The organism is Fodinicola acaciae (assembly GCF_010993745.1).
GTDB classification, from domain to species: domain Bacteria; phylum Actinomycetota; class Actinomycetes; order Mycobacteriales; family HKI-0501; genus Fodinicola; species Fodinicola acaciae.
Window position 1 is genome coordinate 1130649 of sequence record NZ_WOTN01000004.1, and the last position, 56492, is coordinate 1187140.

The following is a 56492-nucleotide window of genomic DNA, read 5'->3' on the forward strand; positions in this document are numbered from 1 at the left end:
CCACCGACAAGTGGCTTTCGCAGTACGTGCCGGCGCTCAGGCAGCACATCCAGGCCAAGGGCTGGGCGCCGATTTTCCAGACGCAGATCACCGACGAGCCGTCCAGCCAGTACGACGAGGACCACTGGAAGGCGATGGCCACCAAGATCCGCTCCTACTGGCCGGACATCAAGATCGGCGACGCGATCTTCAGCGAGCCGGTGGCCTCACATCTCGCGCCGCTCAACGACATCATGATCCCGGAGGAGCTCAACTACAACACGACTCCGGCGGTCTATGACGCGGAACGCAAGAAGGGCAAGGATCTCTGGCTCTACAACTGCATCATCCCGGTCGGCAACTACCTCAACCGGCTCATCGACCAGCCGGAATGGAACCAGCGGCTGACCATGTGGTATGCCTACAGCAAGAACATGAACGGCTATCTGCACTGGGCCATGAACAACTGGCAATACGACATCGACGCGCAGGCCAGCAAGGGCGACGGTTTCATCGTACGGCCGGACCTGGTCAACAACACCGTCGAGGTGTCGCCGCGTTACGAGTCGCTGCGCGATGGCATCGAGGACTGGGAAGTCCTCAACATTCTCGGCAAGAAAAACCTCGACCTGGCGCGCGATCTGGCCGCCGCGGTCGTGCAGCGCGCCGACAAGTACTCACCGGACACGTCCTACATGCAGCGGATCCGCGCGCTGATCCTGGACGCCGCGGCCGGAAAGCCGCTGAGTGACGTGGCGCTCTTCCAGAACGCCACGGCATCCAGCCAGGCGGCCGGTTTCGAGGCGGGCAAGGCGGTCGACGGCCGGTCGTCGACCGGCTGGCGGCCTGGCGGCACCGGCGAGCAGTGGCTGCAGGTGGATCTGCGCCGGCAGGCACAGGTCGACGGCGTACGGCTGCACTGGGGAAGCGCCTTCGCCAAGAGCTATCAGGTGCAGATTTCCTACGACGGCCGGCAATGGGCCACCGCGTACGCGACGACCAGCGGCAACGGCGGCGACGATTTCGTCGGCATCAATGGCAAAGCGCGATATGTCAGGGTCGTGGCCAACGCCGACACCGCATACGAGCTGACCGACCTGCAGGTGTCCGGGTTCCGGCTCGGCGAGCAGAATCTGGCCGGCGGGAAGTCCTACACGAAGACCTATCCGGACGGCACCGTCGCCACCCCGTCGGCGCGTTTTCCGGACTCCGGCAACGAAGCGACCGACGGCCTGCTCGGTGACGCGTGGGACGACGGTCGTGCCTTCGGCTACGAGCTGAAGCCGGACCAGAAGATCACCGTGAACGTGACGGTCGATCTTGGCTCGGTGCAACGGATCAGCGAGGTACGCACCCACGCGTACGAGGAATATCCCTACTACCGGCCGGATCTGACCACGTTGTCGACCAGCGTCGACGGCGTGCACTTCACCCCGATCGGCCAACTGTCCGCGGTCAACGGTGAGTCGCAGGTCTGGTATGACTTCAGTTTCGCTCAGACCAAGGCGAAGTTCGTCCGGCTGACCTTCGACAAGACCGGCACGCCGAAAGCGTCCGGCATCTTCATCGACGACATCGAGGCGTACAACTAGAAACGCGGCAGACTGGCCCCGGGGGGTCACGCCGGGGCCAGTCGCTTTTCCATTGTCAGCCGGTGAAACCGGCGGTAATGGACGTGAACTGCCAGTTGCTCTGGCTGATGCCGCTGCAGTTGGACACCACACCGCCGCCTGGACACGGCCGGTCTCGGTTGACGGCCCAGTAGGCGAGCCGGGCGAGGTGGTGGCTGTTGGCCCAGTCGCGGATCCGCGTCCAGGTCTGCGGGCTGGTGAGCTCCTGCTGGTCGGACAGGCCGTTCATGCCGGAAATGCCGATGTGGGCGTACGCGGTGGCGTCCGACCAACCGAAGGCCGACTTGAGCCGGTCGCGCAGGCCGTTGGCGGCGTTGACGGTGTTGCCGTACATGTCCGAGCCGCCGCCGAAGTCGAACGGCATGATCGTGAACACGTCGATGTTGGCCCCCAACGCCTTGGCCTGGTTGATCAACCGGACGCCCGGGCTGGTCGGGCCGGTGGTGGACGTGCCGAAGGTGACGATCGTCTTGATGCCGGGGTTGTTGGCCTTGACCGTCTTCAGCGCATTGAGAATCCGGTCCTGCACAACGTTGTTCTCGAACTCGTCGGTGTTCTCGATGTCCATGTCGACGTATTTCAGGCCGTACGCGTTGATCACCTTCTGGATCGCGCCGGCCAGTGCGCTGGCGCTCGAGCAGTTGGGGCCGAGCTTGTTGCCGCTCCAGCCACCAAATGACACCTCGACATTGCCGCCGGCGTTCTTGATCGCGTTGATCGTCGACTGGTCCGTGCCGCCGGTCAGTGGCCGGCTGCCATCCCACGCCGGATTGCAGCCACCGCTGGACAACATGAACGCCATCGTGAAGGCGCGGATGCCGGTCGAGGACATCACCGAGGTCGCGCTCGGCGGATTTCCCCAGCCGAGATAGAGATACGGCGCGGCCATCGCGCTGGCCGCCAGCCGCGGCGCGGCATGGCCGGATGTGGCCGCGGTCGCTGAGGCGCCCGGTAACAGGGCCAGCGCCGCTGCCGCGACGGCCGCTGAGGTGAGTGCACGGTGAATCCGGGATTTCATGGGATTCTCCAGACATAGGGGAGGAAAGTGCGTGCGCTGAACCGGTTGAGCCATCTCCCCGTCGCACTGGCCGGCCTGGACGGGGGATGGTTGCGCAAGAGCCTGGATGATCCACGGATACCTGTCAAGACTTCATCGTTTTTGTTGATATGGCCGGATTTACGAACCAGTAAATACGAGCTATTGACCGCGTACGGACAACGGGATTATGTTCCTGCTCGAAAGTAGCGGTAAACGAACAGTAACGAGCAGACGAGTCCTGACACCGCTCGCCGCGACCTTTCTCGCCGACCGCCCGGCACACCCGCCGAGGCGGGGTCGGGCCGCCTCCGACCACATAGATCTTTCGCCGGGAACCACCGATTTTCGACGCCGCTGCGGGACATCAGACGGTCCCGCTTCCTCGTGCTCGCGGCCAGCCGAGAGAAGGAGCAGCACATGAAGGTCAGACGCGGAATCATCGGAGCGTTGGCGGGGGCGGCCATGGCGCCGCTCATCGTCCTTGCCTTGCCGCCGACCGCCGCCAGCGCACACGGCTGGGTCAGCGCGCCACCGAGCCGGCAGGAACAGTGCAGAGCCGGCACTGTCCCGTGCGGAGACATCAAGTACGAGCCGCAAAGTGTCGAAGGCCCGAAGGGGATGCGCACCTGCAGCGGCGGCTCACGGTTCACCGAGCTGGACAACGACAACAAGGGCTGGCGAGTGACCAATGTCGGCCACACCATCACCTTCCACTGGAAGATGACCGCGCGCCACCGTACGGCCAACTACCAGTACTTCGTCGGCACCACGCTGGTGAAGGAAATTCCCGGCAACAACCAGCAACCACCGGCCGAGTTCGACCAGACGGTGACCTTCAACCAGAGTGGCCGGCAGAAGATCCTGGTCATCTGGAACATCGGCGACACCGCCAACGCCTTCTACAACTGCGTCGACGTCAACATCGGATAGTCGGCGCGCACATCACGATCACCGGACGCACCCCTCCGTCCGGTGATCGTGGTGCCTGTTGGGGCACGGTTGGGACGCCGCCGACGTGCGGATCCGGTGGTGACGGATAATTCGAGTACGGCCCTGCGGCCTTCGGCTGCTGGGCCGGTTCGTCGTTCAGCCGGTGCGTACGAGAGGCAGCAACAGCGTGGACCTGTCCTTCCAGGTCGATCTCCGCGGGGTCGTCGATCTGCTGAGCCACCATCTCTACTCCAGTCCTCGGGTCTATCTGCGCGAGCTGCTGCAAAACGCGGTCGACGCGACGACCGCGCGGCTGGCCACCGAGCCGGACGCCGACGTACGCATCCGGCTGGAGCCGCTCGGTCACGGCGGCGAGCAGACCTTGCGCATCCACGACACCGGAATCGGCCTCACCGAAGCGGAAGTGCACACGCTGCTGGCCACCATCGGCCGCAGTTCCAAACGCGACGACCTCGGGTTCGCCCGGCACGAGTTTCTCGGCCAGTTCGGCATCGGCCTGCTGTCGTGTTTTCTGGTCGCCGACGAGATCCAGGTCGTCACCCGCAGCGCGACCGGCGGTCCGACAATGCTCTGGCGCGGCTTCGCCGATGGCCGCTACAGCTTGGAAAAGGCCGCCGAGCAACGCGCCGAGCCCGGCACTTCGGTGGCATTGCTGCCACGGCCGGGGATGCGACGGTGGCTGGAGGAGGAGACCGTACGCGAGCTCGCCGCGCATTACGGCGGCCTGCTGCCTTTCGACGTACGCGTCGCGAATCCGGACGGCACGGCGGATCCGGTGACCGCCGCGCCACCGTGGACGGCGGTGACCGCGGACCGGCAGGAGACGCTGAGCGCTTACTGCGAGCGGCATTTCGGCTTCCGGCCGTTTGCCATCGTGGACCTTTCGGCGCCGGAGGCCGGCCTGACCGGCTGCGCTTTTGTGCTGCCGTTTCCGGCAAATCCGGCCGAGCGCGGCGCGCATCGGGTCTATCTGAAGCGGATGCTGCTGACCGACCGTACGCCGGATCTGTTGCCGGAATGGGCCTTTTTCGCGCGCGTGGTGGTCGATGCGACCGAGTTGCGTCCGACCGCGAGCCGCGAGGCGTTGTACGAGGACGAGCTGCTGGAGACCACGCGCAACGCGCTCGGCGAACAGCTCCGGCAGTGGCTGGTGCGGCTGTCGGTCACCGAACCCCAGCGCCTGCAACAGTTTTTCGAGATCCACAGCCTCGGCGTGAAAGCGCTTGCCCTGCACGACGACGAAACGCTCAAGCTGGTGGAGCGGTGGATGCCGTTCGAGACCACGCTCGGCGCGTTGCCACTGGCCGAGTTCCGGCGTACGCACCCGGTGATCCACTACACCACCACGGTCGACAACTTCCGGCAGATCGCGGCCGTCGCGACCGCGCAGGGGATCGGCGTGGTCAACGGCGGATACGTCTATGGCACGGACATCCTGGAAAGACTCGGACAGACCGACCCTGGCCTGCACGTAGAAGTGCTCGATCCCGGCGCGGTCGCCACGTATTTGGACACGCTGGACACCAAAGTCGAGCTGAGCCTGACGGGTTTCCTCACCATCGCGCGCGCGGCTCTCGACCGCCTCGGTTGCGATGTCGAGGTGCGTGAGTTCAGCCCGGCCAGCCTGCCAGCGCTCTATCTGTCCGACCCCAGCGCGCGGCATTTCCAGCGGTTACGCGAAACCCGCGAGACCGCAGACCCGCTGTGGGCCGACGTGCTCGGAGCCCTGGACGAGCAGGGACAGAGCGACCGGCCGCAGCTGATCCTCAACCACCGCAGTCCGTTGGTACGCCGCGTCGCCGGCCTCACCGACCCGAGCCTGGTCACGCTGGTCGTCGAGTCGTTGTACGGCCAGGCGTTGCTGTCCGGCCATCATCCGTTGCAGGCCAAGGACACCGCGGTGCTGAACCGGTCGTTCCTGGAAATGATCGACCGCGCCGTGCACGGCGCCGGAGGGCCGGACCAGTGACCGTGTCGGAGGCCGAGCTGCGCAACCGGCTGGAGGAAAGCGAAAACCTGCCATACGGCGACGGCCGGACCGCTGTGGTCGAGGAAATCCTGGCGCAGGCCGAGGCGATCGGTGGCGGGCCGTCGAAACTCGCCTTCGACGTGCGCATGGAGCTGATCAGCTGTTACGAGAACGGCGCTCAACCAGACCGCGCGTTCGTGCCGTTTGCCTGGTGCCTGGCCGCCTTCGACCGCGGCGAACTGGAGTTCACCGACTGGGACGCCGAGCTTCTTCGGTGGTATTACAAGTGGATGATCGGCGCGATGCGCCGTTTTCCCACCATCGGCCTCAACCAGGTCAATGCCGCGCTCGACGACATGGAGCGGCGTTATCGCGCCGGCGGACACAGCATGCACGCCGTCCACATGCTGCGTTGCCTGATCCACTCGCACCTCGGCGACCGGGACGCCGCCGAGGAGGAGTTTGCCAAGTGGATCGCCAGTCCTCGCGACGAAAACAGCGACTGCGCCGGCTGTGAGCCGACAAAGCAGCTCTCGCATCACGTGTGGATGGGGCGCGACGAGGAAGGTCTGGCGCTGGCCGAGCCGGTCGTCGCCGGCCAACTCGGCTGCCGCGAGCAGCCGCAGTCGATGCTGGCCGAGATGATGCTGCCGCTGGTACGCGTCGGCCGGCTCGACGAAGCACGAGAGGCGCACCTGAAGGCGTATCGCCGGCACCGCGGCAACCGCGACGCGATGGCCGACATCGCCGACCACATCGAGTTTTGCGCGCTGACCGGCAACGAGGCGCGCGGACTGGACATCCTGACCAGGCATCTGGACTGGGTCGACCGGCCACGCGAGCCTTACTCGGACATGGCTTTCGCCGCGTCCGGCGCACTTCTGCTGCGGCGCTTGGAAGAAATCGGCCACGGCGACCTCACAGTCTCGTGGCGGTCGGCGGACGTGCCGGTGCGGCAGCTGCGCACCGAGCTGACCGAGCGCGTACGCACCATCGCGGCGAAATTCGACGCTCGCAACGGAAACACGTATCAGAGCGAGCGGTTCGAAGGCATCATGGCGGCGCAGCCGCTGGTCGACGAGTTGCCGCTCGGCGGCTCGTCGCGGCCGGCGGGTCGGACCGTACGCGCCGTGGTGACGCCGCCGGCCGAGCTGCCGGGCGAGCTGACGCCGGAGGAAATCGCCGACCTCGCGGAGAAAGGCGATCGCACGTCCGACAGTGCGTGGTCGCGGTTGGAGAAGCTGGCCGAGGCCGGCGAGCTGCCGGAGTCGGTCCTGCCGCGCTGGCACGAAGAGCAGGCCGATCGGGCGATTCGTACGCGGGAGCCGGAAAAAGCCGCGGAGCTGGCGCGGCGGGCGATTGACGAGTACGTGGCGATCGGCGATGTCGCCCGTGCGGCCCGAGCGAAATCAGTGCTCGCGATGGCGGTCGAGGCCGACGAAGGACTCGCTTTGCTTGCCGAGGCACGGAAAGTCGAGTCGCCGTACGCGGTGGAGGTCGCGCTGCGCCAGGTGCAGGCGTTGGCGCGCGCCGAGCGATATCACGAAGCGATGGCGGCGGCGATGGATGCGGTCGAGCTGGCCGGCGACAACCCGCTGGCTGCCGCGGCCGCCTATCGGATGCAGGCCAGGCTGCACGGCCGTGCGGGCCGTCTGACCGCGGCAGCCGAAGCCGCCGAGAAGGCCAGGACCTTGGCCCGGCAAAACGACGATCCGATCGCCGCGGCCGGTTGTGCCGTGCTGCTGGCGCAGATCCTCTATGACGACGATCGTGCGCAGGAGGCTTTCGACGCCACCGCTGAGGTTTTGGCTGTCGAGAGCTGGCCGGCCGCGGAGCTGCCGACGCTCGGACGCGCGTACGAGCTGCGCTGGGTGATCCTGCGCGATGCCGGTCAGGCTGGTGAGCAGGCCGCGGTGGACGCGGCGCTGGGCGGACTGGACATCTGGCACGAGGTCGGCGACCGGCAGCGTGCCGCCTTTTCCGGAATGAACCTGGGATTCAGCTATTACCTGCGCGGCCAGTGGCTGGATGCCGCGGAGTTGTTGGAGCAGGCGCTGCACGAGTTGGCGGAGGGCTCCGACGACGCGCTGGCGGCGCGGTCGCTGCTTGGCACCTGCCAGGCGCGGCTGGGCGAACACGTTGACGCGGCGGAAAACCTGGCCCGGTCCGCGGCCGGTTTTCTGGAGGTCGGCGAGTTTCGCCGCGCTGGCAACGATCTCATCGAGTCTGGTACGGCTTTGACGCTGGCCGAACGCACCGACGACGCGCTCGACCGGTTTTCCAGCGCGGCCGAGCTGATGGCGCAGGCCGACTGGCCGTACGGCGTTGTCGTCGCGCTGCAACACCAAGCGCGCGTGCTGATGAACTCCGAGGAGGTCGAGGAGGCGTACGAGATCGCGGTCGAAGCGTACGAGCGGGCGCGCGCCCTGCCGGAGTCGGACGCGTACGACGCCGGCTGGGTCCGCGCCGACGCGGCCGACGACGTGGCCCGGATTTTGCAGGAACTGGACCGATTCGACGAGGCATTCGGGCCAGCGCGGGAGGCGGCCGCCGGATATCGGGCGGCCGGTGACGAGGCGAGTGCGGCGGCGACCCACCTGCTCATCGCGATGTTGCGGATCGGCACCGAGGACGCTGCCGGAGCCGAGGCGGATGCACGCCGGATTTTGTTGGAATGCCAGGAAACCGCGACGCCGGACGTGCTTTATCGAGCGCGTGCCGTGCTGGCGACCGCATTGCACAAGCAAGGCCGCGACGCGGAGTCGGAGGCGATCTGGGCCGAGCTCACCCCTGACTGAGCAGCCGCCAGGTGGTGAGCGCGAGCCGCGCGCGGGTCAGGCCGGCCGGCTCGGTGAGGTCGATGCCGAGCGTCCGGCCGAGCTGTTCGAGCCGCCGCGACACGCTGCTGTGATGCAGGTGCAGCAGGTCGGCGGCGCGGCGCAGCGACCCGGTCGCACAGTAGGTGTCGAGGGTTTCCAGCTCGTCCGGACGGTCGGCGAGCCGCGCGATCGCGGCCACGTCGGCGTTGTCGCGCGCGGCCTCCTCTGGCACGTACGCGAGCAGCGCCAGCGCACCGAGTCCGTCGTACGACACGACCGGCTGTCGCACGGTCGCGAAGCGCAACGCCGTGCGTGCCTGCTGCCACGCGACCTCTGGTACGTCGGCGGCGCCGACGCCGGCGCGTACGCCCGCGGGGAACAGTGCCGGCTCCAGCGCGGCCGCCAGGATGACGCCGACCTCGCCGAGCGGCGCCGCCTTCACCGGCCGTGACGGACAGACCGTGGCGGCGACCTGGTCGAGCGGCGTCGTCGTACACACCGCCGCGACACGCACCGGCAGATCGCTGGCAAACCCCAGCAGTCGCAACGCGCGCGCTCGTGCGGCTTCGTCGGTCTCGGCGCTGATGACCAACTCGACGAGCGCGGGGTCCGCCATGGTCGTACGCGCCGGACCGTATCGCTCGACGACCGCGGCCACCGCGATGGCGAGCCGGTCGAGCAGCACGTCGTCGAGCGGCCGCGGCTCGTCGGCACGCTCCAGCCACGCCTCCCCGATCTCCTCGTCATCGAGCGTGACCGGCACCTTGCTGGACGCGGCCGCCGCGGGCGCGGTCGCCTCCTTGCCCTCTGGCGAGAACCGGATCGCGCGGCCGGTGCTGTGCAGCTTGATCGCGGCGACGCACTCGGCCAGGCCGGCCGACGCGCGCGCGAGCGCAGGGAGGTCGACGCGGCGGCGCATCAGCGTGTCGTAGAACATCACCACGCGCAGCGCGCCTTCGACGTACGAGTCTTGCTGCGACAGCCGGACGACCAGTGCCTCCATGACACGAGGGTAGGCGACGATCGGTGCGCGACCCAATGGAGAAGACCGACGACTGTCGGATGACGCAACGCCGGCGTACGCGCAGGATGATGGCATGGATCCCGAGCTCGAAGCCTTTCTGCCGTTCCTGCCGCCGACCGACCTGGCCGATCCGGTGGCGGCGCGCGACGACCTGGCGAAGTTCGTCGCCGGTGTGCCGCCCCTGCAGACCGACGGCTTGGAGATCGAGGACCGGGTGGTCCCGGCCGATCCGGACGTGCCGGTGCGGATCTATCGGCCGCGAGACGCGCAGGGGGCCATCGTCTGGTTTCATGGCGGCGGCTGGATCATGGGGACGCTGGACACCGAGCATCCGTGGGCCATCCGGATCGCCGACGGGTCTGGCCAGTTGGTCATTTCCGTCGCGTACCGGTTGGCGCCGGAAAACCGTTATCCCGCCGCGATCAACGACGCGTACGCGGTGCTCGGCTGGGCTTTCGCGCACGCCGCCGAGCTTGGCATCGACCCGGCGCGGATCGCGGTCGGCGGGCACAGCGCCGGCGGTGGCATCGCGGCCGGTCTCGCGCTGCGTGCGCGCGACCAGCAGGGGCCGCCGATCCGGTTTCAGCTGCTCCACCAGCCGGCGCTGGACGACCGGCAGCAGAGCTGGTCGGCGCGCAACTTCACCGACACGCCGTGGTTCAACCGCGACAAGTACGCGACCGCGTGGCGGCACTATCTCGGCTCGACGGAGGCGACACCGTATGCGGCGCCGGCTCGCGCCGACGATCTTTCCGGCCTGCCGCCGGCGTACGTTTCCGCTGCCGAGTTTTGTCCCAACCGCGACGAAAACATCGCCTACGCGCTCAGGCTGCTCGACTCCGGCGTATCGGTCGACCTGCACCAGTGGGCCGGCACTTTCCACGGCTCGCAGGCAATCGTGTCGGCTGACGTGTCGCAGCGGCAGCTTGCCGAGCTCACCGGAGCTTTGCGGCGCGCATTAGCCGAATAAACTGTTTGAGAAAGGTGGGGGCCATGCTGGCTGCCAATTTTATCTCCGCGCTGACCGATATTCATCGCGCCGGCGTCCCCGGTGTCTACGCCGAGGTGCGTATTGACGGCCAAACCTGGTGCGGCGCGGCCGGTGTCGCCGACCTCGACACCGGCCGGCCGGTGACGCCTGACATGCAGCAACGCGTCGGCAGCATCACGAAAACCTTCACCTCCGCGGCTGTTCTGCGGCAGGACATCGATCTGGACACGCCGGTGAGCTTCTATCTGCCGCATTTGTTGTCCGACTCCGCGATCACCGTACGGATGCTGCTCAACCACACGAGCGGTCTCGCCGAGTATCTGCCGTACGCGTATCCGTCTCTGGCGGAGCTGAAGCCGGACAGCCTCGACGACAACAGGTTCGTACATTTCGACGCGGTGAAGCTGATCGAGATGGGCGTCAACGCGCCGCGCGTCGGCCGGCCGGGTGTCGCGCCAGGTGTCTATTCCAACACCAACTATCTGCTGCTCGGCCAGCTTTTGGAGCAGGTGAGTGGAATGACCGCCGAGCAATGCATCACGCGTGAGGTCATCGAGCCGGCCGGCCTGCGGCACACCGAGTTTCCGGCCGGCACTCAGGTCGACGGATCGCATTCGAGAATGTACGAGTCGCTTTTCGGCACGATCGATCCACCGCGCGACTACAGCATCTATGACATGTCGTGGGTCGGGCCGGCGGCCTCGCTCATCTCGACCGTCGCCGACGTCAACGACTTCTATGCCGCGCTGCTCGACGGAAAGATCGTCGACCGCTCGTCGCTGGAGCAGATGCGGCGGACCGTCAAGGTCGTCTCGCAGGAAGGCGAGCTCATCGATTATGGCCTGGGACTGCAGAAAGACGGCGCGTACTGGGGCCACGACGGCACGGTGTGGGGTGCGCTGACACTGGCGTGGATCCGAGACGACGGCAAGCGCCAGCTGTCCGCGGCTCTGAATCTGGTGCGGTGGAAGGAAAAGGATGCCATCGACACCGCGTTGGCGGTGTTTCGCCAGCAGGCGATGGGATGAACGCCGTCGCGTTGCTGCGACCGCATGCTGGAAGCTTCGTGGCGGTCGTGATCCTGCAGATCGTCGGCTCTGTCGCTGGTCTCGCGCCGTTGTTGGCGGTGGTCGAGCTGGGGCGCGTGCTGTTGTCGCCGGGGCCGGTCGACCACGGCCGGGCGTGGATCGTCGTCGCGGCTCGCTGCTGTCCGGTGGCGAACGCCAGCGCGTGTCGATTGCACGCGCGCTGCTGAAAGACGCGCCGATCGTGCTGCTGGACGAGGTGACCTCTGCGCTGGATCCGGTGAACGAAGCCGCCGTCCACGACGGCATCGAGCGACTGATGACCGGCCGTACGGTGGTCATGGTGGCGCACCGGCTGCGTACCGTCCAGCGCGCCGACCGCGTGGTTTTCCTTGCGGGCGGCCAGATCGTGGAGGAAGGCAGCCACGAGGAGCTGCTGCGTCGCGATGGCCGCTATGCTGACTACTGGCAGATTTCGATGGTCACTGGTTGAGGTCGACGACGTACGTGCGGCCGAGTGGTGAGGTCCAGACGTACCTGCCTGGCGTCGCCTGTGTGAGGTCCCAGCCATGGTGGGTTTTGCATTCATGGTGAAACTTGCACAAGGGTTTGAGATTGTCGGCCGAGGTTGGGCCGTCCGGAAACGGGACGGTGTGGTCCAACTCGCAGCTTCTGGCTGGCCGGTTGCAGTTGGGGAAGTTGCAGGTGGGGGTGTTGGCTCTGACGTAGTCGGCGAGCGCGGGGTTGGGCTTGTACTTCAGGCGCCCGTAGTCCAGGAGGGTGTCGGTGGGCCTGGCGGCGCTGCTCGGAAGCTTCCGGGTCAAGCGTGGCGATGGTGCGCTTGACGGTGTCGCGGAACCACCGGTAGGTCCGGTTCTCCGCCTGCGGGATGACGGTGTTCTCGACCTGGCCGGCGATGTCGGGGTCGATGATTTCGGTCTGCTCGATCATTGTCCGCGCCTTGGCGATATCAACAACACCGGCACACAATGCGGCCAGCGTGCGGGGGAGTGTGGTGGTCACGTGTTCGCCCCACTGCAACCGGCTGGCGGTGGCTCTGGTGGTCCATGTCAACGCTGAGGCGACGTCGGCGGCGGCGTACCGTCGTGCCAGCGGATCGTACTGGGTGATGAACCGCCCCATCGCGGCGAGCTGCATTCCCTGCATCGCCGCGATCAACCGATTGGTCACTTCCATCACGGCGAGACATTCGTACCGATCCGCGGCACCAAGATCAAGCTCCTGCAGCACCCGAACCGTCTCCGCATCCGGCGCCGCGTCCACAAGATTCAACGCGAACAGCGGATCCCCGATAACCCCCATGCTACCGTCCATGCCACCATTATATCCCACAGTCCGCACATTATGAGCTGCCGCCTCCAAAACGCAACCCCGTACGAAAGCTCGGCGGCCCGTACCGGAAATGTGGTTCCCTTCAGGGCGCCGAGGGGGAGAACAAACAAAGCCACCCCGCACCCAACTCGCACCTCGACGGCCCTTCCCACCCTCCCTGAGGCAAAAGGTCTTAATCCCTAAACGCAACCACCTCACATGCCGCACAATTGACCCCCCAACCACCCACCCAACGCACGACGCGGCGCCCTAACCACCTCTCCACCGCAACAATTGAACCCCGCCAACCATCCCCTTAACGCACAATGCGACGCCCTCAACCATCCACCCAACGCACAATGCGACGCCCAAACCCTTTGCCACCGCAACACCCAGCTCCATCCACCTCCCACCGCGACACGCGGCCCCCATCCCCTCCACCGCAACACGCCCCACTGTGAAGCATCCCGGATTTACCGCACACCTCAGCTTGCACCACCCCAGGATGCTTCACACTACCCAGGACCTACTTCCCATAAACCTCAACCTCATCCGCAAATATATACTCCGCAAAATACCCGTACTTCTTCGTGGCGGTAAACCGCACATACCGCGCCCCAACCCCACCAACCCCCGCCACAAACCACCTCTCCGCCGGCGCCGTCACCGTCGCCCGATCAACAAACGAACTCCCATCCACACTGGTAGACACCTTCACACTGTCCGGCGCATATCCATGCTCCCCATCGTTATATCTCCAAAACCGCACCAGCTGCACATCCTTCACAGCCCCAAGATCAACGGTGATATCCACAGTGAGCGTGTCCCCGGGCTGCATGACCCACGCATACGACTTGTGATCGGAATAGTGTCCAGCGATAAACCCATCGGTCGAGTCACCGGGCGTGGAGTCCGGATAGTTGGGGTCCCCGCCACCAGACTTCGTGTATGTCTTCCCAAGCGCCAGGTTCGTGGTCGCACTGTTGGGATCGCCGAACAACCCGATCTCGTCCACGAACAGGTAGTCCGCGAAATAGCCATCCTTCTTCGTCAGGTCCAACCGCACATACAACGCGAACGTGTCGTCGAACGGAAGGTCGAACCAACCACCGCTGCCCCAGGCCGTCTGACCCTTGTACTGGAACGAAGCCCCGTCGACACTCGTGTAAACCTTCACGTTGTCAGGCGCATAGTTGTGTACGTCGTCGTTGTACTTCGCGACCGTCGCACGGTTGAGCGTCCGCGGTCCCTTCAGTTCCAACGTGATCGACACCGTACGGCTCTTGCCAGGCGTCATGTAGTACGCGTAACCATTGCCGTCGAAGAAGTTGCCGGCGATCACGCCGTCGGTCGACTCGTGGTTGCCGGTGTCGGGGAAGGTCGGGTCGTCGGGCTCCGCCGACTTTCTGTACGTGGCGCCCGCGGCGAAGTTGACGTCCTGACCCGGCGGCGGCGCGTACGCCTCGATCTCGTCGATGAACAGCGCGTCCGCCAGCGAGCCGCACGTCTTGGTGAACGTCACGCGTACGAACCGCGCCGACACGGCCGGGAAGCGATAGTCATACCACAAGCCGTCGTGCGCGTTCGTCTTCTTCGCAAAGCCTTTCTGGACAAAGGTTTTGCCGTCGTCACTGGTCGACACCGCCACGATGTCCGGCGAATAGCGCGCGTCCCAGTCCTCATAACGATGCACGCTGATCCGGCCGACGGTCTTGTTCGCCGCCAGGTCCACGGTCACGTCCACGGTCTTGCTTTGCCCGCTGGACAGGTCATAGCCCCACGACTTCCGATCCGGATAGTCACCGGCGATCACGCCGTCGGTCGACAGCGCGTTGCCGGTGTCCGGATGCTGGAGGTTGGGATCGGACTTCTCGTACGGCCGGCCGCCGGCCAGATTTTCCTGCGCCAGATACGATCCACCGACCTGCACACTCGAGACGGCTCCGTCGCCAACGATCCGCGCATAGCGCGCTTTCCCGTTGACGCCGACGAAGGTGTCACCGCTTTCGGCACTGCTCGTGGTGTAGGCCGGCGACCACTTCTCGCCGTCGTAGGAAAGCTCCACGCTGAACGACTTCGCGGAGCTGACGTTGATCCGCAGTCCATCGACTTGTGCCTGCTTCTTCAGGTCGACCTGCACCGGCAGCTGGCCGGCGCCCGCGGTGCCGAGCACAGTCGGGAAAATCGAGTCTCCAGCCGCCGCGGCGACCAGCGCGTTGTGGATGCGCGTGATGAATCCGGTGTCGCGGCTGTAGCGAGTCGCGTTGCTGACCACGCTCGCGGCCAGGCCTTTCGCGAGCGCCGGCTTGGTCTTCTCCAGCAGCTTCAGCAGCTCGTAGTCCTCGGCGCCGTCACGATACGACTCAAACCGGATCGTGGACTTGAACGTGTTGTTTTCCTTGTCCGGCAAGACGATGTAACCATCGCCTTTCACGTCCTGCTGGTCCAGTGTGTATTGCCAGTTGTTCAAGGCCCAGTGCAGATAGCCGGTGATCCCGTGCTGGTACGCATACCACATCGTCTCCCGCTGGTCATAGGCCGGCTGATCGATGAACCTGTTCAGATACGTCCCGGTCGGGATGTTGGCGGTGTAGATCCAGACATCCTTGCCGTTCTTGATCTGCTGGTCGTAGAACGCGGGATTCTCGTTGGTCAGGATGATGCTCGGGATGTGGAAGCTCTGCACCGCGGCGATGCCGGCCTGCGAGCTTTGTACGTTGTTGGCATCGGAAATGCGCACCTGCGGCCACACCGCGCGGATTGCCTTGGCGGTGGCCACATAGCGGTCGACCTGGTCGGGCGGCAGCTCGTCGTTGACGTGCATCCAGTAGATCTTTTCCCAGCCCTTGGCCTGGATGTGGTCACGCAGCGCCGGCAGGAACTGGCTGGTCCAGCGCTTCTCCTCGGCACCGCCGGTCGGCACGTACGCACGTCCGGTCTTGCCGTTCTGTGGCGGCGCGATGATCTCGGTCTGCATGATGCCGTCCTTGGCGCCGAAAGACCACCAGAAGCCTTCCAGCTGCTTGACGGCGCCCCGCTCCATGAAAAACTGGACCAACTGGTCGAAACGCTGCCAGTTGAAGTGGTACGTGCCGTTCGCGTCCAGATACGAGCCGCCGTCGATCAACGCCGTGACCAGCGGCACCGGCAGGTCGTTGTTGCGATAGGCCTTCATCATGGCGGCGAGATTTCCCATCAGCTGCCACCATTTCGGAGAATAGCGATCCAGGCCGTAGTAGAGCTTGATGGTGTCGCCGGCGCCTTCGTCCCAGGACAACGGGCCGAAGGTCGTCATCCACATCGCACGCGTGAAGCCACTGTCGCGGTTGTCGGGGATGGTGACGTTTCTGATGTCGATCGAGATCGGTACGGCCGACTGGCCGGTGTCGGTGACGATCGTCGCGGTGCCGGTGTAGACGCCGGGCGCGGCGTCTTTTGGCGCGTATGCGCGGATCCAGATCGGTTGCGTGGTGTTGGCCGGCACGCGTACGGACCGGTCGTTGGACAGGCCGTCCGGATAGTCGCCGGGTCCGGTGCGGATCGGATTGGCGATCGGATAGCGGCCGGCGAAGGCCGAATTGTGGTTGAGGTGGGAGAACTCGACGAACCGATAGCTCAGGTTGGCGGCCGCCAGTGCGTGGGTTCCGCTGGTGAGCGGACCGAAGCTGACGCCGCGTATGGTGAAGTCGCGGTCCTTGCGGATCGCCACCTGAGCGGCCTCGTATTCGTTGCGTGCCAAGGTGATGCTGACCGACCGGCTGACGTCCGGCGCGGCGAGGTCGTCCTTGAACAGGTTGACCGACGAGTTTTCCGTCCAGACGCTGGTGATCGGACCGTCGGCGGGCGGTTTTGCCGCCTTTTCGGCCGATGCCGGCACGCTGCCGGCGACCGACAGAGCCACCGCGCAGGCGGCGACGAGGCTCAACGCGGGGACCAGAACGCGCCTGGACCGGAACATGGTCACCATCCCTGGAGGCGGCGGAAGCGTTCTCGTTATAGGCAATCGGTCACCGGCTGCCAACGCACAGATCGCCTACTGTCTGCTTACGGACACAAATCCGGTTAGACCAATCACCTGCATGGCGAGTCCGCAATGCGGCCGATTGGTCTACGCTGAGAGACATGCCGAAGGACCCGCTGGCGCCAGATCCGGACCGTGACATCACGCTCGACACCGCCACCTTGCGCGTGCTCGCACATCCGATGCGACTCAACCTGCTCAACCGTCTGCGCCAGTACGGTCCGGCCACCGCGACGCAGCTCGCCGACGTCTTCTCGCTGGACACCGGAGCCGCCAGCTATCACCTGCGCCGGCTCGCCGCCGGCGGCCTGATCGAGGAGGACGAGAGCCGCGGCAGCGGCCGCGATCGTTGGTGGCGAGCCAAACATCGCTCCTCGTTCCACGATCCGGCCGGCTCGCCGGACCAGCCGGAAAGCCGCGCGTACGCGCAGGCCGGCGTGCTCGCCTATTCCGACGAGCTGCGCCGGGTGGCCGGGGTGATCCCGCTGCTGCCCAACGATTGGTACGGTGCCTCGATCTTCAGCGACTACACGCTCCGGCTTACCCCGGATCGGCTCAACGCCTTGAAAACAGAGCTGGTCGAGACGATCTCGCGTTACCGGGACGAGGACGACGGCGATCCGGTTTCGCTGCAACTGCAGGCCTTTCCGCTACTGGACCGTTAGCCGATGTTGCAGCGTACGGCGGCGCATCGCGATGCCAACGTGCTGCGTTGGCTCGGCGCGTACGCGGCGTCCGTCACCGGCGACGTCATCTATTTCGTGACCCTGTCGGCGACCGCGGAGCGGCTGGCCGGCCCGGCGCAGGCCGGCCTGGTGATCGCCGCTGGTGCGTTGCCACGTGCCGTGCTGATGCTGGCCGGCGGCGTGCTGGCCGATCGCTGGGGACCGCGCCGGATGGTCATTTCCGGCGACGTCGTCCGTTGCCTGACCATCCTGCTCGTCGCCGGTCTCCTGCTGGCCGCCGGATCGCCGCTCTGGCTCCTCTACGTCCTGGCTGTCGTTTTCGGCGTCGCCGACGCGCTTTTCATGCCGGCGGTCGGCGCGTTGCCGCCGCGTCTCACCTCGTCCAGCCAACTCGGCCGGGTGCAGGGGATGCGCATGCTCGGCGTCCGGTTCGCCAACGCGGCCGGCCCGATGGCGGCCGGCGTGATGCTGGCTTTTTCCGGCACGCCAGGCACTTTCGCCGTCGCCGGGCTGCTTTTCCTGGTCTCGCTGGCATTGCTGTTGTTCGTACGCGTCGGGGCCGCGGAGCCGGCGCCGGCGGCGAGCCTCTGGTCGGATTTCCGGGAAGGTTTACGCTATGTACGCGGCCGGTCCGGCCTGCTCGCGCTGGTGATCGTCATTGCCCTGAGCGAGCTGTGTTTCAGCGGTCCGATCGGCGTCGCTTTCGTGCTGTTGACCGGAGAACGTCACGACGGTCCGGTCGTGCTCGCGGCGATGTTGAGCGCGTTCAGCATCGGTGCGGCGCTGTCCAGCGTCGGTGTCGCGGTGCTCAACCGCGTGCCGAGCCCGCGACTGTCGATGACGGTTTCCTTGCTGTTGACCGCTTTCGCCGTCGCGTCGATCGGCGTGCTGCCGGCGACGGCAGGCATCGCCGTCTCCGGCGTGCTCGGCCTGACCAGCGCAGTCGCCGCGGTCGTCGGCTACACGTTGCTGCAACAAACCGCCGAGCCGCGCTTTCTCGGTCGGGTCACGGCGATGCTGACCCTGCTGACGCTTGGCCTGAGTCCGCTGATCTTTCCGCTCGCCGGCCTGGTCACCGCCGCCTGGGGTGCCGGCGTTTTCCTTGCCTGCTGTGGCATTGTCAGCCTGGCGGCCGCCGCCGTGGCAGTCGCGAAAGTGCCTTGACGCACGGCGGCGCGAAGCAGCCGCACTGGTCATACGGCTGAGTGCGATTACCTGACCTTGCCGACAACGGCGATGGCTTCTTCGATGTCGGAAGGCGTACGCGCCGCGTATCCGAGCACCAGTCCTGGCGCGCCAGGCCGTTGCCGATGCCAGGACAACGGATGCACCTTCACGCCGCGACGAGCCGCCGCGGCGGCCAACTCGGTGTCGTCACCGCCGGAAAACGTGACCATCACATGCAAACCGGCCGCGGCCCCATGGATGTCGGCGTCGGGCAGGTGTTGACGGATCGCGCGCACCATCGCGTCGCGACGACCGCGATGGCGCCGGCGCAGCAGCCGCAGATGGCGTTCGAGTTCGCCGTTTTCCATCAGCGCGGCCAGGACGAGCTGCGCGATCACCGGGTTGCCGAGATCCGCAACGCGTTTGGCGGCAACGAAATCGTCGAACAGCGCGGGCGGCGGCAGGACCCAGCCGATGCGCAGGGCCGGCGCGATCAGCTTGGACATGCTGCCGGCGTAAATGACGCGCTCGGCCATCATGTCACGCAACGCCGGCACCGGCGGCCGGTCATAGCGGTGTTCGGCGTCGTAATCGTCCTCGATGACCAGTCCGTCCCACCGCATCAGCTCCCGGCGGCGCCGGCCGTCCAGCACGACGCCAGTCGGAAACTGGTGCGCCGGCGTGACCATCACCGCCGGCGAGCGCAGGTCGGTGACGGTCAGGCCGTACGCGTCGACCGCGACCGGCGGCGTGTCGATCCCCCAGTGCCGCAGGTGCAGCCGTGCGCCGAGCGAGCACGGATCCTCGACCGCGACCTCGGAAATGCCGTTATGCCGCAAAACCTGACCGATCAGCGCGAGCGCCTGCGTGACGCCGGCGACGATCACGACGTCGGCCGGATCGACGCGTATGCCGCGATTCCGTGCCAGCCAATGAGAAACCGCGAGCCGCAGCGCCGGATCGCCGTGCGGATCGCCATAGCCGAAGTCGGCGGCCGACAGGCTGGCGAGGACGGCACGCTCGGCGCGCGACCAGGCCGCGCGGGGAAACGCGGCCAGGTCAGGCAGGCCTGGGGAGAGGTCGATCCGCGCCGGAGTCGCACGTATCGCGTCGAAAATGTCGAGTCCCGGCGGTTTTCCAAATATGTCGCCGGAAGTCGTCTCCGGCGCGCGCGCCGGCGGTGCGGCCACCGGTGCGGCGACGACGACCGTGCCGGCGCGGCCGCGGCCGGCCGCGTGGCCGTCCTCGATGAGCCGCTGGTAGGCCTCGGTCACCACGCCGCGGGAGACGCGCAGGTCGGCGGCGAGCGTACGGGTCGCCGGCAGCCGGCTGCCGACCGCGAGCCGGCCGTCGGACACCGCGCGCCGCAGCTGCTCGGCCAGCCAGTCGGCCATCCGGCCAGCCGGCGCCTGCGCGATGTCGAGCTGCAGGAAGTCCGCCGCTCTTATGGACCGGTCATCGTGGGCCTGTTTGGACCTAGCCATTGGTCCATAGTGCCAGCACGGTGGAGCCATGTATGTGCACGGCTATTCGACGTACGAGGCGCGCCGCCTCTCCGACCAGGCGGACACGCTCGCCGACCTGCTGCACGCCGGCACGCGGTTTCCGGCCGGCAGCCGCGTGCTGGAGGTCGGTTGCGGAGTCGGCGCGCAGACCGTCCACCTGGTGGCCAACAGTCCGGGGACCGACCTGGTGGCGATCGACGTTTCCGCCGATTCGCTGGAAAAGGCCAGGTCTCGGGTGACCGGTGTGGAGTTCCGCCAGGTCGACCTGTTCGCGCTGGCAGCGGAGAGTTTCGACCATGTTTTCGTGTGTTTCGTGTTGGAACACCTGCTCGATCCGGTCGCGGCGCTCAAAGCGATACGCGGTGTGTTGCGGCCAGGTGGCACGATCACGGTGATCGAGGGCGACCACGACTCGGCGTTTTTCCATCCGGACAGCGGATACGCGCGTGCCGCGGTCGACTGCCTGGTGCGGTTGCAGGCGGCCGGTGGCGGCGACGGGTTGATCGGCCGGCGGCTGTGGCCGCTGCTGACCGACGCCGGGTTCGACGAGGTGCTGGTGCGGCCGCGTACGGTTTACGTCGACCCGAGCCGGCCGGCGCTTGTCGACGGATTCACCCGCAACACGTTCACCGCGATGATCGCGGCCGTACGCGATGACGCCATCGCCGCCGGCCTGTCGACTGCCGCCGACTTCGACCGCGGCATCGCCGACCTGCGCCGTACCGTCGAGGGCACCTTCCACTACACGTTTTTCAAGGGTGTCGCGGTAAATCCCTGAGGATGCGAGCGCAGATCTCGTCCGGCGTCTCGGCGCCGATCCGGATCACGTTTGGCGCGGTCCGGTCGATGTGTTCGTTGTAGCGGTGGCATTGTCCGGTGAAAGCCGCGATCACCTTCTCCGGATCCGCCGCACCGCGCCAGAACTCGGTGTCGTCGCGAATACGCTTTTCGATGAGCTCGATGTCCACCCGCAGCCAGCAGGTGTACGTTTTCGCGGCGAATTCGGGGAGAATGGCCCAGCCCTCGATGACGGCCGGGTCTCCCCAGTCCAGCCGCGGCGCCATGACGGCCTCGACGATCGGCCATAACGCGCGATGTGCGCGGATGAAATGCTGCCAGAGCTGGTCGGCCGGGGTCCGCAGGTAATAGTCGCGATGGTCGATGCCGGCCATCGGATGCAGATCGGGATCGCTGGCCGGGGTGGTCGCGGCTCGTGCGGCGGTGCTGAGATCGTCGGTGCCGATGTGGTCATAGCCGAGCCGCGCGGCCACCAACCGCGCGACCGTGCTCTTGCCGGAGCGCGGCGCGCCGCCGATCGCGATGACTCGCGGAAACTCTGCCGTCACCTTCACCATTGTCGGCCCGTCGCTGGCGCTTCGCGGCCGAACAGGCACAATCGGCTCATGCAACTTCCCGTTATGCCGCCGGTCGCGCCGATGCTGGCCAAGGCCGTCAAGGACATTCCCGAAGGCGATCTGAGCTATGAGCCGAAATGGGACGGATTCCGGTCGATCGTCTTCCGGGACGGCGACGAGATCGAGCTCGGCAGCCGCAACGAGAAACCGATGACGCGCTATTTCCCCGAGCTGGTCGAGGCGTTTGCGCGGAATCTGCCGGAAAAATGCGTCATCGATGGAGAGATCGTGTTGGTCGGCGCGACCGGCGACCGGCTCGACTTCGAGGCGCTGCAACAGCGCATCCATCCGGCCGCGAGCCGGGTCAAGCTGCTGTCCGAGACGACGCCGGCCCGGTTCGTCGCCTTCGACCTGCTGGCGCTCGGCGACACCGACTACACCGACCGGCCGTTCGCGGAGCGCCGCCAGGTGCTTGACGAGGCGCTGGCCGACGCGCAGGCGCCGGTGCACGTGACGCCGGCGACCACCGACCGGTCGGTCGCGCGGGTGTGGTTTTCGCAGTTCGAAGGCGCCGGCCTGGACGGCCTGATCGCCAAGCCGCTGGACGGGGCGTATCTGCCGGACAAGCGCACGATGTTCAAGGTCAAGCACGAGCGTACGGCCGACTGCGTGGTCGCCGGCTATCGGCTGCACAAGAGCGGCCCCGACCGGATCGGCTCGCTGTTGCTCGGCCTCTACACCGACAGCGGCGAGCTGGCGAGCATCGGCGTGATCGGCTCGTTTCCGATGGCGCGCCGTGCCGAGCTGTTCCAGGAGCTGCAGCCGCTGGTGACGACCTTCGACGACCATCCGTGGGCGTGGGCCAAGCAGGAAGAGGGCAACCGTACGCCGCGTAACGCCGAAGGCAGCCGGTGGGCGGTCGGCAAGGACCTGTCGTTCGTGCCCCTGCGGCCCGAGCGCGTGGTGGAGATCCGCTACAGCCAGATGGAGGGCGTACGGCTGCGGCACACCGGCCAGTTCGTACGGTGGCGCGAGGACCGCGATCCGCGCTCGTGCACGTACGAGCAGCTGGAGGTGCCGGTGAAGTTCGACCTCGAGGACGTGCTCACCTCCTGAAATTCTCTCGACGGCGGCGGCTGTGGCTTGTCAGAGTGCTCGCATGGCAGAGCTTGGTCCGCACGATCTCCGGCTGATGCAGGGGCTGGCGCGGGAGGTGACCGCGCTGCGGCCGGAGCTGGTGACCGCCGACGCGAGTGTCGGCGAGTTGGCCTGGGTCTGGTCGAAGGGCGTCGACGCGCTCGGCGAGTCGTGGCGGCATCGGCTGTGGTTTGCCGGCGACCGGGTGGTCGCCTGGGGATGGGTCAGCCTGTCCGGGTCGCAGCTGACCTGGCAGGTGCATCCGGACCGGCTGGAGCTGCTGCCCGAGATCCTCGACTGGTATGACGAGGTGGCCGGCGAGACCGAGCGGCGGGTGATCGTGCAGTCGGCGGACGAAAACGCGCTCGCGAGCGTCACCAAGCACGGCTATGCGTTCGATGCGGACGACGAGTCGTGGACGCAGGCAAACGTACGCGAGCTGACGGACCTGCCGGATCCGGTGCTGCCACCGGGATTCCGCTTCCGTACGGCCGACGAGGTCTCGGTCGCGGACGCGGTCGAGGCGCATCGCGGAGCCTGGGACCGGAGCCAGCTGACCGAGTCGGATTTCCAGCGCGTACGCCAAACCTGGCCATATCGCGGCGATCTGCACGTACTCGTCGAGGCGCTGGACGGCACGCTCGTGGCATCGGCGATCGCCTGGCTGGACGAGGAAAACCGGATCGCCGAGTTCGAGCCGGTCGGTACGCACCGCGACTTTCGCCGCCGGGGACTGGGGACCGCACTGCAGTTGTATGGCATGCGGCAGGCAAAAGCAGCCGGCGCGACGCGCATGATGGTCGCCTGCCTTGGCGCGGCAACGCATCCAGCCGCGCGAAGCCTGTATCACGGCGTCGGTTTTCGCCCGTACACAAGGGACATGCTGCACGTCAAAGCCGCTCGGTCATGACCGACGACGTGATCGAGGTCTATCGGCGGCACGCGGCCGCGTGGATCGCCGCGCGCGGCACGAAGCTCGGAGAACGCGGCTGGATCGAGCGGTTCGCCGGCCTGCTCGCACCTGGCGCGACGGTGCTCGACATCGGCTGTGGCTCAGGCCAACCCGTCGCGCGTTACCTGGCGGATCAAGGACATCCGGTCACCGGCGTGGATAGTTCACCGGAAATGATCAGTGTTTTCAGGAAAAATCTCCCGGATTCCGACGCCGTGGTCGCCGACATGCGCTCGCTGCGGCTCGGCCGCAGATTCGGCGGCGTCATCGCGTGGGACAGCTTTTTCCACCTGTCACCTGACCAACAGCGGCTGATGTTCCCGGTTTTCCGCGACCACGCCGAGCTAGCCGCGCCGCTGCTGTTCACCAGCGGCCCCGCCTTCGGAGAGCGGATCGGCACGCTGGAAGGCGATCCGCTCTATCACGCGAGCCTCGATCCGGACGATTACCGCCGGCTGCTCGGTCAGTGCGGGTTCGACGTCGTGGCTCATGTCGCGGTCGATCCGGACTGCGGTGGCCACACGGTGTGGCTCGCTAGGGTCTGTTTCGAAACAGGCCCTAGCCGAAACGACGAGCCAGGTCCGTGAGTGCGCGGCCCAGCGGCAGGTCGACGCGTACGGTCGCGTACTGGTCGCCGCGGGTCTCGCCGCGGTTGACGATCAGCACCGGCTTGCCGTTTTGCGCGGCGTACCGGACAAAACGCAGACCGGACATGACGGTCAACGACGATCCGAGCACCAGCAACGAGTCGGCCTCCTCGACCAGCCGATAGCACTCGGCGACTCGCGCCGGAGGTACGTTTTCGCCGAAGAAAACCACGTCCGGCTTGAGCACTCCGGAGCCGCACGAAACGCAGTCGACCAGCCGGAAATCGCGTACGACGTGCTCGGCCAGCTCCACGTCGCCGTCCGGGTTGACGCGGTCGGCGGCGCCGGCGAAGGCCGGATTCGCGGCGGCGAGCCGCCGGTGCAGGTCGGCGCGCGGGCTCCTCTCGCGGCAGCCGAGGCAGATCACCCGGTCGAGGCTGCCGTGCAGCTCCACGACCTCGGTCGCGCCGGCGGCCTGGTGCAGGCCATCGACGTTTTGCGTGATGACGCTGGTCAACCGACCGGCGGCCTGCAGCTGAGCCACCGCGCGGTGGCCGTCGTTGGGCCGAGCGCGCGCGATCGTCTGCCATCCGACGTGGCTGCGCGCCCAGTAGCGCTGGCGCGCGGCGGCGTCGCCGACGAACTCGCCGTACGTCATCGGGGTGTGTTTGCGCAGGCTGCCGGCCTCGCCGCGATAGTCCGGAATGCCGGACTCGGTGGAGATCCCGGCGCCGCTCAGCACCAGCACCCGACCGGCGGCGACGGCCTCGGCGACTGCGGTCAGATCGGTCGTACGCGACGCCGGCTCACCGGTCCGTTGCCAGGTCAGCGTCGGTCGCACTCGCACGCCAGAAAGCCTACGTCGGGAGAACGCGTCACGTCTTGTCCAGCCCGAGCACGCGGATCGCGTTGTCCTTCAGGATCTTCTGCCGCACCTGCGGCTTGATCTCCAGCGCGGCGAAGTCGCGCAGCCACCGTTGCGGAGTGATCAGTGGAAAGTCCGAGCCGAAGAGCACCTTGTCCTGCAGCAGCGAGTTGGCGTAACGGACCAGCTGCGGCGGGAAGTACGTGGGCGACCAGCCGGAGAGGTCGATGAACACGTTCGGTTTGTGCGTGGCGATCGCGAGCGCCTCGTCCTGCCACGGAAACGACGGGTGCGCCAGGATGAGGGTGAGGTCGGGAAAATCGGCGGCCACGTCGTCGATTTCCATCGGGTTGGAGTATTTCAGCCGGATGCCGCCGCCAGCTGGCAGGCCGGAGCCGATGCCGGTCTGTCCACTGTGGAACAGCGCCGGCACGCCGGCCTGCTGGATCGCCTCGTACAACGGATAAACCGCTCGGTCGGACGGAAAGAACGCCTGCACGCTCGGATGAAACTTGAAGCCGCGTACGCCTTCCTCCTCGACCAGCCGGCGCGCCTCGCGTACGGCGGTCGCGCCGCGCGCCGGGTCGAGGCTGGCGAACGGGATGATCACGTCCGGATGTTTCGCGGCGGCCGCGGCGATCTCGGAGTTGGCGATCGGCGGATGACCGGTGGCCGCCTCGGCGTCGACGGTGAAGAGCACGCACGCCATCCGCTGTTCGCGATAGATCCGCGCGATCTCGTCGGTCGACGGCAGCCGCGCCGCGTCGTCGACACCGAAGTATTTTCCGGCCGCCGCGGACAACACCGGCGACAGCGCGGTGTGCCCGTCGGCCGACACCTCGGCATGCACGTGTATGTCGATAGCGACCAGCGCGTCGAGATCCATCGTCACCTCTTATCAGGGACCCTGATCTCCAGGAAAGCGGGTCGAGCGTACGTCGTCAAGCTGGTGACGCGTCGGACTGCCCAGCTCGGCGCAGTGACTCGGCGACGAAACCGCTCGCTTTCAGCTCCTCGACCAGGTCGCGCAGGAAGCGTACGGTCTCCGGTCGCCGGCTTTTCGTCGTGCCGACCGCCTGCTGGATCTGCATGAAGCGTTCCTCGATGACGCGCAGTTCCGGGTGTCCGGCGACGAAACGGTTCATCGGCTGGCGGATTCCGGCGCCGGCCTCCAGGCCCTCGGCGAGAAAGACCTCGATGCCTTCGTCGCCGCGTACGACGGTCGCGTGCCGCAAAGTCCGGGACAGATGGAGGTCATACGCCGATCCGCGTTTCACTCCAACGCGTACGCCGGCACTGTCCACATCGGACGGTGTGACGAAGTCCGCGTCTTTCGGCACGACGTAGACACCTTCGATGACGACGTACGGCGCGGTGAAGCAAACCTCTGCCTCGCGCGCCGGATCGACGGCCAGGAAACAGATGTCGGCACGGCCGGCCGTCATCGCCTCGTACGACTTGCGCGCGGCGTCGAAGCAGACGAACTCCACCGGCACGTCGAGCCGGGCCGCGATCTCGCGGGCGAGGTCGACGGTGATGCCGCTCGGCGCGTCCGGCGTGCCCTGCGCCAGCACGGCGTTGCCGAGGTTGATCGACGCGCGCAGGACGCCGGTCGGAGCGAGATCTTCAGCGATGGTCACCCGAACGAGCGTATGTCAGCCCTGGATGCGCGACTCGTGCCCCTGCCATTCGCGCTCGCGCAGCTGGAACTTCTGGATCTTGCCGGTGGAGGTTTTCGGCAGTTCGGCGACGAAGTCCACGCTGTCCGGTGCCTTGAAGCGGGCCAGCCGGCCGCGTACGTGCTCGATGATCTCCTCGGCGGTCGCGGCGGCACCGGACCGTAACACGACGAACGCCTTCGGCCGCTCACCCCACTTTTCGTGCGGTACGCCCACAACGGCCACTTCCAGCACCGCCGGATGCGAGTCGATGGACGCCTCGACCTCGATCGTCGAGATGTTCTCGCCACCGGACACGATGATGTCTTTGGCGCGGTCGCGAAGCTCGATGTAACCGTCCGGGTGCCAGACGCCGAGATCGCCGGAATGAAACCAGCCACCGCGAAAAGCGCGCTCGGTCGCCTCCGGGTCGGCGAAATATCCGGACATCACGTTGTTGCCGCGCATCACCACCTCACCCATGGTGGCGCCGTCGCGCGGCACGTCGGTCATGTCGTCGGCGACGACGCGTACGCCGTCGGTGACCACCATGCCGACGCCTTGCCGAGCCAGCTTTTTGTTGCGTGCCTCGGGATCCAGCCGCGTCCAGCCGTCCTGCACCTCGCAGACCGTGTACGGCCCGTAGGTCTCGGTCAGGCCGTAGACGTGCACCAGCCGGGCGCCGAGCTCGGTCATCCGGCCGATCACCGTCGGACTCGGCGGTGCGCCGGCCGTCGTGACCACGATTTCGCGTTTCAGCGGACGTGCCTGCTCGGCATTCGCAATGGTCACAAGGACAGTTGGCGCGCCGTTGAGATGCGTAATGCCTTCTTCGTCGAACAGCCGCCAGATTTCCGCCGGGTCGACGGCGCGCAGGCACACGTGCGTGCCGCCGATCGCCGTGACGGCCCACGTCGTGCACCAGCCGTTGCAGTGAAACATCGGCAATGTCCACAGATAGCGCGAGTCCGGCGTGTGTCCACTGTGGACGATCTCGGCGAGCGAGTTCAGATAGGCACCGCGATGGTGATACATCACGCCTTTGGGCATGCCGGTCGTGCCGGACGTGTAGTTGATCGAGATCGTCGACCGCTCATCGGCCACACTCCAGGGCAGCGGTGTGTCCGCGCCGCGCTCCAGCAGCTGCTCGTACGTGATGCCACCGACCGCCGGGTCGGCGCTGGCGCCGGACGCGGGGTCGGTGACGGTGACGATCTCCAGGCCGAGGCCGTCGGCGACCGGCGCGATCGTCGGATGCAGCGCGGCGTCGACGACCAGCATTTTCGCGCCGGAGTGCGCGCAGATGTGGCGCACCTCGGCGCCGGCCAGCCGCGTGTTGATCGCCACCAGCACCGCGCCGCCGAGCGCGACACCGAAGTGGGCGACCAGCATCTCGGGGATGTTGGGCAGCAGGTACGCGACGCGGTCACCGGACTCGATGCCGCTGGCACGCAGCGCGTGCGCCAACCGGGTCGCCGCGGCGGCGAACTGTGCATACGTGACGCGCCGATCACCGTACGCGATGGCCGTCTTGTCCGGAAAGACCCGCGCCGACCGGTCCAGGAAGGCAAGTGGTGTGAGCGGTGTGAACCAGGTGTCCTCTGTGGCCATGGTCACCATCCTGGCGAGGCCGCGAGCTACCTACAAGGGTTGTAGTAGCAGTACCAGCGGCGCATCCAGTCCGGCATGGCCGGCTGTGACGGCTGCGTCGCGGGTCGCCGCGTGGCCGGCTTGCGGCTCGGCGGAGCTGGCGCGTTGTCGGACTTGGGTGTCGCCTTGCCGCGCCGCGGGGTGGTCGTCTCGTGCGGTGCCGACACCGGTTTCGGCGCGTCGGACTGTGGGCTGGACGGCGCGCTGGCCGGCTGCTGCGTGGCCGCCGCGGTCGCTGCCGTCTCGGTGTTGGAGCTCGCCGAGATGCCCGCCAGGATGGCGCCGACCGCGACCACCGCGCCGATCGAGGAAAACCCCACCACCCGGTTGTCCGGCGGCCGGAGGATCGTACGGCGCCACACACTCGGCATCCGGTGCCGGCCGCGCATCGATCCCCCTTCCGCCGTAGCAGACACGTACCTTATACCCGAATTCGGGGCGCAGCGGAATGTCCCATGCGCATGAGAGAGTGCCGCTATGAGTTCGAGCGGACACGACCATCCGGAGCTCGGGCCGGCCGAGCTGCACGAGGTCGGCGACGGGGTTTTCGCGTACGTCCAGCCAGACGGTTCCTGGTATGTCAACAACACCGGTTTCGTCGCCGGCCGGTCGTCGGTGATCGCCATCGACTCCTGCTCGACGCAGCGCCGCACGCGCGCTTTCCAGGAGCGGATCGCGTCGGTGACGCCGGCGCCGGTGACCGCGCTGGTCAACACGCATCACCACGGCGATCACACATACGGCAACTCGGAGTTCGGCGCGATTCCGGTCGTGGCGCACGAAAACTGCCGCACCGAGGTGCTGGCCTTCGGTTTTCCGGGAAACACCGGGATCTGGGATCCGGTCGACTGGGGCGACATCCGGATCGCGCCGCCGACGCTCACCTTCACCGACCGCGTACGGATGTGGTCCGACGACCACCCGGTCGAGGTGACCTTTGTCGGTCAGCCGGCGCACACCAGCAACGACAGCCTGGTGTGGCTGCCGGACCAGGAAGTGCTGTTCTGCGGCGATTTGCTGTTCAACGGCGGAACGCCGTTTTTGCTGATGGGGTCGGTGAAAGGCGCGATCGAGGTGTTGCGCGAGGTGGTCGCACCGATTCCGGCGCGCGTGATCGTGCCCGGTCACGGCGCGCCGTGCGACCGCGGCCTGATCGAAACCGTCACCGGCTATCTGGAGTTTGTGCTCGCCACCGCCGGCGACGGCATGGCGGCCGGCCTGACTCCGCTGGAAACGGCTCGGCAGACCGAGCTCGGCGGCTATGCCGACTGGCTGGATCGCGAGCGGATCGTCGGCAACCTGCACCGAGCGTACGCGGATCTCGACCCGTCACGGCCGAAGGTCGACATTCTCGCCGCACTCGCCGACATGATCGCGTACAACGGCGGAAAACCGCTGTCCTGCTATGCCTGAGAGTGCGGAGATGACGTGACTGATTTTCGGGAGATTGGCCGGCGACTGAGCAACTGGGGCCGGTGGGACCGCGACGGTGAGCGCGACGAGCGAGGCACGACGAATTTCCTGACTCCTGAGCGGATCGTCGCCGCGGCCGGCAGCGTACGCACCGGCAAGGTCTTCGACCTGGGGATCCCGTTTGGTCCTGGCGGACCGCAGCCGGCCGGCATGCGGATGAATCCGGTCCTGCTGATGGCCGAGACCGGCGACGACCAGGATTTCGGCGCGATGCATTTCGCCGACGACTACGTTTTCATGCCGCTGCAGGCAGCGTCGCAGTGGGACGCGCTCGCGCATGTCTATTACGATGACCAGCTTTACAACGGATTTCCGGCGTCCTCGATCACGCCGCATGGTGCCAAACGCTGCTCGATCGACAAGCAGGCCAAGGGGATCGCCGGCCGCGGCGTACTGATTGACATCGCGCGCCATCGCGGCGTGCCGTGGCTGGACGCCGGGGAGGTCATCACACCCGACGAGCTGGATGCCGCGGTTTCGGCTCAGGGGACGCAAATCCGGCCGGGCGATGTGGTGGCCGTACGGACCGGCTGGCGCACGAAGTTCGTCCAGGACGGCGACCGGGAGGCGTTCATGTCCGCCGAGCCGGGGCTCGGCCTGGCCTGCTGCGAGTGGCTGCACGACCACGAGATTTCCGCCGTATGCTCGGACAACTGGGCCATCGAGGTGCTGCCCGGCGAGTCGGACGCGCTGCTGGCCGTGCACATGGTGCTGATCCGCGACCTGGGGATGACGCTCGGCGAGATGCTCGACCTGGACGAACTGGCCGACGACTGCGCCGCCGACGGCCGCTATGACTATTTTTTCTGCGCACCACCGATCAAGTTTCGCCGCGCCGTCGGCTCGCCGATCAACCCGCTCGCCATCAAGTAGATGGTCGACGCGGCGACCAGGCCGACTGTCCGGCACGGCTTCGGATTTCTGTGGACCGCTCAGGCGATCAGCGACATCGGCTCACAGGTCGGCGCGTTGGCGCTCCCGCTGGTCGGCGTTGTCGTCCTGCACACCACGACTTTCCAGACGTCACTCATCACCGCTTGCGCGGCTCTTGGGACGGCTATCTTCGCGTTGCCGGCTGGAGCATGGGTCGACCGCCGAGCGAAACGGCCGGTGATGATCGCCGCCGACCTCGTCCGGCTGGTGTTGGTCGCGTCCGTACCCGCCGCCTGGCTCTTCGGCGTGTTGACCGTCGCGCAGCTTTGCGTCGTCACGGCGGTCAACACCTTGCTGGAGGTGGTGTTCGCGTCGGCGAGCCAGGCGTTTTTGAAGAAGGTGGTGGGAAAGGACGACCTTCTCCAGGCCAACGGCAAGCTGCACGGCACGCTGTGGCTGGCCAACCTGCTCGGCCCGGCGATCGGAGGTGTCGTCGTCGGTCTCGTCGGCGCGGCACTGACCGTGCTCGTGGACGCCGCGTCCTTCCTGTGCAGTGCCTTTATCCTTTTGCTCGTACGGAAAGTCGACGACTCCGCGCGGCCGGCCCGGTCGAGCGGCGGCGTGAAAGAAGGCGTTGCGTTTCTCGCGCGGCACAGGTCGCTCCGGCGGTTGTTGGCCAGTTATGCGCTGATGTCGTGGACGATCGTGCTGCTCAGCCCCATCCAGACGCTTTTCCTGATCCGCGAGCTGCGGGTGACCTCGGCGCAATATGGCCTGGCCGTCGCGATCCCGTGTGTCGGTGGCCTGGTCGGTGCCTTTTTCGCTCGGCGTATCGCGGAAAGACTCGGGATGTTGTCGACCATGCGGTGGTCCGGCCTGCTGCGCGGACCGTGGGTGTTGTTGGTGCCGTTGGCCTGGCCCGGCTGGTCGGGGCTCGCGGTGGCGATCGCCGGCTGGTGTGGCCTGCTGACCGCGGCCTCGATCTACAACGCGACGCAGACGACCTACCGGCAGCTGCACACCCCGGACCGGCTGATGGGTCGGGTGACGGCGAGCTGGTCGATGGTCGTACGGTGCGGCCAGCCGGTCGCGGCACTGGCCGGCGGCGGGCTGGCCACGGTCATCGGCCTGCGGCCGACTTTGGTTGTCGGCGCCATCATCCTCAGCGCTGCCGGACTATTGCTGCCGACGAAGGATTAGACCGGTTTCTTGCCGAAGACGTGGACGTGCGTGCCGGACGTGGTCATCGAGTAGAGCTTGCTCGCGTCGCCGCGCAGCAGGTTGATGCAGCCGTGCGAGCCGGGGCTGTCACCCTCGTACAGATAAGTGGTCGTCTGGTGGAAACCCATGTCGGCGTGGAACCGCTGCCAATATGGCAGGCGCACCCTGAAATACGACGAGATGGTCGATTTTTTCTTGTCGGAGATGGAAAAATGCCCAGGCGGTGTGGCCAGGCCGGCACGTCCGGTGCGGATCGGCGTCGGGCCGAAGGCGATCTTGCCGCCGTTGTTGACCCACATGGTCTGCGAGGTCAGGTCCACGCAGACGGTGAACTTTCCTCTCGTGTCACAGGCGTTGAGCCTGGCCGCGGCGAGCCGCTTGACGATGTTGCCGGTCACCTTCCCGGCGTAACCTTTGGCCGGCATGATCCGGAAACGCTGCTGGAACTTCGCGATCGCCACGCAGTCCTGCGGTGACTGCCTGCCGTCGACGACGACCTTGCCGAAGCCGGGATGGCTGTCCAGATAGCGCTCGACCGCGGCTTGCGCGGGACCGGTTTCGCCGCAGGACAGGCCTCTGGTGTTGGCCGCCGGTGTCGGCGACGGCTTGGTCGGCGGCATCTCCGGCGTCGCCGGCGTGTCGGCCGGCTCGGTGGCGACCCGCTGGACCTCGACCTGCTTCTGGACGGGCCGCGGCGGGCGGGGGATGACACCGGTCGCGTACGCGACTCCGGCGCCGGTCGCGGTCAGCACGACCACCGCCGCCACCGCCAAGCCGATCACCGTACGACGTGCCATGACCCCGCTCCTTCCGCGCCGACGACGCTGTCGGACTCCACGCATTAGACGTATCAGAGTCAGGCAAGGTTGCCGAGTTCTTTGGAGTTTCTTGGTGGTCACCCGTTTGTCAGGATTGGAGCCATTTCCGCACCTGAGTCAGCACGTCCGTGTCGTAATCCTGGCCGACCATCCGGCCCAGGTCGGCGATGGTGACGCCGCGGAGGGCCGCGCGCCAGGCGCGGTCGGCGGCGTGCATCGTACGTGCGATCGCGCATGGAGCCGTGCAGGCGTCCGGCGGCGCCGCCAGCGGTCCACGCTGGCGGATTTCCGTACAGACAAACGTCGACCCGGGTCCTTCGACCGCCTCCACCACGTCGAGCACGGTGATCTGCTCGGCGGACCGGGTCAACGTGTAGCCGCCGGATTTTCCTTGCACCGACTGGACAAGAGCGGCGCGGGACAGCGTCTGCAGCTGTTTTGCCAGATAAGTCGCCGATACGCCGTGCAGCTCGGCCAGCCGTGTCGCCGGCACCGGCTCCGGTGCCGTGGTGAGCACCACGCAGCAGTGCAGGGCCGACTCGACGCCACCGGACAACTTCACGGCCCCAGTGTACTTGACTCGGACAGCAATTGTCCGAGTATTATCTCGGACAGAATCCATCCGAGTTTGGAGCTGATCATGAAGATCGCGGTTGTCGGCACCGGCCTGATCGGCACGCAGGTCATCCAGAAGCTCAACGCGGCCGGTCATCAGGCCACCGGTCACTCGCGGCAGACCGGGATCGACCTGCTCACCGGCGCGGGACTCGACCAGGCGCTGACCGGCGCGGACGTGGTCGTCGACGTGTCCAACTCGCCGACCTTCGACGAGGCGTCGCTCGACTTTTTCCGTACGGCTGTGGGAAATCTGCTGCCGGCCGCGGACAGGGCCGGCGTCGGACACGCGGTGGCGCTGTCGATCGTCGGCGTCGACCAGGTGCCGGATCTCGCGTACTACCGCGCCAAGACGCTGCAGGAGGACCTGGTCAAGGCCGGGCCGGTGCCGTCGACGATCGTACGTGCCACACAGTTCATGGAGTTCGTGCCCGCGGTGCTCGACTGGACCACCGACGGTGACGTCGTGCGCCTGCCGGCCACGCCGATCCAGCCGATCGCCTCCGCCGAGGTCGCCGACGCCGTCGCGTACGCCGCCGCGGAACGGCCCGGCGGGACGCTCAACACCGGCGGCCCGGACGTGTTCACGCTCGACGAGCTCGGCCGTGTCTTCCTGGAGGTCACCGGCGACGGCCGTACGGTCGTGGTCGACGACACCGCCGGCATGTTCGCCGCTGTCAAGGGTGACGTGCTGACCACGACCGAAGGTGCGCGGATCGCGCCGACGCATTACCGCGACTGGCTCCGTACGCGCTGAGGCTCAGTTCCCCAACAGTCTCTCAGAAGGCCGGATTGTCGTGGTAGGTCCAGCTCGCATAGCTGTTGTTGGAGTGATAGGTCACCTTGTTGCCGGAGTTGCCGCCAACGCTGGCGACCACGAGCCTGCCGCCTGACCTGGACACGCCGACGACGACCTCCACGTGGTGGCCGGTGGACTGTACGGCCACGTCACCGGCTTTTGGCGTGCTGACCCGCGTCCACTTCCGCCACGACGCGGCCGCCGGATAGCCGCTCGGCGCCCTGCCGCCGGCCTTGACCATCACCCAGGCGGCAAAGTCACCGCACCACGCCTCGCACCTGGTGGTGTAGGGATTGCAGTTGTTTCCCCACTCCTTCATGCCGTTCTGGCTTCTGGCGATGCAGCTGATCTCGGCACCCGTCACGCCGGTTTTCACGCACGGCCTGGCCAGCCGGTTTGCCTTCTGTGCCGGCGTTTCCTTGGCCACCGTGGTGGCCTGTGCGGTCGTCGTTGCGGCGAAAGCACCTATGACACCGGCGACCAACACCAGTCCGAGCAGTTTGCGATGGAGCACGTCATCTCCTTCTGTCGGGTGCCGCTGACAGAAGGAGATGATCGCGACGGCCGCTAACAAGTCCCTAATTTCTGGCTATGTCGGCCGCTATCGGTGCGGCTCAGATCTTGACCTGGCTCGCCTTCTGGTAGGCGTCGTAGGCCTTCGCCGCGTACGTGTCGATGTATGGCGAACCGCCGGCCTGGCGTACGGCATTGACCAGATTCTGCTTGACCGACGGGTCCGCCAGCGCGTCCCGCGACACCAGGTGTCCGTCTGTGACGAACGGTGCCAGCTCCGGGGGAACGTGACCGGAACGCACCAGCGAGCTCGCGTAGTCGTACGCCGCCGTGACCTCTTGGCCGCCCTGCTGGTTGAAGGGGTTGTTGAGGTCCAGCTGGTGGCCGGTTGGCGGCGGGAAGTTGTACTGCACGAGGTGGTCGGTGATCTGACCGACCGTCAGCGAGGCGATGGATCCGACCCCCGGCAGAGTGCCGGCCAGGGTCTGCGCCAGTGACTTGCCGGCGCCGATGTAGTAGAGGGTCTCGCGGTAGTCGAGCGCGGCCTTCGCGTCGTTGTGAGCGTTCAGCTGAGCCGGCGCGGCGGCGACCTGACCGTCCAGGATGCTGATCCGCTCGACCAGCTCCGCCTTTCGGGTGGGGTCGGCTCCGCGGTATTCGTCCAGCAGCTGAGCGTCGTAATTGCCGACCTTGACGGCGAGGCCAGTCAGCGCGGTCTTGTCCGTGGCGACCAGGCCGAGGAAGCGGGCCCGGTCCTGGGTGGACAGCGCCAGCGAGCCGTCGCCCTCGACCCGGCTGTCACCGTCCGGCGACTTCTCGGAGAAGTCCGACAGGTAGGACCCGGCGACATCGGCGTACGCGCGGGCCAGGTGCGGGTTGTTCGTCGTGCCGTCGATGAAGGTCTGGTAGCTCTTGTCGTCGCCAGCCGTGTCGATGACTACCAGTGCCGCGTCGCGGGCGTGCTTCCAGGTGTCGCTGTCGTGCGGCGCCTGAGCGTCGGTGGCGATCCAGTTGACCAGGCCGCTGGCGGCCGCGCCGTCGTCGTTCCAGTTGTAGTTGGTCAGCCGGGTGATGATCTCGTGACCCTGCTTGCCGGTGATGATGTCGTAGTTGGCGTCGTGGTTACGCGTCGAGGTGTTGAGGACGTACTGCAGGCCGTCCACCAGCTGTCCGCGGTCGTCGAGCAGGCCGGATGAGTTGACCGTGACACCGGAGGCCGTGTCGTGGACCCGGTCGTACGTGGCGGCGATCTCGTTGACCCGGTAGGTGAGGTCGGTCGAGAACTGCTTGCCGCCTTCGATGGTGGAGCCGGCGAACAGAGCGATGAGCCCCTTCCACTCGCCTTCCCGGTTGATGCTGTAGGTGGTGACGTTGGCGTCCGGAGCGACCTGCGAGTCGGAGCTGGTGATCGCCGAGTCGTGCACCAGGCTGCGGATCTCCGGCGGCAGCTGGTCGAACCCGCCGCCGATTTTCTCGTTGGACAGCGCCAACAGGCTGTCGCCAAGGTCAGGCAGGAAGCTTTGCGGACCGTTGCGGTCGCCGAGCAGCGTCAGGTCCTTGCCGAGCACACCCCACAACCCGCGCAGGAAGCCGAGCTCGCCGCCGCTGAGCTTCTGACCCGGATGCGCGAGCGCGTACTTCGCGTGCGCGTTGACCAGGCCGAGGACCCGGCGGGCCCAGTCGCGCTCCGCGAGGGTGCCACCGTTCTTGATGATCTCCGCCGCGCGCTGTCCGTCGGCCGGCGTGACCGGCGGTGCGATCGACGGGTCGGTCTGCTTGCCGAAGGCCACGTACGCGCCCCACGACAGCGCACCGGCCTGCGCCAGCTGCTGCAGGTCGGACTCGGTCGGGTCGCGCTGGATCTGGCTCGCGCGGTCGTTGGCCCAACCGCGCAGCTTCTCCAGCAGCTGGTGCGCCCGGTTGGTGATGTCGGCGGCCTTGGCGTTCTGCGCGCTGGCGACCTGCTGGTTGTAGCTGTTGATGGTCTCCTGCGCCTGTTCCTGCGTGGCGCCACCGGGCACGTACGGCTGGTGGACGCCGAAGGAGTTGCCGAGCGCCTGTTCCCACTCGGTCACCAGGGCGTTGCGCTCGTTCTTGAACTGCTGCACGTTCTGCGACCAGTAGGTGGTGACGCTGGCGCCGTACGTGATGCCCTGGAACGCCGACTCCCAGTCGGCCAGGTTCTTGCCGGCCAGGTCCTTGATCGGCCCGGAGACGATGTCGGAGAAGGACAGCGCGGCGGAGCTGATCGCCGCGTACACGTCGCCGCCGTGGCCCGTGACGGTGGCCGCGACCGAGTTGAGCTGCACGGCGCCAGCGGTGATCGTACCGGGATCGGCTTGGGTGTCGGGGATGTCAGGTGTCGCGGCCATGTTCTTTCTCCATCAACAGATTCGGTCGTCGTCAGTAGGCGCGCCGGCCACCGGCGCCACGGTTGATCGGCGGAATCGCCGCCTGGCTCTGCTGGAAACCGCTCGCGGTCTGGTTGTCGGTGTTCACCAGGGCGGCCGCGCCGGTCTGGATGTTGATGCCGGCGTTCTCGGCCAGCTGGATGATCTTGACCAGCCGGTTGACGAAATGGGACTCGTAGCCGGTGTACGCGCCAGGAAGGCTGGCTTCCTTGGCCGCGCTGGCGCACGCCTGCGCGGCCGCGCTGAACTGCGACTTCACCGCGTTTCCGGCCTCCGCCGCGGTCTGGGTCTGCTGGCCGGCGGCGTGGGCCTGGTTGGGGTTGCCTGCGACCTCCACGGCCGTCCTCCTGGTTCATGTCCTCGTGACGCATTCCTGTGCTGTTAACGAAGGTATGCGGAGGCCGGAGCGGGGACATCACGGATTCGTGCCACTGCTTCGTACCGCTAAAACGCGGTCAGGACGTGAGCCCCGGCGCGAGGTTGAACGCGAGCGCGACAAGGCCGCCCGCCGTCAGGAGCAGGGTCGTACCAGGGTGCATCCCGATCGACAGCCGCAGATCCTTCTTCCACCAGACGAGCAACGGCCCCGGCAGGAAGAAGATCACCCTCGAGACGAAACCCCACGGCGACCAGAAGTGGTAGAGCGAGAACAGCACCGTGTTGACCAGCGGCGCCCAGCGGCCCAACTGGGGGAGGCGCGGCAACAGGAAGCCGCGGAAGTAGAGCTCCTCGATGAGAGGCAGGGCGAAACCGGTCAGCGGAAGACAGACCGCCAGCGTGGCGATGATGGTCGAGCGCGGATAACCGGCCAGATATCCGGTGGCCGAGCCTGCTCCGTCAAACGGCAACCAGGTGAAAAACGCCTGGTAGATCGCGTTGTCCAGGACCGTGAGCGCCAACGAAACCACCACGAACCACACGATGAGGGCCGCGACGATCGCGACGAGCTTCCCACGCGAGACCGGTTTGTCCAGGTATTTCAGCACTCCTCGGAGCGAGTACCGGCCATTGCGCCGGCGCCCCAGCCACAGCAGACCGACCAGCACCGGCCCGAGGATTACGCACAAGGCGATTGCCCAACTGAGAAACGACGGACAGCCGGCGGCATGGACGAGCGGATTGACGAGAAAGTACGCCGCGACGACCAGGGCTCCGGGCACGAGATGGAGCGCGATGGACAGCGGGAGCGAATGCTGGTCGGCCAGGAGTTTGTCCGCCAGCCGGTTCGGTCGACTTGTTTGTGCGGTGGCCATTTCTTCTCCTCAGCGGGATGGTCGGCTCATTGGATGTGCGGCCACGTTCGCCGGCCCCGCGGACACCGTGCTGACACGGCGCTGACACTGAGGCGATGGTTGCTCCACCGGAGATGTGGCATCCGGTGTCGGTCGGGGCGGCGGCCAGACGCTATCCTCTGCAGTGGACGCGGTGGCATGCCGAGTCCAGTGGGGCCTCTAGCTCAATCGGCAGAGCAACGGACTTTTAATCCGTGGGTTCGGGGTTCGATCCCCCGGGGGCCCACCATGAACGGCTTACTCCAACCCTGATCCGCAAGGGTCGGGGCGGGTGAGCCGACCTCACTCTCCATACGCTGCGTGGTCGCCTGTTCACGGCGACCAGTCGATGCACCTTGGCTGATGACGTACGTCCGGTATCCCGACGTGATGGCGTCGAACGGTGGCTCCATCTCGTGATCCACGATCTTGCCGCCATCGACGTACAGCCGGGTGAAGAACGCGCGGTTGAGGATCGAGCGCACCGCTTCGTCACCGCGGGCATAGGCCCGGTGCGGCTCCCGTAACAGGGTAAGCGCCTGGTCGAAGACTTCGCGGCCCCGGTCAAGGTGCTGGTCTGCCTGGTCAAGCGTTTGCTCGATGCCGGTGCGCTCCTGGCGGATGGCCGTGATCTTGGCGCGCAGCTTGTCCTTGGGCCAGTCTTGCTCGGCGGCTAGGTCGAGGAAGTAGTTCTCCTTGCGGTCGAGCGCATCGAGCCGCTTGGCGTACTGCTCACGTAGCGTGTCGCTCAGGCCGTGGTGCTCGGCGGTCGCTTCCGCCACTCCGGCCCGTACTGCCTCAAGCCACTCGTCAGGCAAGCTCACGGCGTCGGCGTAGTACTTGACGACTGCATCCTCCAGCACCTCGACCGGGATATACGGCAGGTCGCACAGCCCTTGCTGGCGACCCCGGCAGTAGAAGTAGTAATAGACACCGCCAAGCCGGCCGACTGCTCGTTGGACGATCAGGCGGTACTTGCACCGGCCGCACCACAGCGTGCCCTTGAGGTAGTGGTTGTGGCTGCGTTGCCGGGTTCCGGCCCCGGAGTGTGAGGCCAGGATCTCCTGCACGCGCGTAAACAGCTCCTCTGTGACCAAGGGCTGGTGGCGGCCCTTGTACTCAACACCGTCGTAGGTGACGTAGCCGACGTAGTAGCGGTCATGGAGCAGGTTGCGCAGCCGTTCCAGGGAGATTGGTTCACCGCCGCCTTTGCCGGTTAGCGGCATCCGCAGGCCAGCAGTCGTGAGCTTGCCGCGAAGCGAGGCAACTGTCTCGTTGCCGGTAGCGAACTGTTCGAACGCCATGGTGACGAAGTGCGACCGCTCAGGGTCAAGCACGATCGTATTGACCTTGCGACCGTCGATGAGTACGCGCTCGTTGCGGTAGCCGACCTTGGCGTGACCGATCGTGCCGCCGTTGCGTGCCTTATTGGCCATCTTGATCTTGATGTCCTCACCCGACATGCGGACTTGCAGCCAGTTGAACACGTCGGTGACGGCTTCCATAGCCTCGGCCATGATGCCGTCGCCAAAGCTTTCCTTGGCAGAAATGAGCTTCACGTCAAGTTGGTTGAGCGCAACTTTGGTGTTGCCGGCGTCAACGTAGTTGCGGAAAGCGCGTGAGCGCATGTAGATGATGACGCAGTCCACGTCTCGTTGTTCCTTGATGCGCCGCATCATCTCCCTGAAGACTGGCCGCTTGGCGATGGTCTGTCCGGAGTTGCCGGGCTCGACGTATTCGTCAACGATGACTGCGCCAAGCTGGCGAGCGCGCTCGACGCAGACCTTGCGCTGGGTGTCGATCGAGTTGCCGTCAGGGTCAATATCGGCGTCAGTATCCATCTGCCGCTTTGAGGAAACCCGTAAATAGAGAACAGCGCGCAGTGCTGGGCCAGCGGCACGGCGTACGCGCTCGACCGGCGACCGCTTGGGCATAGTGCCTCCAAGATGTAAAGGTGCTAGCCAGCCAGGTAGGACAAGCCCGCTGGTTGACTCAGGGTCGGTAAGCCACAACGACGGAAGTACCCACGCGGCCGTGGCTTGGGGTCGCTGGTGAGGTTGAGTTTCTTTAGGCGGTACGACATGGCCTCAACGGACACACAGAACGTGTTTGCCATGAGCTGTACGTCGTGGTTCGTGGTCTTTAACCACAGGCGCTTCACCAAAGCGGTCGGCATGAGGACATGCGCGGCAAAGTCGTTGGCCACGGCCTCGATCAGGTTCTTTTGTGTGTCTTCGTTGCCACACCCAAGTTGCTGATGCAACACCGACGCATCTTTGAAATCAAGCACGTGCTTAAACTCGTGCAGGAGAGAGAACCGCTGCCGCAGCGGGGGTTCATTCTCGTTAATGAAGACTTGCAGCTGGTTGTCGATGTAGTCGGTCGTGAGGCCGCTTTCTTGGTTAAGCCGGTGGCTCGGCACGAAATGTACCGGCACGGCTTGTTGGTCGACCAGCCAAATGAGGTTGATATCAGCCGTCGTTGCAGCGTTTGCCCAGTCCCGCACTCGAGCGGCTTGGACACGGGCCAGCTGCAATGACTCGCCGTACGTGAGTGGCCGCTTCGGTGCGATGGCACGAAGTTGATCTATGAGTTCCCACATTGCTTTCTTAGTCGGCTTTGTCGTCACCGGCATCCCCCTTCCGTTTCTGTAGTTGATGTTCGATAAGCTGTGCGAGCGCATCAGCTTCTGTGCTGTTGAGGCCATACTTCCGGCGAAGGTACAACCGTGGTTCGGGCAGGTCTTGCCGCACGCCAAGAAAGGCAAGCAGCGTACCCGAGTCAATCTGCAAGGCGTCAGCGATGCGTTGCAGTATGTCGGCAGCTGGTTTGGCACGCTTGCCAGCCTCGATCAGCGCCAAATACGACGGATCGATACCGGTTTTTGCTGCAAGCTGCGCTTGCGAGACGCCTAGGCGTTCACGTGTGGTGCGGATAAACGTTCCCAATGCGCTTGCCGCATCGCCCAAACTAGCTTCATCTGGCATTGGTCCCTCCGCTTACTTCTTACTATTGTCCGCCGATTCTTGACTATGGTCAAGGGTTTTATGCACAACAACATCTGAAATGTCTACAGTTTTGTTGTCTTACTTAGAAAGTTCGCAGCAGTGTTAAAGCACTGCACGTGTACCAGCCCGAAAAGGTCACTAAAACCGTCAATCAGGCTGGCTACAGCCTCACGTCGTTCCTTGTCAGGCACAGTCACCAGGACACGTGGCATGACCCCGCTCGGTGCCAGTTGGCCGCGCCGCGCGAAGTCCACGTAGGCCGCCAACTTTCGCCGAAGCGTTGGCAGATGCTCGGTGGCGCGGTCGATCTCCAACCACCAGTCATCATCGTGGGTTTCGGTACTCAGCACGGCATAGGCATCCGGCTTCAGCCAACTACCGAGGCCATCGGCTACCCAACAGCCAGGCTCAGTCTGAAACGCCGACACCTCAAACCCATCGCTGTGTGCTGCCTCACGCAATTGGACATACAGCTCACTAACATCGAGCGTATGCGCCAAGAACCGCTCACCGGGCAACCGCGGCCGGCGTTGGCTGGCTTCGTGTGCCGTCAACCGCTGCCCCGCTGTGTCAAGGGCGAAGACGAGCTTGGCCGAACCGTGCAATGAACCGCCGATACGCCGCTGCAAGGGCACCAGGACGCGCCAATCCACGAGCCGCTTCAACACGCGCCAACGCACAACCGTTCGGCTACGGCCTGCCAGCTCAGCAAAATGCAGGCGTTCGAGCTGTTCGCCGGTGGCGACGCGGATCTTAGCCAGAGTCGTGAGAATCGCGCGATCACGAGATGACAGCCGGTCGTTGAGCCAATCGACATATTGTTCACGGACACGCTGCCGCTGGCTGGCCGCCGCCCTCATAGGGGAACTCCTTGCAGGACGTACCATTGCCCGGTCGCTATGGCGGCGAATCCGTCATCTACCAGCGGCGTTACGTACTCGTGGTCAGCGGTGAACCCAACACCGACGCCAACAGCGATACCAACACGGTTCACGGCTGACCACCTCGCATCCGGCGGCCAATAGGGCCAGCCTCTCGGGTGATCTGCGTACGAGCCTGGATGGCCTGTTCCACGTCTTGTCGAGGGATGCCAAAGCGCGTCCGGCTGGCCGTTGCTCGTGCAGCTGCGTCTTCGTTCGTCACCGGCAGCGCTATCGTCGTGCCGGTGACCGGTCGCAGGGTGACGCCATTGACAGCTGGCCGGAGCGCGAATTCGTATCTGCTCAGGCCCGTGAGGTCGTCAACGGTCAAGGGAGCGTAGCGACGGGCAAGCAGCTGACCGTCCGCGTAATCCACCTGAAACGCGAGCTGACTGCGAACTGTGCCAAGTACGGCGTCCTGCACCGCCTCGGGCAACTGTTTCATGAACTGGTGGCTCAGGGTGAACCCGAGCCCGAGACTGCGCGCTTGAGCCAGGGCATCGGCAAGCTCCAGGCCGCCGCCGAGCCGGACAATATCCTGGAACTCGTCAAAGTAGGCGAAGACCGGCCGACGCTTGGCCGCCGGGATGCGGACGCGCGCCAGCGTTTGCTGCCAGATGGCTGATACCAACAGTGATCCCAGCAGGTTGCTGACCTCGCTGCCAAGTTGTCCTTTGGCCAGGGAGACCAGCAAGATGCTGCGTCGGGCAAAGGGTGCGTCAAGCTGGACGCCCCTACTCTGGCCCAGCAACAGGCGAACCGGCGTCCGCATTGAGAAGGCACGCAGCTTGTTGAGTACCGGGCCAATGACTTGGGCACGGGCGTCGTCGCTGAGCGCGTCGAACTGCTGCCAGAACAAACGCAGGTGATCGGGGAGCGTTGGCCGTGTGGCAACGTAGCGGCGCAAAGCAGGATTGGTGAGGAGATCCACCGCCTCAAGCAGCGTAAACGCTGAACCGTCCGGGGCTTTGGTGTGGGTCAGCGAAAACAAGGCGGCACGAAGAACCTCGTCGGTTCGAGGCCCCCAGAAATCCCGGTAGATGGAGTGAAAGATGCCCAGCACGTGATCCGCCACCAGCTCACGGGCGCCGCTACCGTACGCGGCGACGTTCAGCGGATTGAAGCCAACAACGTGATCGCGCGTGGCCGAAGGATCGAGGACAACTAGGTCGGCCAAGCGGTCATCGGGTATCCGAGCGATGATCTCGTCCAGACCGCCTTTTGGGTCGATCACGATAACGCCGTACCCATGAGCGATGTCTTGGAGCACCATGTTGGCGATGAGCGTTGACTTGCCTGCCCCGGTTGGCGCGATGAGATGCAGGTGCCGGAGCCGGTCAATGGTGTGCAGCGCCAGGGGGCGACTAGCCATACCGGGATAGTTGGACAGTCCAACGACGGTGCCCTGCGTCGGCATGCCCGGCGTGGGCGGTAGTTGTCGTGCGCGGCCCACGGACAAACCAGGGAGTAGCTTGCCGCCGACTGGCAAGCCCAGCAGGCCAGCACTCTCGGCACTATTGAGAATGAGCGGCCACTGCGTAACCGGGAACGTCCGGTTGACAACGCGTTTCGCGACCAGACTGCCCGGCAACAACCGCCGCCGGAGCCGAACACCGGTCGCATTCTCACCGTGAAAGGTATTCCAGACGCGACCTAAAAGTTTGCGAGCCTGAGCCGTGGAGTCAGCAGCGATGCCGACACGCGCGACCATCCGAAGCAAGGGTGCTTGCATCTTCTTCCGAGCAGCGCGAACGGCTTCGGCATCACGCGGTGGTGTGCTTTCCAACAGGTAGCCGCTCCACCAGCGATCCTCAGATTTTGCCGAGGCGGTATGGACTGGCGCCGGCGTACCAGCACTGGTCATGATCCATTGCACGCGGATTTCGGCGCGACCGCTCAACGGTTGGAGCGAAGCAAGCAGGGCTGCATTCGTGGCTTCTCCGCGGTCGCTCGCCAACGGCCGCCTGGTGGTGGTCACGGTCAGCTCCGCGCCAAGCCGAAAGGCTGTCCGCCGTTCCAGGTACGCCGGAGCTTCTTCGAGCCGGGCACCAGGCAAGGCCGCGCGGACACTGGCTAACAGCGCAGCCTCAGCAGCTTCCGGAACCAGAACGTAGTGCGCGATGCCGCCTACGTCGGCAACGGTCTCGACAACGACCGGAGACAAGGGCAACAAGGCAAAGCTTATAGACGGATGTGTCCGTGCCGCGATGCCGGATAGCCACTGTTCGACGTCTGCGGCACCGAGGCTTGCTGGTGGGTACAGCCGATATGCGACGAGCGAGCGACGCCAAACATCCATGTCCCACAAACGAGCGGCTAGCACTAGGCCCAGCACGCTTATACCGGCAATGAATAGCCATATAGCCATTGTCATACCGCCTGCTCTCCCTCGTCCTCGTGGGAGGTAGGGCTGTGCGACGCAGTCTCGGCCAACTCGGCGTTAGCTTGTTCCAGTACTTCGCTCAGGGCGATGACGGCCTGGACGAGGAGGTCAACGTCAACGGACTTGCGTTGTACGCCTGTAATATGCAGTCGCCATTGGCGCATAGACCTCCCCTTTCTGCTTAGCTCCGTTCTCTGATTTGGGTGCTGTGGAAGCTGATCCGCGCTACAAGCCCCTATGTCTTCTTATGCCCATGACTAAAGTCACCGTCAAGTCCGAACATTGCGTTCCGTAGCGCGAATCAGGGGTCAGTCTGTGGACAAGTCCGCAGACTCCGCTGCCTCGTCGTCTGCTTCAGCTGGTTCGCGGATGGCGCTCAGTACGGCCCCGGTCAAAGCATTGGAGACGCGCAGGTTCGCGCGAAGCACATCTCGGGTGATCGGCTTGCCGGTTTCGGCCTGGTGCGCCTCGTCGAGCTGGCGGGCCGTAGCGACCAGCTCTGGAGTAGGTAGGGCCGCCTGGTCGTCCCGAACGAGGACGGACGGGGACGGGACCACAGGACGGTCCGGGACGGCACTATGGAGCAGGCCAAGCAGCCGCGGGGCCGTCTCTGCCCAGCCCAGCAGCAAGGTCGGGGCGATCGCATCGAAGGCTGCCCTGCCGTACGCACCGACCAAGACCGGTTCGGCGGTGTTCAGGGCGAGCGTGACGATGCCGCAGAAAACAAGCAGCATGCGGGGCCACGCAAGCCCTGACACAACCCCGTGTGCACGCAAGTATTGAAGCGCGGCGAGTAGGGCCAAAACGGACAAGTCAACAGCCGGTGCAACAAGCGGGGCGATGACACCACTCACCCCCAGCCGCACCCCCAGCTCGTAGACGTTGAAGAAGCCAAAAGTGAAGGTTAGGCCGGCGATCACGAAGGCCACCGTGGTGACGGCGCGACGGATAACGACGGCGACTACACCACTGAACACGGGCTCCGGCGTACTCACTTTGACCGCCGCCCCAAGATCAGGCCAAAGACGACCAGCAGCACAAGCCCCGCAACCAGGACCGGGATAAGCGGCGCGAGCAGCTCCCAAGCCACCCGCGCCACTACGGCTACCGCCAACAGCCCAATTACGGCTTGGGCAAGCTGCGTTTTCCAGCTTCGCGTCATCGGCGATACGTCTCGAAGCTCACGCGACGCATCTGTTCTTCGGCCCGCCGCCTCCGAGCTGCGATCTCACGCACAGCGTCGGCTTTGGCATCCTCGATATCGAAGAGCGGGTCGCTCGTGCCTGCGTACCGCCACACAAGCCACACCCGGTCGAGAACGACGCCGAGCAGGATCAGGCCAACGACGAGCAGGGCCATCCCCATCAGCTGATCTCGCTTCCGAAGCGGTGTACCTGCCGTGCGATGGACATGGCTGCTGCGTTGGCGATGAGCGCCAGGGCATCCGTTGCGTCCGGGCAGGCCCGCTCCAGCTCGCCCTGGATCCGCTTGAGGTACGTAACCTCGCTCATGGCGTATTCGGCCACAGCCGACTGCGCGCGGATGGCAGCCTGCTCGACACGAGCACGGGCCACCAGCCCGGCCGTCGCCTCCTGTGCCTCGCGCTGGACAGGGGTTGTGCGTCTGCGGGGGATCAGTTCACCGGACATATCGGTCACTTGCCTTTCCGGTTGCGGTTCGGATGACGCCAGAAATCCAGGATGCGAAGCTCCAGCTCAACGTCACTCAGTTCTTTGCCCCCTGGGACCAGGTGCTCAAGATCTCTGGCCCACTTGGAACGGCGGCGACGCTTGCGAGGCTGGTCGTCGTCGGGCTTGTTATTTTTGCTGTCAGACATGGCAAATCAGCTCCAACCAGGGATGGAAGGAGACCGAGGAGCCTAGGACTCGGTCTGGATTTGCCGCGGCACTGATGACGCTAGAAGTCGGCGCACGGGATTTCTGGACAGAAACCTGCTCAGTTTTCGGACGTTTCTTGGACGTTTTTAGGACGGGATCAGACGGCCGATTTGCCGAAAATTAGGAATCGTGACGACGTCGATCCCATTTGCGATGATCCGTGGCCTCAAGGAAGAGCGCCCCCGTACCTCGGTTCGATCGGCGGAAGGCGACCACCTCGTAGCACTGGCGGTCGAAGGCGTCGTAACTGTGCTTGGTGGGGTCAAGGATGCCCTCAATCGGCCGCGAAATGGGAGCTCGGGCCGCTTCCCAGGCCGCCTGTTCTTCCGGTGTATCCGGGTATGGTCCTGGTGATGGCGGATGGTAATCGAGAATCGATGGGTCCTTCATGACCGCATCAGCGACGTGGAGCGCAACCTTGAGAAAGGTTTCATAGTTGCCGCCGGAGTACTCCACGGCTGAACCCGCCTCAAGCCAATCAACCAAGTAGTCTTGAAGCAGGGTGTAATCGTCCTGCCGACTCCTGGTGTCATAAGGAGCCACAAAATCTTGGAACGCGACAACCGCTTCGTTGTTATAGGAAACGCTCATATCTTGCCTACATGCTTAATTGGTACATTCTGCCATAAATAGCCGAGAATGTCCAGGGCGATATGATCAGACGTAGCGTGAGTGTTGCCTAGCGTGACGTAGATCGGAGCCTCTGTCATGCCTGAAGAGGAGGACGACCCTCGGCTACTTGAACTGGCCGTCCTGGTGCAGACCAGGAAGCTTGAGTGGTCAAGGCATGGGGCGGACTGCCTGCATCTGCTCGCTCCCATTCCTGGCCATGTCAAGAAGCGTGGCGAGGCGCTGAAGATGTTGCTGGGAGAGGTGGTAGAGCGAGCCTACGTTGACGCCAAGGCCGGTCTTGGCGACGATGCTATATGGGTACTCACCGCTGGTGCATTGGTCGGGCTGATTACTAGCTCACCCGACGATTACTCTCGTGCAACCGCAATGACCGGCATCAGACGGCAGGAAAATAAGACCAAAAGAAAAGAACTGGCTGGTGAATGGTTTGATATAAGCCGCCGGCGACTTGACGAAAAATTGTGTCTTCGCGCCTTCGTACGCGCCATCGATGCATTCACCGAAGACGACGAAGCCATGGAAGGATTTAGACGGCGGCTCAGCGTATCTGTCGAGCCACAGCGACCGCGGGATTCCGTTGCGCCTGTCGCAGAAGAGTCTCCAAAACCGCAGGCTGACAGGCCGCAATACCAGGCCGTTGCCAAGTTTCCGCCACTACCAGCATTCGATACGGCGTTTGTTGATCGTCCTGCAATCGAGGAACGCTACAACACACTATTGGATGACGGCACACAGCTCGTGGCATTTGTTGGTGAGCCTGGCAATGGAAAGTCGCGACTTGCGCAAGAGTTGACCGTCAGGCGTGCGGGTAGGAACGGTTCGCTGCTCTTCCTGAATGGCGGCCAGATTATGAGTCAGATGGCGGGTCTGTTAGCGCAGAACGGCGTCGTGTCCGGATACGATCTGACTGCCGAGCAGATTACGCTAGCCTTTGCTGCGTACCTCTCGTCGCCCACCGCGCCAGATTTTGTGGTTCTTGACGACATTGCTAACCGCGGTTTGCTAGAAGCACTCGCGCCTCCGACCGTGAAGCCAACGGTGGTCGTCACCAGTCGCACTAACGTATTGCCGCCGGGACGGGGCGAGTCCATCGTCGTACGGGAAATGGAAGACGACGAAGCCGTGCAGATGGTGCGCAACCTGGGCGGCCCTGCAAGGCTCTCAGAGGTCAGGAGAATTGTCGACGCGCTTGGCGCTAGGCCGCTTGCTATCGAACACGCTTGTACCGGACTGTTGGCTGGCGGTTACATGACGGTCAAGCAGTTCTGCGAAGCACTCCAGCACGACGTCGGAACTACCCTGAAGAAGGCTCAGAGTGCCGAAGATGTCGATAAGACACTGACATGGATCTACGAACAGATCCTCACCCGGCTCCGCAGTCTTGATGCGGATGCTGCAAAGCTGCTTGAACTAGCAGCATTCGTAGCTCCTACCGCTATTCCTGAACCGCTATTGCAAGCAGCCTTCAGCTCATGCCGTGATGCCGAGAACGACGCGGAGATAGCAGTCGCCTTTCAAGCAGCCCAACGTGACTTGCAGTCGTACTATCTGATCAACCGGAGCATCGTGCAAGACGGCGTTGATCGGCCTGATAGCGGCCGTCAATCCTGGTTCCGGCCTGTTCACCGAGCAGTCTTCTCTATGCATTCACTGACGCAAGAACTCCTACGTTCAATCCTGACGAAGGAGGGCCGCAGCACTGAACTCTGCCTTAAGTTGCATGGGTCTCTCGGAGCGCAGCTAGCGTCAAATCCGCGGAAAGAATACTTTGATCCTGACAGTATTTCTGACGAGGACATGCACTGGTTGCCTCACGCATACATGCTTGCCAGTGGGCTGCACGGCAGCGCCGACGACGTGTATCAGGAGGTCGGCTTTGGGGCGACGCTCGCCTTCTTGATCAAGGGAGCGCTTCAAAACGGCGACCCAGAAATGGCGTCGCAGGCGTCTAAACTGTATCCAGGACTAGGTGACCAGCAAACGTGGCAGCGAGCGCCATATATGTACGAGGCGTACGTTGAATATTTGAAGATGCAGTACCATATGTCTGCGCTTCAAAGCAGTGAGTTCGCTCGGGCGATAGCGCACGTCAATGTTATCTGCGGCGCAAAATCTGATGTTCCTGGGAAGCTGAACCCGCCTCGGCCAATACGACTCTTAGAATGGATTGAGGCCGTCGTTGATGATGGTCGGTACACGGACGCCCTGGAGCTTTCCGAGGTATTCGATGAAATATACCGCCCGTCGGGCAGCGTTCCGAACATCGTTTTGGTCAGACGTGTGATGCTCCTTTCGGAAATCTACGTGGCGCAGTGCCGGTGGTCCGACGCGGAGGCGGCGCTAGCGGCAGCCCATTGGACCTACACGGAACATCACCTCGGTAGTTGGGCATATATACGAGAGCAATTTCGCCTCTTTATCGCTGACTTGGAATATTGCCATATCAGTGGGCAACCAGACCGTGCGAGCACTGTCGAATCTTATGCGGATCAACGATGGGCATCCAAGGCAAACGACTACTACGATTGCCTCACTGAAGGCCGCTACTACTACGTCAAGGCACGGTGCGCGGTCGTAGTGGCGACGCGTTTTTACGTCGAGCACAGGCCGGACAGTGGGTACGAGGCAGCATATGCCGAACGGCTCAATGGCCTACTCAAGATAGCCTATTCTTACATAGACCGGTGCAGGGCCGCCTACACCAAGGTCGGGAGATTTCGACAGACCTACGAACTGTACGCGGATATGGTTCTCTGTTACTTCTTGGTCGGCTCCGGTGAGGCGTTCAAGGTCGGTCGCCGGATCATAGACGAATGGTATGAGAGAGATCATCTGCGCATGCTCCATCGGGGTACATGGCGCGCTCAGGCGAGATTTGCCTTACTAGCCGAGCGTATGCGGATAATGACTACATCGCTCTCAAGAGATCCTGCAATTGTAGTCAACTGGAAGCGACAGAATGAATTTCTGGCGGAAGCGTTGGGTATTCGCCTAGGGTCCCCGTACCTCTACGCGGAATTCTTGGGCATTAGCAGCATCTATGATCAACTGCGTGGCCAGCCGCACTCGGGGAAGCTTAGAGAAATCGTGGCGACCTATCGGTCGATTGGCCGCCTCGATAGGTGGGAGGCGCTTGCTGAGGCATTGGCTAGCCTTCCGCAGGATAGAACTACCTATCTGAAGAAGATGCGTTATCTTCTCTTGCCCTAACGGGCAAGCTTATTGAACGCAATTCTGACGATAACGTCAGATCGACGCCATCAGGTTGTCCGGTCATGGGGTGAAAGCTGTGCCGTATTACTGTCCAGATACTTCCTGATAGCGGCACTGGCGTCCGACTGAGACAGTCAAGGGCCTGGGCATGTCTACCGGTCAACTCAAGAGGCGCTGCGGCTCGTCTACGCTGGCACTTCAGCACCTTCCACCTCGATGAACCAAACTAGCCACGACGCGACGTGACTGGCGGTAGTATAGCCGTTGCAACCTCGACTCGAGTTTGTGATCTTCACATCTTCCGGATATTGGAGGACTCCGGGTGTTCGAGACGATCAGCAAGGGTTGGTTACGCAGATGAGAACGTCGCCGCGTACAAAAGTGCTGATGTGGCTCGGTTTTGGGGTTGTGTTTGGGCTGGGACCGCTACTAATCGCGATCTATCGTGATGGCGTAGTGCCAGGTGCAGACAAGCTCCATCAACCCGCGATTAGTGAACTCTTGATTATTGGGGCCGTCATTGCCGCCGGTGCTATGGGTGAGCTTTTTGTGTTACTTCTGCCACCGTTCAAACAGTCGGAAAATGAGCGTGCGGCTGGATTTACAGTTCTAGCTGGCTTTTCGACGCTACTCACTTTCGGGGCTGACCTCATCGGCTATGTATTCGCACCGTGGGCATCTCCGTTTGCTATAACCTTAACTTCATTGACTTGTTTTCCCTTGACCTTACTTGCAAGTGGTGTTCTGATCAGAATGGCGGCGAGAGACTGATGCCGGAGCCATTTGCGCTAATACCGATTGTACTCGCCGTTGCTGGCGCGGCTGGCTCGGCAATCACCGTCCTTGCGAGTTTCATCGCGGAGAGACGGGACCGTCGTGCGCTAGCTCGTATTGTTCTCAAGATTACGCGACCAGATGGGTCTGTCGTCGAAACCGGGATTAGTAATCGAGATAGCGACGCGGAAATCTCAGATAAGGTCATTCAAGCGATGCGGAACATTCGCGGCGAAGAGGAATCAAAAGACGACGATCCCGGTGACTCAGAGGCTAAAGCCTAATTGTTCGTTGTCGCGGTCGGCCCGAGACATGTGGAACAAAGATGCCTCCGTGTCCATGAAGCGTCCCCGCCAGCCACGGGGAGAGCTAACGGGGACTCATTGGCTAGCGTGACACTCTAGTTGTCACCTTGGCAACGATCAAATGCCTCAAGCCGCGCCACAATACGTTCAGCGAGCTGTTCCGCAGTCTGCCCGCGCCACCTGACCACTTCCTGTGGCCAGCCACGAGCTTCCAAAAACTCGCATGCTTCGCCGTACAGCCGCAGTTCACGCTCGGCCGCCTGGATCGCTTCTGGGCGGGACAATCGCGTTGCCCCGACACGCTGCAACGCGATGGCCTCGGCTCCTCGCCGCAGATAGACCGACAGGTCCGGTTGCCGGACGTGCCGGTTGTAACTCCAGGTTTCGGCCACTGACAACCCGGCAAACTGCTCCAGAACCAGCGACGACTGTATGTACCCGTTGGACACAACCCAGGCGCCCCGTTCCAGGGCTGGTACAACCTCGTTCGCCAAGTTTGCGTACCGACCAGCTGCCAGGTGTAGCGCCACAGCCCTGCTGTGCAGTCGAGATTTCTCCGCGTACGGCAACCGGCCCCATCCCATGTTGGAGGGGTCGGTAACAGCCTGCACCGTCTGGCCACGCAACCGCAGCAGCTCGGCCAGCGTGGCACAGACCGATCCGGTGCCTGCGCCACGCGGCCCGACCACCACAACGAACAAGCCGGACTGGCCGGTCTCGACCGTTTCCGTACCAACTACTGAAGCTGTCATGTTCGCGCTGGACTCTCGTTTCGTTTTTGTCGCCCACAGGGCAATCGCCGCGTGGTTTGCGTTTTGCGTACAAGGGGAAGACCTCCGGCCCTCGCGTCACCCTGGAGGGGGTCTTAACGCAACTGGGCCGGAGGCTCCCTTTGGCTCAGCCGTCCTGGCCCTCCTTCTCGGGTGCGGCTGAGGCTTCGGGATGCGGCCGAATCCGCGGCAACTGCACCGTGGCCCCCTCGACCGGGGTAATGGTCACGGTCTTGCCGCCGTCGCTAGTCGGCTCGACTCGCACTCGTGGCTCAGACTGCGGTTGCCGCCGGTGGCTACGCGGCCGTGGCTTGGTCGTGTCTGGAGGTTGCAGGTCGCGCTTTTCTTCGAAGTCCTCCAGCCTGACATTGGCCGCCTGCAACACAATTTGGCCGTTGGCGTGGATGGGACAAACCCAGCGGCGGCCACAACGGCGGCAGATAATGCCCCGTTCGCTGCGCACCGGCTGGTGCAGCCGGACGTGCTTGGCGGCCATCTTGACGAGTTCGGAATTGGCCTGCACTACCGGCTTAGTCATCTCGGCTGCCGGTGCGGCGTGCTGCCAGCAGGCCGGCCAGGAAGCCCAGCAGCACCCCGAACAACAACATGTCCATCCTGGTCTCCTGCCTGGTGCCGTGCTGCTTCGGTTAGGCGGTCGGTTCCGCTGTTGGCTCGTTCGGTGCGTAGCGCTCCAAAAACACGTCGCGGGGCATGTGCAGGTGATCCCAGGGATCGTCAGCTGTCAGGGTGTCGGCCCGGTCGTCACACAGGCTGGCCACTGCCCTGTGGCCGTAGACGCGGTACGTATCAGCGGCCTGTCGCCACAGCACCGCTTCTTCTACAAAAATGTCGGTCAGTTGGACGGCTTCGTGGTGGGAAGCCGGTTTAATACTGGTGAGCCGGTCGCGTTCCTTGCCCAGCGTGGCCAGCTCAGCATCGAGTCGCCGTTGCCACTGCGTTACCTCGGCTGCCCGCGTACCGAGCGAATACACCAGGCTGCTGCCACCGATCCAGACCACGCCGACTGCCACCATGGCCGCGGACATCGAGCGGCCCGGCTGGAGGTAGGTCAGCGCCAGACTTGGCGCGAAGACCAAGGCACTGGTGGCTACCAGGGCCAGGCCGCCAGGACGGCCCCGTTGCATCCGCTGGAATGCCAGGTAGCTCAAGCCCGCCGTGAGCACCGCGATGGCTGCGGCAACCACAAAGAGCACCCAGGTGGTCAGCCAGTAATGATCCAAGACCATATGTACGGACTCGAAGGCCAGCGGCAGCAAGGTCAGGGCGATCAGCCATGAGGCCACGCGTTCAACAGGTTTTCTCAGTGGCAAGGTCATGACGGGGAGATTTCCGTTTCCGTGTGTAGGGATGGGTGGCGTCGAGCAGTTGCTCGGAAGCGTGTTGTTCTCAAGAAATTGGCTAGACACTGGCGTGGCTCAAGAGTGAGCAGGTCATCGGCCCAGCGCTGGCAGGCGTACGCAGCCAGCGGGTCGCCGTGCTGTTCGTAGTACCAGGCCGCCAATTCCCAGGCGTCGGCTTCTTCGGTAATGGCCACCTCAAGGCGACGCAGCAACTCAGCCGAAATAGCGTCAACCTCGCCAGCGTCGGTCAGCACCTTGTCCTGCGTGTTATGGGCACGTTCGACTTCCAGCCAACGCCTGGCGATAAAGCGGTTGCGGGACTGCCCCGTCGACGCGCAGCCGGTGAGGCGCCACCAAAGTTTGAGCATGGCCCGGACAGCACCGAAACGAACAACCCTGTCTCGCCGGCACCAGCCACACGACGGATGGCTGGTCAGAGCGTCCGTTTCGGTGCTGCCGTTCTCGACCCGCCGCCGCAGCTTCAGCGGTACGGAGACGGGGAGCTTCATGATGCAACCCGTGCCGGCGTCGCAGTGCCAGCAGTCGCGCCGGCGACAAGCGCATCGTGGTAATGCTGTTCGTGCTTGACGATGTCGTAGAGCGCCATCCACCGGACTGGCCGCCCACCGCCCACCTCTAGGCCGATAGCGGTTTGGCCGCAGCGTTCGCAACGACCGGCGAGCAAGTCAACGTGACCCTCAATGATGGCTACGGCACCGACGCGCCAGGGCGTGAAGACCTGGTGACGGTCGCAGGGGAGCATCACGAGCCAGACTCCACGCTCTGGCTCGGCGTGCCCAGGAATTGGTTGACTACCTCTTGGCGCCGGTAGTGCCGGACCTTGCGGACGATCTTGCTAACCGGAATCCATTCCACCGGCAAACGACTATTGGTGTAGACCCCTATGACCGTCTGACCGCAGCGCTCACAAGCCCCGCCCAGCAGCTCGACGCGGCCTTCCAGGATGGCCTGCACATGAATGGGAATCGGAACAACCCCGCTGTGGACGCAGTCCACGGTCTCGGCTGCCATAGCTAGCCTTTCACTTAGGAAGACTGGAAAAACATGGAGTGCGGCTCATCCGGCCGGCCAAACAGTTCAATCATGGGTGCCCAGTTGCCTGGCCCAATGCGGTCGCTCAGGCCCCCAAGCAAGCACTGGCAAAACCAGCAGCGCGCCGCCAGCAGGAACACCTTGCTATCGGCTGGCACCCAGAGCTGGAGGCCAACCCCAGGGACGTAGCGGTCGTACGGCTGGTGGTGGCCGTGGCGGCAACGCATGAAGGTCAGATCTCCGTTCGGCCGCATTGCAGCACGTTCGACATGGCCTGCCACTCGCCGATCTGTTCCGGCGCTTCACGCTGGCCAAGGCCCAACAAGGTGGCACCGCAGCGCTGACACGTGGCTCCGATGAGTTCGACGCGGACGCCACTGACCCACGTACAGAGCCCGAGGCCGGGCAGATAGAAGCCGCTGGGCCGGTGCTCCCGACTGGCGCAGGTGTGCATGTCAGATCAGGGAGTTCGTCGAGGGCGGCAGCTTGCGGCAGATGTACTCGGCGACCGTCTCCCAGTCCGCGGTGCTGGTGCCTTCCGGGCGACACAGCATGCGGCCGCAACGTACGCAGCGGGCCAAGGTCAAGGTTTCGTGCGGTCGGCAGATGGCGCCAAGGCTCCTACCGGCCAGGTGCGTATGCGCTCTGTACATCGCGGTCCGCCTCTCTGTCACCGTCGCAGTTGATAGTGAAGCAGATGAAGTTTCATTTCCGCAATGGCGGCGTAAGGTAACTACGCGGACGAAGGGGCTAGTGCGCGTGTATCACTTGACGGGCGTCGCGCGGGGCTGTTTCATCTTGGAAACGTAAGCGCGTATCATTTTGGAACACCGGAGGTAATCAGATGCGTACTGAAGAAGGCGGCACGGTGCCGATGCGCCAGCTCGGCCGCGAGCTGCGTCGCCTCCGGGAAGCGTCACCGCTGACCATTGAAGAAGTCTTCGAGCACATGGAGTGGTCACGGCAGAAGGTCTGGCGCGTCGAGCGCGGCGACACCAGAGCGTCATCCGTTGAGGTCGAAGCGCTGTGTCGGCTGTTCGGTGCCGACGAGCGTACGACCGAAGGCTTGGTCGCCCTGGCGAAGGCCGCCAAGACCAAGGGGTGGTACTACGCCTATGGAGATGTGATTCCGGAATGGTTTGAGCTGTATGTCGGCTTGGAGACGGCCGCGACCAGCTTGCAGGAGTACAGCGCCGAACTGATCCCTGGCCCGCTTCAGACGGCCGACTATGCCCGTGCCCTGTTGCGCTTCGCAGCCAACGGTGGCGAACGCGAAGTTGAACGCAAGGTCGAGCTGCGGGTGGCCCGCAAGCAGCGATTAACCGTTGCCCCGGATGCGTTGCGGGTCGATTACGTTGTCAGCGAGACCGCAATCCGGCGGCCGACTGGCGGCCAGGCGGTCATGACCGAGCAGTTGCGGGAACTGCTAAAGCTCAGCGAGCTGGACAACGTGAGCATCCGAATTTTGCCGCAGTCGGTCGGCATCTACGGGGCCATGATCGGCAGTTTCGCGATACTCACTTTCCCCGCAGAGACCGAACCTGACACGGTGTACGTCGAGGCACTGACCGGTGCCTTGTACTTGGTAAAGCCGAAAGAGCTGGCGGCCTATCGGCAGGAGTTCGAGAGCCTGCGCTCGGTTGCCCTCGATCGGGGGAAGTCACGCGACTTCCTGACCTCCGCAGTGAAGGATTTGAGCAGTGGATAACCAGATCCAGCCCGTCTGGCGCACAAGCAGCTATTCAGGCGGTAATGGTGGCACCTGTGTGGAAGTGGCCGCGAACGTGCCAGATGTGACCCTTGTTCGCGACAGCACGCTTGGGGAGGCGTCGCCCGT

General features: G+C 64.8%; 52 protein-coding genes, 1 tRNA gene and 2 pseudogenes (2 of these 55 cut by a window edge). 23 read left to right on the forward strand and 32 right to left on the reverse strand.

The genetic code is table 11. From position 1 onward, the window contains the following. Nucleotides 1-1571, forward strand: partial view of a glycoside hydrolase domain-containing protein gene (locus tag GNX95_RS40795; protein WP_163513491.1) — the 3' portion only. 1012 nt of this gene lie to the left of the window's left edge; only the last 1571 of its 2583 coding nucleotides appear in the window; its start codon lies off the left edge, out of view; its stop codon occupies nt 1569-1571. 55 nt (nt 1572-1626) lie between these two features. On the opposite strand, the gene GNX95_RS40800 is transcribed toward GNX95_RS40795, so the two are convergent. Next, nucleotides 1627-2628, reverse strand: a complete 1002-nt coding sequence (locus GNX95_RS40800; RefSeq protein WP_163513493.1) for a chitinase — start codon at nt 2626-2628, stop codon at nt 1627-1629. A gap of 438 nt (nt 2629-3066) precedes the next feature. On the opposite strand from GNX95_RS40800, the gene GNX95_RS40805 reads away from it, so the two are divergent. From GNX95_RS40805 to GNX95_RS40815, 3 genes are all read left to right on the forward strand, one after another. Further along, nucleotides 3067-3579: a lytic polysaccharide monooxygenase auxiliary activity family 9 protein gene (locus GNX95_RS40805; RefSeq protein WP_163513494.1), complete on the forward strand. Its 513-nt coding sequence runs from the start codon at nt 3067-3069 to the stop codon at nt 3577-3579. 163 nt (nt 3580-3742) lie between these two features. After that, a complete protein-coding gene (locus tag GNX95_RS40810) occupies nt 3743-5569 on the forward strand; it encodes an HSP90 family protein (RefSeq protein ID WP_246281931.1) in 1827 nt (608 codons plus the stop codon). After that, a complete protein-coding gene (locus GNX95_RS40815) occupies nt 5566-8367 on the forward strand; it encodes a hypothetical protein (protein WP_163513496.1) in 2802 nt (933 codons plus the stop codon). The genes GNX95_RS40810 and GNX95_RS40815 overlap by 4 nt, the downstream gene beginning before the upstream one ends. Here GNX95_RS40815 and GNX95_RS40820 read toward each other — a convergent pair. Next, nucleotides 8354-9391 (reverse strand): helix-turn-helix domain-containing protein, encoded by a 1038-nt coding sequence (locus GNX95_RS40820; protein ID WP_163513498.1) that lies wholly within the window; start codon nt 9389-9391, stop codon nt 8354-8356. The two genes, GNX95_RS40815 and GNX95_RS40820, sit on opposite strands and share 14 nt — an antisense overlap. 94 nt (nt 9392-9485) lie before the next feature. Between GNX95_RS40820 and GNX95_RS40825 the strand changes: the two genes are divergently transcribed. From GNX95_RS40825 to GNX95_RS40840, 4 genes and pseudogenes are all read left to right on the forward strand, one after another. Then, nucleotides 9486-10382 carry an alpha/beta hydrolase gene (locus tag GNX95_RS40825; protein WP_163513500.1) on the forward strand — a complete coding sequence of 299 codons (897 nt, stop codon included), beginning with the start codon at nt 9486-9488 and terminating at the stop codon, nt 10380-10382. Between the two features lie 23 nt (nt 10383-10405). Next, nucleotides 10406-11431 carry a serine hydrolase domain-containing protein gene (locus GNX95_RS40830; RefSeq protein ID WP_163513502.1) on the forward strand — a complete coding sequence of 342 codons (1026 nt, stop codon included), beginning with the start codon at nt 10406-10408 and terminating at the stop codon, nt 11429-11431. Next, nucleotides 11428-11658: a hypothetical protein gene (locus GNX95_RS40835; protein WP_163513504.1), complete on the forward strand. Its 231-nt coding sequence runs from the start codon at nt 11428-11430 to the stop codon at nt 11656-11658. The genes GNX95_RS40830 and GNX95_RS40835 overlap by 4 nt, the downstream gene beginning before the upstream one ends. After that, nucleotides 11601-11921, forward strand: a pseudogene (locus GNX95_RS40840) (ATP-binding cassette domain-containing protein); the annotation flags it as partial. The gene GNX95_RS40835 and the pseudogene GNX95_RS40840, both read left to right, overlap by 58 nt. 92 nt (nt 11922-12013) lie before the next feature. Here the strand turns inward: GNX95_RS40840 and GNX95_RS40845 are convergent. Both GNX95_RS40845 and GNX95_RS40850 read right to left on the reverse strand, forming a co-directional pair. Further along, nucleotides 12014-12763 carry a DUF222 domain-containing protein gene (locus tag GNX95_RS40845; RefSeq protein ID WP_163513506.1) on the reverse strand — a complete coding sequence of 250 codons (750 nt, stop codon included), beginning with the start codon at nt 12761-12763 and terminating at the stop codon, nt 12014-12016. Nucleotides 12764-13286: 523 nt separating this feature from the next. Then, nucleotides 13287-16685: a glycoside hydrolase domain-containing protein gene (locus GNX95_RS40850; protein WP_163513508.1), complete on the reverse strand. Its 3399-nt coding sequence runs from the start codon at nt 16683-16685 to the stop codon at nt 13287-13289. Between the two features lie 197 nt (nt 16686-16882). Here GNX95_RS40850 and GNX95_RS40855 point away from each other — a divergent pair, with 197 nt between their 5' ends. Together GNX95_RS40855 and GNX95_RS40860 are read left to right on the forward strand one after the other, a co-directional pair. Then, complete coding sequence (locus GNX95_RS40855; RefSeq protein ID WP_163513510.1) at nt 16883-17446, forward strand: ArsR/SmtB family transcription factor; 564 nt, start codon at nt 16883-16885, stop codon at nt 17444-17446. Between the two features lie 3 nt (nt 17447-17449). Continuing rightward, nucleotides 17450-18631, forward strand: a complete 1182-nt coding sequence (locus GNX95_RS40860) for an MFS transporter (RefSeq protein ID WP_163513512.1) — start codon at nt 17450-17452, stop codon at nt 18629-18631. A gap of 47 nt (nt 18632-18678) precedes the next feature. Here the strand turns inward: GNX95_RS40860 and pdxR are convergent, their stop codons facing one another. Further along, a complete protein-coding gene (pdxR, locus tag GNX95_RS40865; RefSeq protein WP_163513514.1) occupies nt 18679-20118 on the reverse strand; it encodes a MocR-like pyridoxine biosynthesis transcription factor PdxR in 1440 nt (479 codons plus the stop codon). Nucleotides 20119-20146: 28 nt separating this feature from the next. On the opposite strand from pdxR, the gene GNX95_RS40870 reads away from it, so the two are divergent. Then, nucleotides 20147-20917: an L-histidine N(alpha)-methyltransferase gene (locus tag GNX95_RS40870; protein ID WP_163513516.1), complete on the forward strand. Its 771-nt coding sequence runs from the start codon at nt 20147-20149 to the stop codon at nt 20915-20917. Here GNX95_RS40870 and GNX95_RS40875 read toward each other — a convergent pair. Next, nucleotides 20892-21485, reverse strand: coding sequence for a hypothetical protein (locus GNX95_RS40875; protein WP_163513518.1), 594 nt, complete (start codon nt 21483-21485; stop codon nt 20892-20894). The two genes, GNX95_RS40870 and GNX95_RS40875, sit on opposite strands and share 26 nt — an antisense overlap. Before the next feature lie 57 nt (nt 21486-21542). On the opposite strand from GNX95_RS40875, the gene GNX95_RS40880 reads away from it, so the two are divergent. Genes GNX95_RS40880 through GNX95_RS40890 form a run of 3 tightly spaced genes read left to right on the forward strand, consistent with a single transcriptional unit; the run spans nt 21543 to nt 24170 of the window. Next, on the forward strand, nt 21543-22610 hold the full coding sequence (locus GNX95_RS40880; protein ID WP_163513520.1) for an ATP-dependent DNA ligase: 1068 nt from the start codon (nt 21543-21545) through the stop codon (nt 22608-22610). Between the two features lie 43 nt (nt 22611-22653). Further along, nucleotides 22654-23541: a GNAT family N-acetyltransferase gene (locus tag GNX95_RS40885; protein ID WP_163513522.1), complete on the forward strand. Its 888-nt coding sequence runs from the start codon at nt 22654-22656 to the stop codon at nt 23539-23541. Further along, entirely contained in the window at nt 23538-24170 is a 633-nt protein-coding gene (locus GNX95_RS40890) for a class I SAM-dependent DNA methyltransferase (protein ID WP_163513524.1), read from the forward strand. Before GNX95_RS40885 ends, GNX95_RS40890 begins: the two co-directional genes overlap by 4 nt. Here GNX95_RS40890 and GNX95_RS40895 read toward each other — a convergent pair. Genes GNX95_RS40895 through GNX95_RS40915 form a run of 5 tightly spaced genes read right to left on the reverse strand, consistent with a single transcriptional unit; the run spans nt 24142 to nt 28732 of the window. Then, on the reverse strand, nt 24142-25011 hold the full coding sequence (locus GNX95_RS40895) for an NAD-dependent protein deacetylase (RefSeq protein WP_425483956.1): 870 nt from the start codon (nt 25009-25011) through the stop codon (nt 24142-24144). The two genes, GNX95_RS40890 and GNX95_RS40895, sit on opposite strands and share 29 nt — an antisense overlap. A gap of 34 nt (nt 25012-25045) precedes the next feature. Continuing rightward, on the reverse strand, nt 25046-25921 hold the full coding sequence (locus tag GNX95_RS40900; protein WP_163513528.1) for an amidohydrolase family protein: 876 nt from the start codon (nt 25919-25921) through the stop codon (nt 25046-25048). A gap of 55 nt (nt 25922-25976) precedes the next feature. Continuing rightward, nucleotides 25977-26675 carry a transporter substrate-binding domain-containing protein gene (locus tag GNX95_RS40905; RefSeq protein ID WP_163513530.1) on the reverse strand — a complete coding sequence of 233 codons (699 nt, stop codon included), beginning with the start codon at nt 26673-26675 and terminating at the stop codon, nt 25977-25979. Nucleotides 26676-26690: 15 nt separating this feature from the next. Further along, on the reverse strand, nt 26691-28313 hold the full coding sequence (locus GNX95_RS40910) for an acyl--CoA ligase family protein (RefSeq protein ID WP_425483950.1): 1623 nt from the start codon (nt 28311-28313) through the stop codon (nt 26691-26693). 17 nt (nt 28314-28330) lie between these two features. Then, a complete protein-coding gene (locus GNX95_RS40915; RefSeq protein WP_163513533.1) occupies nt 28331-28732 on the reverse strand; it encodes a dihydrolipoyllysine-residue succinyltransferase component of 2-oxoglutarate dehydrogenase complex in 402 nt (133 codons plus the stop codon). Between the two features lie 88 nt (nt 28733-28820). Between GNX95_RS40915 and GNX95_RS40920 the strand changes: the two genes are divergently transcribed. Genes GNX95_RS40920 through GNX95_RS40930 form a run of 3 tightly spaced genes read left to right on the forward strand, consistent with a single transcriptional unit; the run spans nt 28821 to nt 31889 of the window. Continuing rightward, nucleotides 28821-29756, forward strand: a complete 936-nt coding sequence (locus GNX95_RS40920) for an MBL fold metallo-hydrolase (RefSeq protein WP_163513535.1) — start codon at nt 28821-28823, stop codon at nt 29754-29756. Between the two features lie 15 nt (nt 29757-29771). Then, nucleotides 29772-30689 (forward strand): cyclase family protein, encoded by a 918-nt coding sequence (locus tag GNX95_RS40925; RefSeq protein ID WP_163513537.1) that lies wholly within the window; start codon nt 29772-29774, stop codon nt 30687-30689. Beyond that, nucleotides 30690-31889 carry an MFS transporter gene (locus tag GNX95_RS40930; RefSeq protein WP_163513539.1) on the forward strand — a complete coding sequence of 400 codons (1200 nt, stop codon included), beginning with the start codon at nt 30690-30692 and terminating at the stop codon, nt 31887-31889. Here the strand turns inward: GNX95_RS40930 and GNX95_RS40935 are convergent. Both GNX95_RS40935 and GNX95_RS40940 read right to left on the reverse strand, forming a co-directional pair. Next, nucleotides 31886-32707: a L,D-transpeptidase family protein gene (locus GNX95_RS40935; protein WP_163513540.1), complete on the reverse strand. Its 822-nt coding sequence runs from the start codon at nt 32705-32707 to the stop codon at nt 31886-31888. The two genes, GNX95_RS40930 and GNX95_RS40935, sit on opposite strands and share 4 nt — an antisense overlap. Nucleotides 32708-32816: 109 nt before the next feature. Beyond that, nucleotides 32817-33290, reverse strand: a complete 474-nt coding sequence (locus GNX95_RS40940; protein WP_163513541.1) for an RrF2 family transcriptional regulator — start codon at nt 33288-33290, stop codon at nt 32817-32819. Nucleotides 33291-33368: 78 nt separating this feature from the next. Between GNX95_RS40940 and GNX95_RS40945 the strand changes: the two genes are divergently transcribed. Continuing rightward, a complete protein-coding gene (locus GNX95_RS40945; protein WP_163513542.1) occupies nt 33369-34100 on the forward strand; it encodes an SDR family oxidoreductase in 732 nt (243 codons plus the stop codon). 22 nt (nt 34101-34122) lie between these two features. Here the strand turns inward: GNX95_RS40945 and GNX95_RS40950 are convergent, their stop codons facing one another. From GNX95_RS40950 to GNX95_RS40965, 4 genes are all read right to left on the reverse strand, one after another. Beyond that, the gene (locus tag GNX95_RS40950) at nt 34123-34656 is read right to left on the reverse strand and encodes a CHAP domain-containing protein (RefSeq protein WP_163513543.1); all 534 of its coding nucleotides are present in this window, start codon (nt 34654-34656) and stop codon (nt 34123-34125) included. A 100-nt stretch (nt 34657-34756) separates the two neighbouring features. Then, nucleotides 34757-37027 (reverse strand): TPR repeat domain-containing protein, encoded by a 2271-nt coding sequence (locus tag GNX95_RS40955; RefSeq protein ID WP_163513544.1) that lies wholly within the window; start codon nt 37025-37027, stop codon nt 34757-34759. A gap of 31 nt (nt 37028-37058) precedes the next feature. Beyond that, the gene (locus tag GNX95_RS40960) at nt 37059-37403 is read right to left on the reverse strand and encodes a hypothetical protein (RefSeq protein ID WP_163513545.1); all 345 of its coding nucleotides are present in this window, start codon (nt 37401-37403) and stop codon (nt 37059-37061) included. A 118-nt stretch (nt 37404-37521) separates the two neighbouring features. Then, complete coding sequence (locus tag GNX95_RS40965; protein WP_163513546.1) at nt 37522-38319, reverse strand: CPBP family intramembrane glutamic endopeptidase; 798 nt, start codon at nt 38317-38319, stop codon at nt 37522-37524. A 192-nt stretch (nt 38320-38511) separates the two neighbouring features. Between GNX95_RS40965 and GNX95_RS40970 the strand changes: the two genes are divergently transcribed. Next, nucleotides 38512-38587, forward strand: a tRNA-Lys gene (locus GNX95_RS40970). A 595-nt stretch (nt 38588-39182) separates the two neighbouring features. Here the strand turns inward: GNX95_RS40970 and GNX95_RS44585 are convergent. From GNX95_RS44585 to GNX95_RS41025, 10 genes and pseudogenes are all read right to left on the reverse strand, one after another. Further along, nucleotides 39183-40271 (reverse strand): annotated as a pseudogene (locus GNX95_RS44585) (recombinase family protein); the annotation flags it as partial. 23 nt (nt 40272-40294) lie between these two features. Then, a complete protein-coding gene (locus GNX95_RS40985) occupies nt 40295-40972 on the reverse strand; it encodes an ImmA/IrrE family metallo-endopeptidase (protein ID WP_163513547.1) in 678 nt (225 codons plus the stop codon). Beyond that, nucleotides 40947-41324, reverse strand: a complete 378-nt coding sequence (locus GNX95_RS40990) for a helix-turn-helix domain-containing protein (protein ID WP_163513548.1) — start codon at nt 41322-41324, stop codon at nt 40947-40949. The genes GNX95_RS40985 and GNX95_RS40990 overlap by 26 nt, the downstream gene beginning before the upstream one ends. A gap of 83 nt (nt 41325-41407) precedes the next feature. After that, nucleotides 41408-42205: a replication-relaxation family protein gene (locus GNX95_RS40995; RefSeq protein WP_163513549.1), complete on the reverse strand. Its 798-nt coding sequence runs from the start codon at nt 42203-42205 to the stop codon at nt 41408-41410. Nucleotides 42206-42335: 130 nt separating this feature from the next. After that, complete coding sequence (locus GNX95_RS41000) at nt 42336-44564, reverse strand: type IV secretory system conjugative DNA transfer family protein (protein WP_222854310.1); 2229 nt, start codon at nt 44562-44564, stop codon at nt 42336-42338. A gap of 392 nt (nt 44565-44956) precedes the next feature. Next, a complete protein-coding gene (locus GNX95_RS41005; RefSeq protein ID WP_163513551.1) occupies nt 44957-45643 on the reverse strand; it encodes a SpdA protein in 687 nt (228 codons plus the stop codon). Between the two features lie 163 nt (nt 45644-45806). Beyond that, nucleotides 45807-46007: a hypothetical protein gene (locus GNX95_RS41010; protein WP_163513552.1), complete on the reverse strand. Its 201-nt coding sequence runs from the start codon at nt 46005-46007 to the stop codon at nt 45807-45809. Nucleotides 46008-46012: 5 nt separating this feature from the next. Beyond that, the gene (locus tag GNX95_RS41015) at nt 46013-46297 is read right to left on the reverse strand and encodes a hypothetical protein (protein ID WP_163513553.1); all 285 of its coding nucleotides are present in this window, start codon (nt 46295-46297) and stop codon (nt 46013-46015) included. Nucleotides 46298-46302: 5 nt separating this feature from the next. Then, complete coding sequence (locus GNX95_RS41020) at nt 46303-46485, reverse strand: hypothetical protein (protein WP_163513554.1); 183 nt, start codon at nt 46483-46485, stop codon at nt 46303-46305. A gap of 181 nt (nt 46486-46666) precedes the next feature. Beyond that, nucleotides 46667-47137, reverse strand: a complete 471-nt coding sequence (locus GNX95_RS41025; RefSeq protein ID WP_163513555.1) for a hypothetical protein — start codon at nt 47135-47137, stop codon at nt 46667-46669. Between the two features lie 117 nt (nt 47138-47254). On the opposite strand from GNX95_RS41025, the gene GNX95_RS41030 reads away from it, so the two are divergent. Both GNX95_RS41030 and GNX95_RS41035 read left to right on the forward strand, forming a co-directional pair. Continuing rightward, entirely contained in the window at nt 47255-50389 is a 3135-nt protein-coding gene (locus GNX95_RS41030; RefSeq protein WP_163513556.1) for an ATP-binding protein, read from the forward strand. Nucleotides 50390-50749: 360 nt separating this feature from the next. Then, nucleotides 50750-51163 (forward strand): hypothetical protein, encoded by a 414-nt coding sequence (locus tag GNX95_RS41035; RefSeq protein ID WP_163513557.1) that lies wholly within the window; start codon nt 50750-50752, stop codon nt 51161-51163. A 403-nt stretch (nt 51164-51566) separates the two neighbouring features. On the opposite strand, the gene GNX95_RS41040 is transcribed toward GNX95_RS41035, so the two are convergent. The 5 genes from GNX95_RS41040 to GNX95_RS41060 form a co-directional block, all read right to left on the reverse strand. Further along, a complete protein-coding gene (locus GNX95_RS41040) occupies nt 51567-52223 on the reverse strand; it encodes a dTMP kinase (RefSeq protein WP_163513558.1) in 657 nt (218 codons plus the stop codon). 145 nt (nt 52224-52368) lie between these two features. After that, nucleotides 52369-52779, reverse strand: a complete 411-nt coding sequence (locus tag GNX95_RS41045) for a hypothetical protein (RefSeq protein WP_163513559.1) — start codon at nt 52777-52779, stop codon at nt 52369-52371. 109 nt (nt 52780-52888) lie between these two features. Next, nucleotides 52889-53578, reverse strand: coding sequence for a hypothetical protein (locus GNX95_RS41050; RefSeq protein ID WP_163513560.1), 690 nt, complete (start codon nt 53576-53578; stop codon nt 52889-52891). Next, on the reverse strand, nt 53575-54111 hold the full coding sequence (locus GNX95_RS41055) for a hypothetical protein (protein WP_163513561.1): 537 nt from the start codon (nt 54109-54111) through the stop codon (nt 53575-53577). The genes GNX95_RS41050 and GNX95_RS41055 overlap by 4 nt, the downstream gene beginning before the upstream one ends. A gap of 253 nt (nt 54112-54364) precedes the next feature. Next, nucleotides 54365-54634 (reverse strand): hypothetical protein, encoded by a 270-nt coding sequence (locus GNX95_RS41060; protein ID WP_163513562.1) that lies wholly within the window; start codon nt 54632-54634, stop codon nt 54365-54367. An 865-nt stretch (nt 54635-55499) separates the two neighbouring features. Here GNX95_RS41060 and GNX95_RS41065 point away from each other — a divergent pair. Both GNX95_RS41065 and GNX95_RS41070 read left to right on the forward strand, forming a co-directional pair. Next, a complete protein-coding gene (locus GNX95_RS41065; protein ID WP_163513563.1) occupies nt 55500-56363 on the forward strand; it encodes a helix-turn-helix domain-containing protein in 864 nt (287 codons plus the stop codon). Next, nucleotides 56356-56492, forward strand: partial view of a DUF397 domain-containing protein gene (locus GNX95_RS41070; RefSeq protein ID WP_163513564.1) — the 5' portion only. It continues 58 nt past the right edge of the window; only the first 137 of its 195 coding nucleotides appear in the window; it begins with the start codon at nt 56356-56358; its stop codon lies beyond the right edge, outside the window. The genes GNX95_RS41065 and GNX95_RS41070 overlap by 8 nt, the downstream gene beginning before the upstream one ends.

Excerpts from the sequence above, each read along its gene's own strand:
- GNX95_RS40800 (WP_163513493.1), bottom strand. The coding sequence starts at position 2,628 with ATGAAATCCCGGATTCACCGTGCACTCACCTCAGCGGCCGTCGCGGCA.
- GNX95_RS40805 (WP_163513494.1), top strand. The coding sequence starts at position 3,067 with ATGAAGGTCAGACGCGGAATCATCGGAGCGTTGGCGGGGGCGGCCATG.
- GNX95_RS40820 (WP_163513498.1), bottom strand. The coding sequence starts at position 9,391 with ATGGAGGCACTGGTCGTCCGGCTGTCGCAGCAAGACTCGTACGTCGAA.
- GNX95_RS40825 (WP_163513500.1), top strand. The coding sequence starts at position 9,486 with ATGGATCCCGAGCTCGAAGCCTTTCTGCCGTTCCTGCCGCCGACCGAC.
- GNX95_RS40830 (WP_163513502.1), top strand. The coding sequence starts at position 10,406 with ATGCTGGCTGCCAATTTTATCTCCGCGCTGACCGATATTCATCGCGCC.
- GNX95_RS40835 (WP_163513504.1), top strand. The coding sequence starts at position 11,428 with ATGAACGCCGTCGCGTTGCTGCGACCGCATGCTGGAAGCTTCGTGGCG.
- GNX95_RS40845 (WP_163513506.1), bottom strand. The coding sequence starts at position 12,763 with ATGGACGGTAGCATGGGGGTTATCGGGGATCCGCTGTTCGCGTTGAAT.
- GNX95_RS40855 (WP_163513510.1), top strand. The coding sequence starts at position 16,883 with ATGCCGAAGGACCCGCTGGCGCCAGATCCGGACCGTGACATCACGCTC.
- GNX95_RS40860 (WP_163513512.1), top strand. The coding sequence starts at position 17,450 with ATGTTGCAGCGTACGGCGGCGCATCGCGATGCCAACGTGCTGCGTTGG.
- pdxR (WP_163513514.1), bottom strand. The coding sequence starts at position 20,118 with ATGGCTAGGTCCAAACAGGCCCACGATGACCGGTCCATAAGAGCGGCG.
- GNX95_RS40870 (WP_163513516.1), top strand. The coding sequence starts at position 20,147 with ATGTATGTGCACGGCTATTCGACGTACGAGGCGCGCCGCCTCTCCGAC.
- GNX95_RS40880 (WP_163513520.1), top strand. The coding sequence starts at position 21,543 with ATGCAACTTCCCGTTATGCCGCCGGTCGCGCCGATGCTGGCCAAGGCC.
- GNX95_RS40885 (WP_163513522.1), top strand. The coding sequence starts at position 22,654 with ATGGCAGAGCTTGGTCCGCACGATCTCCGGCTGATGCAGGGGCTGGCG.
- GNX95_RS40890 (WP_163513524.1), top strand. The coding sequence starts at position 23,538 with ATGACCGACGACGTGATCGAGGTCTATCGGCGGCACGCGGCCGCGTGG.
- GNX95_RS40900 (WP_163513528.1), bottom strand. The coding sequence starts at position 25,921 with ATGGATCTCGACGCGCTGGTCGCTATCGACATACACGTGCATGCCGAG.
- GNX95_RS40910 (WP_425483950.1), bottom strand. The coding sequence starts at position 28,313 with ATGGTGACCATGGCCACAGAGGACACCTGGTTCACACCGCTCACACCA.
- GNX95_RS40915 (WP_163513533.1), bottom strand. The coding sequence starts at position 28,732 with ATGCGCGGCCGGCACCGGATGCCGAGTGTGTGGCGCCGTACGATCCTC.
- GNX95_RS40920 (WP_163513535.1), top strand. The coding sequence starts at position 28,821 with ATGAGTTCGAGCGGACACGACCATCCGGAGCTCGGGCCGGCCGAGCTG.
- GNX95_RS40930 (WP_163513539.1), top strand. The coding sequence starts at position 30,690 with ATGGTCGACGCGGCGACCAGGCCGACTGTCCGGCACGGCTTCGGATTT.
- GNX95_RS40935 (WP_163513540.1), bottom strand. The coding sequence starts at position 32,707 with ATGGCACGTCGTACGGTGATCGGCTTGGCGGTGGCGGCGGTGGTCGTG.
- GNX95_RS40945 (WP_163513542.1), top strand. The coding sequence starts at position 33,369 with ATGAAGATCGCGGTTGTCGGCACCGGCCTGATCGGCACGCAGGTCATC.
- GNX95_RS40955 (WP_163513544.1), bottom strand. The coding sequence starts at position 37,027 with ATGGCCGCGACACCTGACATCCCCGACACCCAAGCCGATCCCGGTACG.
- GNX95_RS40965 (WP_163513546.1), bottom strand. The coding sequence starts at position 38,319 with ATGGCCACCGCACAAACAAGTCGACCGAACCGGCTGGCGGACAAACTC.
- GNX95_RS40985 (WP_163513547.1), bottom strand. The coding sequence starts at position 40,972 with ATGCCGGTGACGACAAAGCCGACTAAGAAAGCAATGTGGGAACTCATA.
- GNX95_RS40990 (WP_163513548.1), bottom strand. The coding sequence starts at position 41,324 with ATGCCAGATGAAGCTAGTTTGGGCGATGCGGCAAGCGCATTGGGAACG.
- GNX95_RS40995 (WP_163513549.1), bottom strand. The coding sequence starts at position 42,205 with ATGAGGGCGGCGGCCAGCCAGCGGCAGCGTGTCCGTGAACAATATGTC.
- GNX95_RS41000 (WP_222854310.1), bottom strand. The coding sequence starts at position 44,564 with ATGGATGTTTGGCGTCGCTCGCTCGTCGCATATCGGCTGTACCCACCA.
- GNX95_RS41010 (WP_163513552.1), bottom strand. The coding sequence starts at position 46,007 with ATGGCCCTGCTCGTCGTTGGCCTGATCCTGCTCGGCGTCGTTCTCGAC.
- GNX95_RS41015 (WP_163513553.1), bottom strand. The coding sequence starts at position 46,297 with ATGTCCGGTGAACTGATCCCCCGCAGACGCACAACCCCTGTCCAGCGC.
- GNX95_RS41020 (WP_163513554.1), bottom strand. The coding sequence starts at position 46,485 with ATGTCTGACAGCAAAAATAACAAGCCCGACGACGACCAGCCTCGCAAG.
- GNX95_RS41025 (WP_163513555.1), bottom strand. The coding sequence starts at position 47,137 with ATGAGCGTTTCCTATAACAACGAAGCGGTTGTCGCGTTCCAAGATTTT.
- GNX95_RS41030 (WP_163513556.1), top strand. The coding sequence starts at position 47,255 with ATGCCTGAAGAGGAGGACGACCCTCGGCTACTTGAACTGGCCGTCCTG.
- GNX95_RS41035 (WP_163513557.1), top strand. The coding sequence starts at position 50,750 with ATGAGAACGTCGCCGCGTACAAAAGTGCTGATGTGGCTCGGTTTTGGG.
- GNX95_RS41040 (WP_163513558.1), bottom strand. The coding sequence starts at position 52,223 with ATGACAGCTTCAGTAGTTGGTACGGAAACGGTCGAGACCGGCCAGTCC.
- GNX95_RS41045 (WP_163513559.1), bottom strand. The coding sequence starts at position 52,779 with ATGACTAAGCCGGTAGTGCAGGCCAATTCCGAACTCGTCAAGATGGCC.
- GNX95_RS41050 (WP_163513560.1), bottom strand. The coding sequence starts at position 53,578 with ATGACCTTGCCACTGAGAAAACCTGTTGAACGCGTGGCCTCATGGCTG.
- GNX95_RS41055 (WP_163513561.1), bottom strand. The coding sequence starts at position 54,111 with ATGAAGCTCCCCGTCTCCGTACCGCTGAAGCTGCGGCGGCGGGTCGAG.
- GNX95_RS41060 (WP_163513562.1), bottom strand. The coding sequence starts at position 54,634 with ATGGCAGCCGAGACCGTGGACTGCGTCCACAGCGGGGTTGTTCCGATT.
- GNX95_RS41065 (WP_163513563.1), top strand. The coding sequence starts at position 55,500 with ATGCGTACTGAAGAAGGCGGCACGGTGCCGATGCGCCAGCTCGGCCGC.